General features: G+C 60.7%; 49 protein-coding genes (1 of these 49 only partly in view). 24 read left to right on the forward strand and 25 right to left on the reverse strand.

Translation table 11 applies throughout. From position 1 onward, the window contains the following. Positions 1-558: 558 nt before the first annotated feature. The 5 genes from AC2CGW_RS21985 to AC2CGW_RS22005 all read right to left on the reverse strand — a co-directional run bounded on the left by AC2CGW_RS21985 (position 559) and on the right by AC2CGW_RS22005 (position 6,825). Positions 559-1,113, reverse strand: a complete 555-nt coding sequence (locus tag AC2CGW_RS21985; protein ID WP_288377776.1) for a hypothetical protein — start codon at positions 1,111-1,113, stop codon at positions 559-561. A gap of 244 nt (positions 1,114-1,357) precedes the next feature. Further along, entirely contained in the window at positions 1,358-3,301 is a 1,944-nt protein-coding gene (locus AC2CGW_RS21990) for a TniQ family protein (RefSeq protein ID WP_060489919.1), read from the reverse strand. Next, on the reverse strand, positions 3,301-4,242 hold the full coding sequence (locus tag AC2CGW_RS21995) for a TniB family NTP-binding protein (protein WP_004576814.1): 942 nt from the start codon (positions 4,240-4,242) through the stop codon (positions 3,301-3,303). The genes AC2CGW_RS21990 and AC2CGW_RS21995 overlap by 1 nt, the downstream gene beginning before the upstream one ends. Continuing rightward, on the reverse strand, positions 4,239-6,170 hold the full coding sequence (locus AC2CGW_RS22000; protein ID WP_484574598.1) for a DDE-type integrase/transposase/recombinase: 1,932 nt from the start codon (positions 6,168-6,170) through the stop codon (positions 4,239-4,241). Before AC2CGW_RS22000 ends, AC2CGW_RS21995 begins: the two co-directional genes overlap by 4 nt. A gap of 4 nt (positions 6,171-6,174) precedes the next feature. Further along, entirely contained in the window at positions 6,175-6,825 is a 651-nt protein-coding gene (locus AC2CGW_RS22005) for a TnsA endonuclease N-terminal domain-containing protein (RefSeq protein WP_484574599.1), read from the reverse strand. Positions 6,826-7,570: 745 nt separating this feature from the next. On the opposite strand from AC2CGW_RS22005, the gene AC2CGW_RS22010 reads away from it, so the two are divergent. From AC2CGW_RS22010 to AC2CGW_RS22020, 3 genes are all read left to right on the forward strand, one after another. After that, on the forward strand, positions 7,571-7,897 hold the full coding sequence (locus AC2CGW_RS22010; protein ID WP_021783293.1) for a hypothetical protein: 327 nt from the start codon (positions 7,571-7,573) through the stop codon (positions 7,895-7,897). Positions 7,898-7,982: 85 nt separating this feature from the next. Beyond that, positions 7,983-8,318, forward strand: coding sequence for a hypothetical protein (locus AC2CGW_RS22015; RefSeq protein ID WP_021783294.1), 336 nt, complete (start codon positions 7,983-7,985; stop codon positions 8,316-8,318). A 229-nt stretch (positions 8,319-8,547) separates the two neighbouring features. Next, positions 8,548-8,709 (forward strand): antitoxin Xre/MbcA/ParS toxin-binding domain-containing protein, encoded by a 162-nt coding sequence (locus AC2CGW_RS22020; protein ID WP_353511561.1) that lies wholly within the window; start codon positions 8,548-8,550, stop codon positions 8,707-8,709. Between the two features lie 118 nt (positions 8,710-8,827). Here AC2CGW_RS22020 and AC2CGW_RS22025 read toward each other — a convergent pair whose 3' ends face one another. Next, on the reverse strand, positions 8,828-9,181 hold the full coding sequence (locus AC2CGW_RS22025) for a hypothetical protein (RefSeq protein ID WP_021783295.1): 354 nt from the start codon (positions 9,179-9,181) through the stop codon (positions 8,828-8,830). Between the two features lie 122 nt (positions 9,182-9,303). On the opposite strand from AC2CGW_RS22025, the gene AC2CGW_RS22030 reads away from it, so the two are divergent. Genes AC2CGW_RS22030 through AC2CGW_RS22040 form a run of 3 tightly spaced genes read left to right on the forward strand, consistent with a single transcriptional unit; the run spans position 9,304 to position 12,652 of the window. After that, entirely contained in the window at positions 9,304-10,857 is a 1,554-nt protein-coding gene (locus AC2CGW_RS22030) for a recombinase family protein (RefSeq protein WP_484574600.1), read from the forward strand. Beyond that, positions 10,857-11,750: a ParB/RepB/Spo0J family partition protein gene (locus AC2CGW_RS22035; RefSeq protein WP_031322333.1), complete on the forward strand. Its 894-nt coding sequence runs from the start codon at positions 10,857-10,859 to the stop codon at positions 11,748-11,750. The genes AC2CGW_RS22030 and AC2CGW_RS22035 overlap by 1 nt, the downstream gene beginning before the upstream one ends. Then, entirely contained in the window at positions 11,747-12,652 is a 906-nt protein-coding gene (locus tag AC2CGW_RS22040) for a plasmid partitioning protein RepB C-terminal domain-containing protein (RefSeq protein ID WP_340332895.1), read from the forward strand. The genes AC2CGW_RS22035 and AC2CGW_RS22040 overlap by 4 nt, the downstream gene beginning before the upstream one ends. A 210-nt stretch (positions 12,653-12,862) precedes the next feature. Here AC2CGW_RS22040 and AC2CGW_RS22045 read toward each other — a convergent pair whose 3' ends face one another. The 4 genes from AC2CGW_RS22045 to AC2CGW_RS22060 form a co-directional block, all read right to left on the reverse strand. Next, a complete protein-coding gene (locus tag AC2CGW_RS22045; protein ID WP_340332894.1) occupies positions 12,863-14,749 on the reverse strand; it encodes a DUF262 domain-containing protein in 1,887 nt (628 codons plus the stop codon). Positions 14,750-15,458: 709 nt separating this feature from the next. Next, positions 15,459-20,336, reverse strand: coding sequence for a DEAD/DEAH box helicase (locus tag AC2CGW_RS22050; RefSeq protein WP_340332893.1), 4,878 nt, complete (start codon positions 20,334-20,336; stop codon positions 15,459-15,461). 217 nt (positions 20,337-20,553) lie between these two features. Next, complete coding sequence (locus tag AC2CGW_RS22055; RefSeq protein WP_186666978.1) at positions 20,554-21,804, reverse strand: ribonucleotide-diphosphate reductase subunit beta; 1,251 nt, start codon at positions 21,802-21,804, stop codon at positions 20,554-20,556. A 236-nt stretch (positions 21,805-22,040) separates the two neighbouring features. After that, the gene (locus AC2CGW_RS22060) at positions 22,041-24,920 is read right to left on the reverse strand and encodes a ribonucleoside-diphosphate reductase subunit alpha (protein WP_484574601.1); all 2,880 of its coding nucleotides are present in this window, start codon (positions 24,918-24,920) and stop codon (positions 22,041-22,043) included. Positions 24,921-25,623: 703 nt separating this feature from the next. Here AC2CGW_RS22060 and AC2CGW_RS22065 point away from each other — a divergent pair. Then, on the forward strand, positions 25,624-26,325 hold the full coding sequence (locus tag AC2CGW_RS22065) for a response regulator (RefSeq protein ID WP_186666977.1): 702 nt from the start codon (positions 25,624-25,626) through the stop codon (positions 26,323-26,325). After that, positions 26,322-27,926, forward strand: coding sequence for an ATP-binding protein (locus AC2CGW_RS22070; RefSeq protein ID WP_186708472.1), 1,605 nt, complete (start codon positions 26,322-26,324; stop codon positions 27,924-27,926). The genes AC2CGW_RS22065 and AC2CGW_RS22070 overlap by 4 nt, the downstream gene beginning before the upstream one ends. Before the next feature lie 3 nt (positions 27,927-27,929). On the opposite strand, the gene AC2CGW_RS22075 is transcribed toward AC2CGW_RS22070, so the two are convergent. Together AC2CGW_RS22075 and AC2CGW_RS22080 are read right to left on the reverse strand one after the other, a co-directional pair. Beyond that, positions 27,930-28,631 (reverse strand): 4'-phosphopantetheinyl transferase family protein, encoded by a 702-nt coding sequence (locus AC2CGW_RS22075; RefSeq protein WP_484574602.1) that lies wholly within the window; start codon positions 28,629-28,631, stop codon positions 27,930-27,932. Positions 28,632-28,866: 235 nt separating this feature from the next. Beyond that, positions 28,867-29,658, reverse strand: a complete 792-nt coding sequence (locus AC2CGW_RS22080) for a dienelactone hydrolase family protein (protein WP_484574603.1) — start codon at positions 29,656-29,658, stop codon at positions 28,867-28,869. A 137-nt stretch (positions 29,659-29,795) separates the two neighbouring features. Here AC2CGW_RS22080 and AC2CGW_RS22085 point away from each other — a divergent pair, with 137 nt between their 5' ends. The 4 genes from AC2CGW_RS22085 to AC2CGW_RS22100 all read left to right on the forward strand — a co-directional run bounded on the left by AC2CGW_RS22085 (position 29,796) and on the right by AC2CGW_RS22100 (position 34,192). Next, entirely contained in the window at positions 29,796-30,401 is a 606-nt protein-coding gene (locus AC2CGW_RS22085; protein WP_186666973.1) for an outer membrane protein, read from the forward strand. Between the two features lie 108 nt (positions 30,402-30,509). Further along, a complete protein-coding gene (locus AC2CGW_RS22090) occupies positions 30,510-31,187 on the forward strand; it encodes a response regulator (protein WP_054892914.1) in 678 nt (225 codons plus the stop codon). Further along, a complete protein-coding gene (locus AC2CGW_RS22095) occupies positions 31,184-32,530 on the forward strand; it encodes an ATP-binding protein (protein ID WP_484574604.1) in 1,347 nt (448 codons plus the stop codon). The genes AC2CGW_RS22090 and AC2CGW_RS22095 overlap by 4 nt, the downstream gene beginning before the upstream one ends. A 336-nt stretch (positions 32,531-32,866) precedes the next feature. Then, entirely contained in the window at positions 32,867-34,192 is a 1,326-nt protein-coding gene (locus tag AC2CGW_RS22100) for a dicarboxylate/amino acid:cation symporter (protein ID WP_186666971.1), read from the forward strand. A gap of 95 nt (positions 34,193-34,287) precedes the next feature. Here the strand turns inward: AC2CGW_RS22100 and AC2CGW_RS22105 are convergent, their stop codons facing one another. Together AC2CGW_RS22105 and AC2CGW_RS22110 are read right to left on the reverse strand one after the other, a co-directional pair. Then, positions 34,288-34,809: a SprT family zinc-dependent metalloprotease gene (locus AC2CGW_RS22105; RefSeq protein ID WP_272979761.1), complete on the reverse strand. Its 522-nt coding sequence runs from the start codon at positions 34,807-34,809 to the stop codon at positions 34,288-34,290. Positions 34,810-34,909: 100 nt separating this feature from the next. Beyond that, positions 34,910-35,509, reverse strand: coding sequence for a Yip1 family protein (locus AC2CGW_RS22110; RefSeq protein ID WP_054892910.1), 600 nt, complete (start codon positions 35,507-35,509; stop codon positions 34,910-34,912). A gap of 252 nt (positions 35,510-35,761) precedes the next feature. Between AC2CGW_RS22110 and ttcA the strand changes: the two genes are divergently transcribed. Next, positions 35,762-36,586, forward strand: a complete 825-nt coding sequence (ttcA, locus tag AC2CGW_RS22115; protein ID WP_186666969.1) for a tRNA 2-thiocytidine(32) synthetase TtcA — start codon at positions 35,762-35,764, stop codon at positions 36,584-36,586. A gap of 4 nt (positions 36,587-36,590) precedes the next feature. Further along, the gene (locus AC2CGW_RS22120; RefSeq protein ID WP_186666968.1) at positions 36,591-37,262 is read left to right on the forward strand and encodes a DNA-3-methyladenine glycosylase I; all 672 of its coding nucleotides are present in this window, start codon (positions 36,591-36,593) and stop codon (positions 37,260-37,262) included. 75 nt (positions 37,263-37,337) lie between these two features. Here AC2CGW_RS22120 and AC2CGW_RS22125 read toward each other — a convergent pair whose 3' ends face one another. Genes AC2CGW_RS22125 through arsC form a run of 3 tightly spaced genes read right to left on the reverse strand, consistent with a single transcriptional unit; the run spans position 37,338 to position 38,693 of the window. Further along, positions 37,338-37,745 (reverse strand): DUF2069 domain-containing protein, encoded by a 408-nt coding sequence (locus AC2CGW_RS22125; protein ID WP_411383975.1) that lies wholly within the window; start codon positions 37,743-37,745, stop codon positions 37,338-37,340. Further along, positions 37,738-38,343 (reverse strand): NAD(P)H:quinone oxidoreductase, encoded by a 606-nt coding sequence (gene wrbA / locus AC2CGW_RS22130; protein ID WP_186666966.1) that lies wholly within the window; start codon positions 38,341-38,343, stop codon positions 37,738-37,740. Before wrbA ends, AC2CGW_RS22125 begins: the two co-directional genes overlap by 8 nt. Continuing rightward, the gene (gene arsC / locus AC2CGW_RS22135) at positions 38,340-38,693 is read right to left on the reverse strand and encodes an arsenate reductase (glutaredoxin) (RefSeq protein ID WP_186666965.1); all 354 of its coding nucleotides are present in this window, start codon (positions 38,691-38,693) and stop codon (positions 38,340-38,342) included. The genes wrbA and arsC overlap by 4 nt, the downstream gene beginning before the upstream one ends. Before the next feature lie 87 nt (positions 38,694-38,780). Between arsC and AC2CGW_RS22140 the strand changes: the two genes are divergently transcribed. Next, positions 38,781-39,248, forward strand: a complete 468-nt coding sequence (locus tag AC2CGW_RS22140) for a TlpA disulfide reductase family protein (protein ID WP_186666964.1) — start codon at positions 38,781-38,783, stop codon at positions 39,246-39,248. A 140-nt stretch (positions 39,249-39,388) separates the two neighbouring features. Here the strand turns inward: AC2CGW_RS22140 and AC2CGW_RS22145 are convergent, their stop codons facing one another. The 4 genes from AC2CGW_RS22145 to AC2CGW_RS22160 are packed head-to-tail and all read right to left on the reverse strand — an operon-like array spanning position 39,389 to position 44,030. Beyond that, complete coding sequence (locus AC2CGW_RS22145) at positions 39,389-39,793, reverse strand: META domain-containing protein (protein ID WP_186666963.1); 405 nt, start codon at positions 39,791-39,793, stop codon at positions 39,389-39,391. Beyond that, the gene (locus AC2CGW_RS22150; protein WP_063543577.1) at positions 39,790-40,227 is read right to left on the reverse strand and encodes a hypothetical protein; all 438 of its coding nucleotides are present in this window, start codon (positions 40,225-40,227) and stop codon (positions 39,790-39,792) included. The genes AC2CGW_RS22145 and AC2CGW_RS22150 overlap by 4 nt, the downstream gene beginning before the upstream one ends. A 25-nt stretch (positions 40,228-40,252) precedes the next feature. Continuing rightward, complete coding sequence (locus tag AC2CGW_RS22155; protein ID WP_484574605.1) at positions 40,253-41,242, reverse strand: 2-hydroxyacid dehydrogenase; 990 nt, start codon at positions 41,240-41,242, stop codon at positions 40,253-40,255. Between the two features lie 31 nt (positions 41,243-41,273). Then, positions 41,274-44,030 carry a response regulator gene (locus tag AC2CGW_RS22160; RefSeq protein WP_484574606.1) on the reverse strand — a complete coding sequence of 919 codons (2,757 nt, stop codon included), beginning with the start codon at positions 44,028-44,030 and terminating at the stop codon, positions 41,274-41,276. A 203-nt stretch (positions 44,031-44,233) separates the two neighbouring features. Here AC2CGW_RS22160 and AC2CGW_RS22165 point away from each other — a divergent pair, with 203 nt between their 5' ends. The 7 genes from AC2CGW_RS22165 to AC2CGW_RS22195 all read left to right on the forward strand — a co-directional run bounded on the left by AC2CGW_RS22165 (position 44,234) and on the right by AC2CGW_RS22195 (position 52,585). After that, entirely contained in the window at positions 44,234-44,950 is a 717-nt protein-coding gene (locus AC2CGW_RS22165) for a response regulator transcription factor (RefSeq protein WP_484574607.1), read from the forward strand. A 2-nt stretch (positions 44,951-44,952) separates the two neighbouring features. Beyond that, entirely contained in the window at positions 44,953-46,386 is a 1,434-nt protein-coding gene (locus AC2CGW_RS22170; RefSeq protein WP_186666959.1) for a sensor histidine kinase, read from the forward strand. Positions 46,387-46,481: 95 nt separating this feature from the next. Then, positions 46,482-47,381, forward strand: coding sequence for a cysteine synthase CysM (gene cysM / locus AC2CGW_RS22175; protein ID WP_484574608.1), 900 nt, complete (start codon positions 46,482-46,484; stop codon positions 47,379-47,381). After that, positions 47,381-48,745, forward strand: a complete 1,365-nt coding sequence (rlmD, locus tag AC2CGW_RS22180) for a 23S rRNA (uracil(1939)-C(5))-methyltransferase RlmD (RefSeq protein ID WP_186722347.1) — start codon at positions 47,381-47,383, stop codon at positions 48,743-48,745. The genes cysM and rlmD overlap by 1 nt, the downstream gene beginning before the upstream one ends. Positions 48,746-48,841: 96 nt before the next feature. Further along, positions 48,842-51,082 (forward strand): GTP diphosphokinase, encoded by a 2,241-nt coding sequence (gene relA / locus AC2CGW_RS22185; RefSeq protein WP_186708445.1) that lies wholly within the window; start codon positions 48,842-48,844, stop codon positions 51,080-51,082. Positions 51,083-51,185: 103 nt separating this feature from the next. Beyond that, positions 51,186-52,019 (forward strand): nucleoside triphosphate pyrophosphohydrolase, encoded by an 834-nt coding sequence (mazG, locus tag AC2CGW_RS22190; protein WP_186666955.1) that lies wholly within the window; start codon positions 51,186-51,188, stop codon positions 52,017-52,019. Positions 52,020-52,045: 26 nt separating this feature from the next. After that, entirely contained in the window at positions 52,046-52,585 is a 540-nt protein-coding gene (locus AC2CGW_RS22195) for a DUF2058 domain-containing protein (RefSeq protein ID WP_186666954.1), read from the forward strand. A gap of 44 nt (positions 52,586-52,629) precedes the next feature. Here the strand turns inward: AC2CGW_RS22195 and AC2CGW_RS22200 are convergent, their stop codons facing one another. The 4 genes from AC2CGW_RS22200 to purM form a co-directional block, all read right to left on the reverse strand. Then, positions 52,630-52,812 (reverse strand): hypothetical protein, encoded by a 183-nt coding sequence (locus AC2CGW_RS22200; RefSeq protein ID WP_054892894.1) that lies wholly within the window; start codon positions 52,810-52,812, stop codon positions 52,630-52,632. A gap of 194 nt (positions 52,813-53,006) precedes the next feature. After that, a complete protein-coding gene (locus tag AC2CGW_RS22205) occupies positions 53,007-53,717 on the reverse strand; it encodes a DUF3108 domain-containing protein (RefSeq protein WP_054892893.1) in 711 nt (236 codons plus the stop codon). 8 nt (positions 53,718-53,725) lie between these two features. Continuing rightward, a complete protein-coding gene (gene purN / locus AC2CGW_RS22210; protein WP_186666953.1) occupies positions 53,726-54,379 on the reverse strand; it encodes a phosphoribosylglycinamide formyltransferase in 654 nt (217 codons plus the stop codon). Then, positions 54,379-55,437: a phosphoribosylformylglycinamidine cyclo-ligase gene (gene purM, locus AC2CGW_RS22215; protein ID WP_484574609.1), complete on the reverse strand. Its 1,059-nt coding sequence runs from the start codon at positions 55,435-55,437 to the stop codon at positions 54,379-54,381. Before purM ends, purN begins: the two co-directional genes overlap by 1 nt. A gap of 271 nt (positions 55,438-55,708) precedes the next feature. On the opposite strand from purM, the gene AC2CGW_RS22220 reads away from it, so the two are divergent. Together AC2CGW_RS22220 and AC2CGW_RS22225 are read left to right on the forward strand one after the other, a co-directional pair. Continuing rightward, positions 55,709-56,773, forward strand: coding sequence for a DUF2066 domain-containing protein (locus tag AC2CGW_RS22220; RefSeq protein ID WP_186666952.1), 1,065 nt, complete (start codon positions 55,709-55,711; stop codon positions 56,771-56,773). 12 nt (positions 56,774-56,785) lie between these two features. Then, a protein-coding gene (locus AC2CGW_RS22225) for an AI-2E family transporter (protein ID WP_186722352.1) crosses the window boundary here: on the forward strand, positions 56,786-56,910 show its 5' end (the start). Its footprint extends 949 nt past the window's final position; 125 of the gene's 1,074 nt are visible here — the first part of the coding sequence; the start codon lies at positions 56,786-56,788; its stop codon lies beyond the right edge, outside the window.

Genomic DNA, 56,910 nt, shown 5'->3' on the forward strand with positions numbered 1-56,910 from the left:
ACTCCAGAAAGAAATCGGGAGCACAGCATCGGGGATCAGGTAAGCGCTTTGAATGTGGGGTTCATGGAGCGCTTACGGTCATCCGACCGAGTTCGTGGGCACAGAACCAGGCTTGGGATTCGAGCCAGAGGGTATGGAGGTGACGGTTGTGGCGGGTGAAGAGGGTGGGGGAGTGGAGGTCAGTCATGGCTGGCCTCCAGGATCCTGAGGGGGTGGAACAGGCTGGACGCATACGCGAAAGTCTTGCGAACGCTCGTCTTGATAGGCATTTCCTTTACCTCTACGTGATTTCAGCTTTCTTAGGGCTAGGTGTCGGGAGCTAAGAAATCCCACGTAGCGGACCGGACGTATTCCCCTTACGGGTCTTGTATTAGTCCGCTCCCGACATAACACGTATTTTCTGCGCGCAGGATTAAACCACAGGCAAAAAAATGCCGCATCTATCGGGAGCGGATCGACCGCTACGTGGAGCGTTTCTTAGGCGCCGCGAGATAAGTTAAACGCAGGGGTTGAAATGTTCAATTATTTTATATGTAGGAGGTTTCTGAAATTATTGATCTATAGTGGTCTTTCTGACGCGCGTCTAGATGCAATATCTAATAATAAGTATTTTGGCGCTACTGAGTAAAAGGTAAAGGCGGCTAGTAAAAAGTCTATTCTATTGCCATGCTTTCCAAATAATAATTTTTCGCCAGGGTTTTTAATGCTCAGCTCCAGGTAACGTTTTTCAACTGGAGTAAAGTCTGGTTCGATTTCTTTTAGTCGATTGACATTGCGAACTAGCTCGCCTAAGTCACCATCGTTAATAGATGATTGAGGTTCGTGCGCAAGCTTGTTTCTAATTATATTAATTTGGTGAGCAATGCGGGCTAGAGGTATTGGAAGTCCGAAAGCAGTGGCTAACCCGAGCTTTCCGCCAAAATTGTTTGGTTCCTTGGCGTATTTTGAAAGCTCTCCCTTGTTTCTTTCATTTATATAGAAGGATAAAAGGCTTTCGGTCACTAAATGAAAGCGGAGGACGCTTCCTAATTCGTCTTCGGTTTCAGCTGCGGCTATGAGTGCAGCTGAGCTTTCAAGCTTTGTCGTGTCGATGTCTAGCGTTATAGTGTTCATGTTAATGTCCATATCACATGTCGATAAAATAAAAAAGGCCGCCTCTCGGCAGCCTTCGCTCATTCTCATTGGACTGAGAAATGTCACTGAGGAAAATCAAGGGCTGGCGAGGAGTTTATCGCTTGGAGCGAAATTCAATTTCCACTATTGTGTGAAATTTAGCGATTTTTTATCACTTATTTGTGAAATGACTATTATCAAGGGAAAGTATGCCCCGGCATCGTCGGATGGCTCGGCGTCTGACCTACGATTTTAACCTATTTACTTCGTTGCGATGTAGTAGGCGGACAGTCGGGACATATCCTGGCTCCCCTGGCGATATTGGATTGATTTTTCCCATTCTCACAAGGTTGGTCGAATATCCGATGGGGCCGTCGAGCATCTCATCTGCCTCGCAGAGGCTAACGAACGATAGGCGGTGTTCTTTCAGTTGCGTTAGTCGGTTTTGGGGTATAAAGACCTTGGCACCCAAGCGCAGGTGCTCTACGAAACCGCTTTGGACAAAACGCCGAGAGAAGGTTTGCGGTGACATTGATAGTTCTCTTGCACAGCTTTTTAGCGTAAGCATTCTCTCCAGCAGGGCTTTGGTGTTGAGGACCGAACTCATCGTGAATCTCCGTTTTGCTCCCTGCACACGCGTGAGATGGCCGAGGTCGTGTAGGTGCTTAAGATCATGCAGGGACACTTGCAGCATACGCGCGGCGACAGCACTGACGCATGAATCGTCTGGCTCAGGGGCGCCGCAGCTAGCAGAGGCTCTTTTTCTGCCAGACTTCGATTTATAACGAACCAAGCCTTGGAGCGTTAGGAGTAGCTCCTGACCAAGATCCGTGCGCCGATAGATGGTTACTAGGCCACCGTCGATCAAAGGGCCTGATACTGGCTGCACTCCGAGGTGAAGCAGCTTGGCAGAGAGCGTGGTGCGAGGAAGTGCCAGCTCATCGGCAAGCTGACCGATGAATATGAAATCGGTCGAAAATTGAGCAACAGATGCCGCATTGATCAAAATTTTACCACGTGGACCTTTCTTTAGATGGGGCTGTATAAACCCATTGGAGAGCGCATTGCGTGCCGCCTCAGGATATACTCCGAGCCGGACTGCGGCCTCCTCAATAGTGATGAGGTCGTTGTGGTCGTCACTATGAAGAGCCTCTGGAACACTGAATACGGTATTTGGTGCGTGCTGCTGTGCTTCCAACAATTTGCACAGGTTGATCGCAGAATAGATCCAACGTACTCCTTGTTGCTTCTTTCGCTGAACCAGATTGCGTGACAGCAGTGACTTGAGATTTTTGGTAGATACATTCAAAGCCTTCAGCAGTTCATCTTGATAAAGCTGTAGCTCTGAACAACGGCATGAACCAATGTGCTCGTTCTTGGGGACTTCGGAAATTAGCAAGCGAGAGATTTGATTTCTGATCCATACGTCAGTAGCGGTCATCCAAGGCGCCATGAGTGCTCGAACCGGCAAACAGGGGTACTTTTTGCTTGCGAGAGCGAGCACCTCATTGAATGTTTGCTCATCGCAGTTGGCGACGCGTGCCGCCATTTCGAGAATCATCAAGCGCTGGGGGTGTGCTTCATAGCGAAGTGCCCGCAGTGCAAACATAAAACGGTCCAGTGCATCCTGGTCCCCTCTTCTGAAGAAGTCCAGAACCAGATGGGAGGCTTGAGACTGAGAGGCTGCGGTAGGACTAATGCAGAGATCGAAGCCGCAGCGGCAGTGGTTACCCACCAACTGGGTCCATTGAATCGGCTTCTGGCAGTTAGGGCAGGCGAACTCGTATCGACATTCATGGTAGGGGCAGGTATCCAGCCAGATGAGGTCTTGAATCGCGCGATGACCAACGTTCCGAAGGCATTCTGGGCAGAAACAGTAGGCTTCGGCACGGATCGATGCCGCTGGGACTAGCAGTCCCATCACTTCCACCGGACTTTCGCTTGTGGGGCCTCTCTGGGTATAAAAGCTTCGTCGGAATTGCCCCCCATTGAGAGCGGTGTTTTTGCTGAGTTCAGTGACTAGTTTCGAGTGTCGCATTTGCCATGCAAAGGGTTGTCGAGACTCCTTGGAGCCCATGGCTCTGGCCATTGCAGTGACTGAGCCGAACCCATTGGCCAGCGCGGTACGGATCAGGACATTGCGTGGACTTTCTTCGTCAGATCCATGAGCGAGGAAAAAAAGCTTCATTAACTCATCCTCCCGGCGATGATTCGGTCGAGCGACGCCGGGGGCAAACGGAAGGGATTATTGGGGCATTTGGCGGTTGGGATGAACGACAGGTCCACCGCTTTTGCGAGATCTTCATGGGTAAAGCATCCATCGTCCCGTAGGAGAGCGGCTTTAAGGGCATCGCTGAGCAGTTGCCTAATCCCATTCATGTTTCCGCCGCTGGCCAGGTACATTGCCTTTAGGTGTTGATCCGCGCAGATGTTCATACAGCTTGTGAACTCGCCAACCTCTTTCAGGGTGTTTCCCAGTGCACGGAGGGTTTTGCTGAATACCGATTTTGGATCTAGCGTCGAATAGGTAAATTCGGTCATTTGGTGACGATAAGGATAGCGTCGAGAAAGTTGCGGGTGGGCATTGATGATCTCCTCGCAACGTGGTATGCCAACAATAGCTATAGGGACGAGGGTTTCGTTCAAAAGAGTGCGAACCCAGTCGCAGACCTGCTCCCTTGATTTTTCAGCACCTTTTCTGAGCAGATTATCGAATTCGTCAAGGACTATCAGTTGTGTTTGGCAAGTTTCTAGCAAAACAACAAGACGGTTAAAAAGTGTCGAGTTATTACCTGAGGTATTGGTGGATCCCAGCTTTTCAAGCATGCTAACAGTCAGCGTTTTTATGGTTGCTCCAGCATTGAGCGAACAGTAGAATGCCGGCACAATCTCTCTGGTTCCATGCTCATCGGTAACGACGCTTCTTGCACCGAAACGGCTCATCGCAACCTTGCAAACAGTAGACTTCCCTGTACCAGGCTCTCCAACGATGAGCGCAGAGGCTGGCTCACCGCGCACCTGAGTGGTTTCTACGCTACGATAAATGCAATCAAGCGCTTGGGTGTACTCAGGGTGGCTGACAATGCACTCTGCGAACTGCGATAGTTTGTCGGTAATAGTTTTGGTCATGGTTTATTCCTGGGTAGTTGAATGGTTTGATAGTCGTCTTCCTCGGAGTCATCGACTTCGTTACCTCGGATGTCTTGTTTGATAAGGGCATTGTCAGTTTCCTGGGGCTCTAGCTCGTGATCATGGTCTGGAGGGAATTCGTGGGTAATATCAAGAGAGCGCTGTTGGATTAGCGCGTCTTGCAATTGCTGACGTTTGCGTCGTTCGCTCCGTGTTTTTCCGTTGCTGATTTCTGTGTGAATTCTGAGCAGGGCTTTTCTTGCGTCAGTTTCGTCATACGCTTTTTTCTCAGCCTTGAGTTTTTCTTGCACAAGTTCGTGCTCGTACATCGATAGGCCATATTGATAATCAGTGACTGCGTCAGCTGTGTAGAAAACGTGGCTTCCCGGTGCATGTACATAGGCAGTGCCGAGGTCAGAGCGGTCATACAAAACCTCTACAGATTGGCCCGCTCCAACCACCTCTGCGAGGTGTGAGAGGCCGGGTCCGGTCCAGGCCAAATTTTTATGTCTAACTCGTCCTTTGTTAATTGTGCAGCGGAAGCTTGCCATGCACAGAAAAGAAACGTTTTCCGGCGAGAAGACCTTTGGTGGGTTAATCGGATCGATGCTTTGCTTCCACATCTCTAGCGTTGGAAGGCTGCGCTGACCGTGTCTTCGCTTGTGATAATAATTGTGTACCCAATCTTCAAAAATATCCCGCAGTTTTGCCAACGTGAACGTTGCTTCGGTTGTGGAGTTGTAATCACCTTTTTCTGCTGGGTTTGATTTTGTTGTTCCCTCTAGGCAATGAATCAGCTGTTTGTTGAGCGTCTTGAAAAATGACTCAATAAACGGCTTTTGATCAGGTTGTCCTCGTGCGCAAAACCTTATTTGGAAGCCAAGTCGTTGGGCAGTTGCTAGAAGGGAGGCGTTGTAGAATTCGGAACCGTTGTCAACGACCAACTCCTCAGGTAGTCCGGCTGGAGAGCCATCCTCTCGTTCAGTCAGTGCATGGCGCAATGCGCTAGCGGTCTTCTCGTAGCAGGGCGGTGTCATCGACAACGACCAACCAATTAGTGCTCCCGAGTAGGTATCTATGAGCATAGTCAGATAGGGTCTACCAATATTCAGGCCAAAGTCGTCGACCAGCTCAACATCTAGTTCTTGCGTATCGGCCTCAACTCTTGCGAGTAGGCGGCGTGAACAGTGAATGCTAGTGCCAAACTTATGTTTATTGGCAGCTGCTTTTTTTCCCAGGCGTGCGCAATCGGCCACATATGTGGGAATAGCATTCACTGCGCGGTAAAACGTCGCTGTGGAAGGAATGTCTAGATCCGTCGTTCGGTCTTCATTCAAAACCTCGATATGGCCTCTCATGAGTTGGTAGACGCAGGAGGCTGGTAGCCGGGTTGGCGTCAAATAGTAATTTTTTATGTAGTCTTGCATAATGTCGAGGGCCTCTGGTTCGAGCCTCTTAGCGCGCTGGCATTTACTCTGCGGTGCCTTTAGTAGCGCAAAAATATTCTGACCGCTCTCTACGTAGCGTTTCATCAGATTGTATATTTTTGTGTATTTTGGCGGCTTTGGGTCGCCGCGTTCTGATGCTAGATTCTGCAACTCAGCGAGAGTGCTCTCACGTGGCAGTGAACCATGAAATTTTTCGTGTAGCTTGCGAATGTAGTAAGCGATATTGTCCAGTTTGAGTTGTTCAGAAGCATCGAGATGGATCATTCTTAGTGCTTCAGTTTCATTCAAAATGGCACTGCGAGCAGGGACCAGTTGTCCCTGTTGTAGGCGCTTATCAATTTCACTGTCAAGGAGGTTTATCACTCCCTTGTGGTTGACGCCTCGTAGCTGAAAGTAGCCATTGTAAAAGCTAACTACTTCCATCAGTTCACCATTGAACAGGTAGCGAGCGCCCAGGCGCACTTCATGACGCTTTTCCATGCCCTTATCTCCAGTCAACTCGGGTGTCTTGGGTGAGGGGCTTACTCCAGTCGAGATGCAGGTCCTGATTGAAAATCGCCGCAGCTATCGCGCCAGGGGAAGGTGGCGAAGGCAGGTCCAGTAGCTCGCGAATGCGCAACGGCGGAGTCAGGGCGCCAAGTCGGTCACGCAGGTAGTCGAGTTCCAGTGACGAAACGGCCCGTGACTGGTTATAGGCCTGGATCAGGTTGTTCAAGAGTGGCTGGCGGCGTATTTGTCGCTCTGTCAGCAGTTCGAAGTCAGCGCCTCGGGATTCGACGAGCTGCTTGGCTGCTTGGTAGAGGGCAAGGGACTTCGGTTTTTGAAAGACGTTGTCGGGTTTTACCTCAACAAATCGGATGGGCCTATCTGCGTACTGAACGACGAAATCTGGCACGTAGGTGTGAGCCTTGCCCTCTACCAGCACGTGCAGCCGCTCGGGTTGTTCTCGGTAGGCTATGACATTCCGATCCTGTTCCCAGTGAAAGCAGGCGTCTGCTTCCAGCCGTGTTTCACAGATAATCAGCGAGCCATTCTTTCGAGAGGGAAAGACCGTGGTTTGTTTCCCATATTTGCTGCGCCCAATCAATCTTTCGGGCGAGGGGAGGCCACCGCCAGAACTGCGGATTTTTTTCATGATGTATACCCTATTGGTAGCGTTACTTAGGCTGGTACTAAGGCATCAGCTTGTCAAACGGCTGTCAGATAGATGGTCATAACATCATGGTTCGGTCCTGGTCGGTTCGTTTGCTAGATTGACTGGTTGATGAGAAAATCGGATTAATCAAGGGGTTGAAAAGTTATATCTATATTTTCCTATTATTATTTTATAGAAATCACGGAGCATTGCCTGACGAGTGGCTAGGCGCCATGTCTAGTGGAACTCGGTAAGCTTACAGGTCAAGTAAGTTTTTCCTGCCGAAACGACAGGGGGTAGCAGAAAGCTGAAAGCTCGCTGATCAGCGATTGAGGAAGGGTAATAAGTATTGCAAGGGGAGGGAAAGTGCTTTCATTCTTGCTTCGCGCATCGATTAGATGCCGCCAGAGTATAACAAGGCTTGCCATGAAAGTCAATAGCTGGCTTCACGTTAGAGTAGATCGACTTTTCGCCAAGGAGGGGGCTAAGGATCGCCCCATGCGGCGTAGGGCGGCCTATTTAGACGGTGACGCTGGCTGTGTCGAGCGGCTCAAGCCAGTTCAAGACTGTTTCCGCCAAGGCTAACCATGCGGAGGTCGCCGGAGTGGTCGTGGACTTGGCTAATCGGTGAGTGGCCATTGAACTTGAACTAATAGTCCTATGGGCCTCAAAAGTTGACAAGGACTTTCGGTATACTAAATTTCCAGTGCTGACCAAGGGCAAATTCTTCCCAAGGTAAATCAATATGTTGATGCCGCGTCAAAATATTGTCCTCCTTTTGTTCTGCTCCGATATTCGTAAGCTGACGATTCGGGATCCTGAAATTTTGCTGGTTCAGCCCCATGATCTCCCCGATTTTCCAGAGCGCGGGGTGGAGCTGATTTCGTTCAGGTATAGACGTGAAGTGGTGCAACTGAGTTTGCAGTTGACGCTGTTGTTAGGGACCTGTGTGCGGATTTATCCCATTGGCGAATGCACCAAGGGTAAGCTGAAGAGAAAGTTATCCTCCGCCCAGGGATTATATCGGGTGCTGACATTGTGGCACCTGGATCAGAACTCTACTCGTCATTAATAGCTAGATCGTAAAGCTAGATTTTTCGTAAACCTACCAAGTTTACAAGAAGATCAGGTTTACGATCGGGAAACAGGTGAAGCAAATGCAGGGGAAGGATTGGACGCAGCAGATCAAGGCTCTGGACCTAGACCTCGGTCCCGATTTTGCTGGCTGGCAACGTTTCGCCAATGCTTTACAGCTTGCTGCACTTGATTACGACTTCAAGCTCACCCTTGTAAAGCCCATGGATGGTTACCTGAGGATTGAGGAACCATTCGCGCCACTGCACATACAGACCTTAGCCATGGCAGTGGAATACGTGACCGACGCGATCTGCCAACGCTGTGGGAAGCCTGGGCCGCAGCGTCTGGTAAGCGCGAGGCGCGTTTGGAAACTCTGTGCTCGCTGCCAGACAGCCTTGGCGGTGCGAAATGAGTAATCCAAGTCCATCTTGTGCCGGTTGTGGCTGTGTTCTCCTGACCGAAGACCTCAGCAGCACTTGGGCTATTGTTGCCCGCCCGGCGCAGGGGGAGGGGGTGTTAAAGCTTTGCCTGCGCTGCACTACTCGCGTCGCAATGGCCCTCTGGCCTCAGTTGGCTGCGCTGGTAATGCCTACGACCGAGTGCCCAGAAGACGTTCTGGCCATGGTAGGAGTCATTCATCAGGTTATGGCGTTCTTCAGTCACGATCCATCGTGCGCTTCGCGTTGGTTCTCATCGCCTGTCATCGGTCTTGCTGGGCAATGTCCCAAAGACCTTGTTCAAAGTGAAGCAGGCCGCGAAGAGATCTTGAGGCTGCTTGGGCAGTTGGCGCATGGTGTGCCGCCATGAGCCAACTTGAACCGTTGTCCTTTGGGGGGCGACAAGACGGCCTGCCAGCTAAGGGCCTCTCACCGTAATCCTATTGTGTCCCACTTGCGTGATCGGAGTGGGCCTCCGCAAAGGTCCGTCAGTGAGCGCTGCCTGGACCCAGGCAAGCCTCGATCATGTCCGCGACGTCAAGTAAGCGCTCGCGCAAAGCGGGAAGCCAGACGACTGCCACGGACGAGTTCCGCTGTGCCAATTCAAGCACTGCCTGAAGCGCATGGTCTGAATGCCGCATCAATTCAACCAAATGAAGGCCGCTGGGACCATGGCTGCCCGCCAGCCAGTGCTTAGCGGTACGCTCACTGGCATCGGTCCAATGGCGCAGCGTCTTGATTGCGCGATGTGACATGCCCAATTCGGTGCGTAAGGCTGCGGCTACGGCGCTGGCGTAGATTTCTGCGTTGATTGGAAATGGGTTGCCCGTTTTCGCGATCATTTTTCTGTGTCTCCTCTTTATATTCGTTTGTGGCGTATCTGACGAAGACCGGTAGGCGTGGTGAGGTCTACGGCTTGGCATGGGTGTAGACCACAAGCTGCTGAGGGGGCATCGATCAACAAATGAGACGAGCACAGCTATCCCTGGCAGAGGGCAGCAATAGAGCCGCTGCCTATGTCCGCATGTCGACGGAACACCAGCAGTACTCCACTGAGAACCAGCTGGATGCGATCCGCGTTTATGCCGCAGCGCATGAGCTGGAGATCGTCCGGGTGTACACCGATGCAGGGAAAAGTGGCTTGAGCCTGGATGGTCGGGAAGCTCTTCAGCAGCTACTTCGAGACGTTGACGCGGGTCAGTCCGAGTTCTCTGTGGTTCTGGTCTATGACGTAAGTCGCTGGGGGCGCTTTCAGGACCCTGATGTGAGCGCCAGCTACGAAGTTCGATGTCGGCAGGCGGGTGTCAGGGTCGAATACTGCGCCGAACAGTTCGTTAACGATGGCTCACCGGTCTCCAGCATCATCAAGAGTGTTAAGCGCATGATGGCCGGTGAGTACAGCCGTGAGCTGTCCGTCAAGGTATTTGCGGGGCAGTCGCGCCTGATCGAGTTGGGCTACCGACAAGGAGGCCCGGCTGGCTATGGATTGCGTCGTCAACTTATCGATCAGACTGGGCAGCCTAAAGCAATCTTGGGTCGGGGAGAGTACAAAAGCCTTCAGACGGATCGGGTGATCCTTACGCCAGGTCCGGAGTCCGAGCAACAGGTCGTTCAAGACATTTACCAGGCCTTTGTAAGGGAAGGTCGAACCGAAGCTGAAATTGCAACGCAACTGAATCGGCGTGGCCTGCTAACAGACTTCCAACGGCCGTGGACACGGGGTGTAGTGCATCAGGTCCTGATCAACGAAAAGTACATCGGTAACAACGTCTGGAATCGCACGTCTGGCAAGTTGAAACAGCCCCGTACACCTAATCCAGTTGATCAGTTGGTGCGGGCCGACGGTGCCTTCTCCTCAGTGGTCGACCACGCCTTGTTTCTCGCGGCGCAGGCCATCATCCGTGCGCGGTCACGGCACTGGACTGATGAGCAAATGCTGGCCACGCTAAAGCAACTATTTGCGGAGCGAGGTTGTCTGTCTGGTTTGATCATTGATGAGCAAGAGGATTGCCCCTCCAGCAGTTGTTATCGCCAACGCTTTGGTAGTTTGCTACGCAGCTACAGCCTGATTGGTTATTCACCCGCACGGGACTACAGCTTTCTGGAGGCCAATCGCCGGCTGCGAGAGCTGTATCCGCAGATCTTGGTCGACACGCAGGAGCGCATTCGTCTTGTCGGTGGACGCATCTCGGTCGACCCTCAGACCCAACTGGTTTGGGTTAATGATGAGTTCTCGATCTCGGTGGTGCTGTGCCGCTGTCAATGTCCAGAGTCAGTGCGCAGGCGTTGGCAGCTGCGCTTTGATTTCGGTTTGTTACCTGACCTTACTGTCGCGGTTCGCATGCTCCCCGGTGAGCAGGAGGTGCTTGATTACTACCTCTTTCCCATGATCGATTTGGCGGCCCCTCACCTGCGTCTGGGAGATACTAATCCGCGCGAATTGGAACTCTACCGGTTCGACAGCTTGGATATCCTGGCGGCCCTGAGTCGACGTATACCCCTGGGGAGCGCTGCGTAATGGCCACATCGGGAGAGCATCTTGCACTACATGTGGCGCAGGCGGCGCCTATTGCGCAGATCCCACTCGCGGATATTCGCGTGCTCAATCCGCGTAGTCGCAATCAACAAGTGTTTGCACGCTTGGTGGAAAACATTGCGAGCCTGGGGTTGAAACGACCGATCACGGTGACCCGCAACGGTTCGAGTTTCGACCTGATCTGTGGGCAGGGGCGCTTCGAAGCCTTCAAGGTCCTGGGGGAGTCGGCCATACCGGCGGTCGTGGTGACGGCGGCTGAGGCGGACCGCTATCTCATCAGCCTGGTAGAGAATCTGGCGCGACGCAAGCACTCGAACCGCGACTTGCTGATGGCGATTAACGTACTGCACGAGCGTGGTTACTCCATCAGGCAGATTGCCCAGAAAACCTGCTTGGACCGTGCCTATGTTGGCGGCATTCTGATCCTGTTGCGGCAAGGAGAGGAGCGCCTGATCGCTGCCGTCGAAAAGGGCTGGCTACCGATTAAAGTCGCGATCCATGTGGCACGGTCTGACGATGGCCAGGTCCAGGCCGCCATGGTCGAAGCCTATGAAAGTGGATTGTTGAAAGGAGATGAACTCATCAAGGTGCGCCGTCTGATCGACCGAAGACGCGTTCTTGGCAAGGGCTATGGTAGGCAGCATGGAGGCGAGCGCATGACCACTCCTCGCCAGCTGCTGACTGCCTATCAGAGTGAGGTGCGCCGTCAGCGCCTGATGGTGAAGAAGGCGGACATCGGTGAGCAACGATTGCTCTTCGTCGTGACCGCATTGCGTCGGTTGTTGGCCGATGAATTTTTCCGGTCAATGTTACGCAGTGAAGGTATTGATGATATGCCGCAGGTATTGGCCGAGCGTATTCAGGGGGACCCATGACTGTCGTCAAGCGTGCCTTTGAGCCCGATTTGATTACCGTCCGCTTACCTCTGATCTTGCCCTCTCGCCAAGTCACCCACGATATGCTGACGTCCGTCAAATATGCGGCGATTTTGGCCTCCATCCGGGAGTTGGGCGTGGTCGAGCCGCTCGCGGTGCATCCCGAGCCGGTTCACGGGACGGGAGGGGAGCCCCGTTATCTACTGTTGGATGGTCATTTGCGGCTAGCTGCGCTCGTACAGTTGGGGGCGGAAGACGCGTTGTGCCTGTTGGCGACAGATGACGAAGGTTTTACCTACAACCGGCAGGTCAACCGACTTACCCCGATTCAAGAGCACAAGATGATTCTGGAGGCGATTCGCAAAGGAACGACCGCCGAGCGGATTGCCGAAGTCTTGAGCGTCAACGTTGGACGCATCCGCGAGCGCCAGCATTTGCTGCGGGGGATTGCGCCGGAAGTCGCTGAGATGCTGAAAACGCGAATGGTCAGTCAGGCGGTCTTTCGCGTGCTGCGTAAGATGAAGCCGATGCGCCAGATCGAATTAGTCGAGATGATGATTTCGGCCAACTGCTTTACTGGTCGCTACGCCGAAATGGTATTGGCCGCAACGCGTCCTGAACAGCTGGTTGAGGCAAAGAAAGTCAGTGAGGGCGTGACTGCTGAAGATATTGCACGCATGGAGCGAGAAATGGAAAAGCTCTACCACGACTACCGGTTGGTTGAAGACACCCTTGGCGAAACCATGTTGGTACTCGTGGTTGCCAAAGGCTATGTGTCTCGCATGCTGCGCAATCAGACTATCGCCGCTTACTTGGAGCGTTTCGAGCCTGACCTGGTGCGGGAGCTGGCGGGGGTTGTGGAGGCGGTCACCGCCGATGCTCGTAGTCTGGAGCGTGAATAGACCTCTCCGCTGTGCTGAACGGCGGCGCGCGCCAGGCACTCACTGAGCGGCGCCAGCAAACGGCATCTCGGGTGAGGCTCCGGTTCGTCGCACGGTCGGCCTGTATCGCGGGGGCGATCCCCGGAGGGATCGCCTCGCGTAAGCAGAGCCGCTACTACCGGATCGGCATTCGGCAGCAAAGTAGTGTTGCTGCTTCTGAGTGGTAGGTGATCATTCGTATTTGGGCCAGATCGTCAGTGCTATGGTGGCGAGGGCATGGGCTCGGGCTGAAATCGCGGCTTCATCCCACGCAGAGGTAGCAATCAGTGGGACATTGAGACGCAGGCTGGTATTAGCAAGCAGCTTGTCGCGTTTCGCCGCGAAATCGCAGTGTTGCGCCGCTCTATTGACGCTGAGGTTCAGCAGCGTCAAGTTGCCTAGCGTTGGGATGCTCTCATGCCGCTCACGAATCAGGAGCTGCCAGGGCGTCAATGTGCCGCCAGAGCGCACAATCACTTCGATATCCGACTCGTCGCTGTCGGCTGCCACGCTGCCATCTTTCAGCGGCCAGTGGGCGTGCCAGCTGCGCGGCAAAATATGGTCGATATCAAGCGCTGATAGGTTTGGCAGTTCGGGCTCTTCGCTTTTAACGGATAGTCGTAAACCGCCCTCCAGCTCCGTTAGCAGCGAACGGGTTTTCGCGGTATCCAGCCGGCCTGGGTACAACGGTGCGCTGACGCAGGCGTTACGGAATTCGGCATCGTCGGGCCAACGGGAAGCATCTCCGTTGAGTGTACTCAGATAGTCGCCGAGGACCCCGCTGGAGATCCCTGATTTCGTCAGGTGACGTAGCGCACTGAGGAAGATGTTGTTGTAGTTTTTGGGCGTCAGTCCACAGACAGCGCGGCGTACCACGTAGGACACGAGGCAATTGAACATGCAGGCTTTGTCCGCCTCAGGCACTTGCGCAGTCGAAATCAGCAGGGCCAGCGGGTGGAGCGTCGTGACATCATACGCCGCAATACGACGCCCAAGACGAGCAATGAGGGAGGAGCCGGAGGTGCTGATCAGTTCGCGGTAATGTTCCGCGTATTGGGTCAGGGTCACCAACTGACGGTCTGCGGTGTTGGCTGGAGCCTCGGCTGCATAGCGCCGGTATTCGTTGTACAAGCGTGACAGATCAACCTCACTGCCCATCTCTGCTTGCAGGGTGGCGTGGATCAACCACTCCAGGCGGGGCTTGTTCAGGCGGCCACGACGCTGCTTGGTCGACCAGTAGTCTTCTTCGAACGGTAGCCACTGCTTGTCGTAAAGCGCTTGGGCATCGACTTTATCTTGGTCGGCACGCATGAAAATGTAGTTGCGGATCAAGTCCGTGGCATGCAGCTCTGCGCCCCGTCCATTGAGCGTTTCAAAAATCACCTGGGCATCATCCTCGGCTTCCAGCGAAATGCTGACCAGCTTGAGGTCTTGCAACACCGCCATGATGAGGCTTTCTGCATAGGCGGCGGCCAAGTCGTTTCCTGAGCGAATCCAGCGTATGAACTCATGGGTAAAGAACCAGATCGCGGCCAGTGCAGGTGGGTGATCATGATGCTTGCGCAGGCTGCCGTGCTGCGTGAAATGGGCCGGATATTCGCTCCGGAAATCGTCCAGACGCTGGATGCCGAGGCTTTTGATGAAATGAGGGCGGTCGCGGAAGGTCGGCCACAGCTTATAGCGCTCCATTTTGGGGTTGCGCATGGTTTCTTCGTTGTTGTTTTGCATGCAGCCGATCACGCTGGGCTCAAAGGCCTGAATGCCGGTGGCACGTAACGCGAGCAAGAGCGAGGCCAGCACGTACTGAAGCGTGGTCAACCGTTGCTGGCCATCAATGATGTGCAGGGTGTCGACGCCCATCAGCCCGTCTTTGGCTTGGGGTTCGAGGACCACCGCCCCCAGGAAGTGCGGTGTGATGCTCAGGCCGGATACCCGTGCCTGGGCTTTTTCCTGGATGTCCTGCCACAAGGCATTCCATTGATTGCGCAGCGTCCACACATAGGCGCGCTGGTAGAACGGTACACAGTACTGGCGGCGGTCTTGGAAAAGCTGGCGCACGGTGAGCGTTTCGGATTTCATGGCGTCCCCTTGATGGTCTGCGCATTCTGGCCTGTGCGGACCATGGCGTCACTAGGGCGGGGCGACTGTCGCGTGCTGCGTGTAATTTGACGTTATGGTCAATTGCCTCTCTCTTCACCGGGGCGCTGGCGTCAGTCCCACTCGGGACTGGCAACCACGCCCCCGGTCGCTGGTCGACCGGAAGCTATGAAGCAGGTTGAGGCACGTGTCGACCACTAGCCTGAGTGCTCAGGGCATGGACGGTTGGGGCCAGAAAAAATGAAAAGGCTGTTGAGCGACACCTTGGTGGCGCTGATCGAGAGTGGGGCTGCGCGGGAGTTTCGGGCGACGCGTGGGCCGGATGGCAAGGGCTGGCGGTACTGTCTCGTTACATCGACGCACATTCGCACTCCGAAGATTTTTACGATGTGCCGCTCACCCTCGAAGTGGTGACTAACGAGCTAGCCCTGTTTGATAGCATCAAGGAGGACTAAAGTAAGGCTCGAAAGGAGTGGGAGAAGGCTAAGCCCAAGGCCTCAGCCGTATTCAGTTAAGTTTGCCGACCGAGCACTGATGAGATGCAGTGCTCTATCTAATAGACCAAGGCGCGGTTGTTCATGTCGCACCACGCCGGACCGCTTGTATCATTCGCCATTGCAAACATACAGCGGTCGTTTGGTTATCAGCGGAATTCGCGTTGGCGAGAATGCTTGCTCCTGTTTCTACTCGGTTAGATATCCAGAAGTGGCAGGCCGTTGACGATCTTCTGTGTTTCGAGGCTCACGGTGACCACGCGCTGAAAAAGCTCCAGCGGGTACTTGGGGTTGCCCATGGTTTCGATTGCCCAGTCGTTGGCGTCGTTGACAATGCCGCTGGCTTTGTCGGTACGAACGGCTTGACGTTCCATCACCCAGTCCAGCGCGGCCTTGCCGTTGACCACGTAATCCCAGGCCGCTTCAGGGATACCTTTCAGGGTGATGCGGTGGTTGTAGATGACGGTGGTCTTGTCACCCTTCTTGGCGAGCTTCATCTTCTCCACGCGATAGTCAGCATTGGTGAGCGTGCCCTTGGAATCGATGGTCAGTGGGTAGGGTGCGATGGTTTCGTAGTTCAGGTGGAGATCAGCCAGGGCACGGCCAGCTTTGCTGAAAGCCCAGAAGTCGGCGGCTTTCTTCACTGCTGGAATGCGCGGCAGTTCCTTGCTCAGGTTGTCGGCAAAGCGCTCACGGTAATCCGGAGAATGGAGGATGCCGTAGACGTAGTAGAAAAGGTCTTCCTTGCTGATCGAATCTCCGGGGTAGGCTGACTGGAAGTGGGTCAGGCCAGCGTGGGTAATGGCATCGCGACGGCGCAATCCACCTTCAACCGGCTCTGCAAAGAGGTCATCGTCTGAGGTCTGGGCGGCTTCGTCGTATAGATAAAGAGGAAAGCATTGTTCTCCCCCATCAGGCGTAAAGGCTGGTGGTTTATCTGTAATCAATGCGATCTGCCCGTTTGACCAACGAGCCTTCACCAAAATAACTAGATTTTGGCACCCTGCTGTGGGGAATAGCCGTGGTATCTGATAGACCATTTCGTTAAAGCGGCGATCGAAGTACAGCCACTGTTTGGTAAATGGGCGATAAAGACTTGGCATCAGGCAGCTGGCCTTGAAGGCATAGCTGCGGTTTTTGCCAAGATCCTGCTTCAGGGCTCGCGTCCAACTGATACGGGTCGGGTCGGTATCAACAAAACCGTCCACCTTTGCCTGCCGAGCTTTGCTATCCAGCGCCGGATGAGCCGCATTGAAGCGTGTCACCTCGGTGTTGTAGAAACCGATCATTCCGGTCATGTTGGTGGTCAGTTTTATTTGGCTCGCGTTGTAAGCCCAAGCATCTCGCGCGGTAAGTACGCCTTGCGAGAAATTATCGAACAACTTGAGCGCATCGCCCTTCTTGTCGCCCAATACGATGAACTGGTTGAAGCTGTCGTCGCGCTGTCGGAGCCAGTCGCCATGCTCATCCGGGGTGATCTGCTGCCACTGCTCGATGCCGGCAATACTGCTAAAACTCGCAATCTTCTCCAGCTTTTCCTCACGGCTGAGATAGTCCCCAATGTCATGGAAGTGTATTTGGCCGTGAGCCTGTGCGTCGGGGTTCTTGACCAACAGAGAAATGGCGATGGGGGCGCGGCTGCCGCTACCAAAAATCTTGCCGCCTTCTTTGCGTGAGGTTTCACCAATGGTGCGCTGGTTGCCGCGCAGATGGAGCACATACAGGCTGGAAAACTCATCGGCCAAGCACTTGCGCAGGCCGTCTGCGGTGTTGGCCTCCAGAAAACCTGCGTTTGTGACAAAGCCGATGATGCCGGCGTTGCCAATACGGTCGCTGGCCCAGCGGATGGCGCGGATATAGCTGTCGTACAGTCCCTTAGCTAGGGTGGCGCTGGAGCGCGCCGCATAGGTTGAGCGGATGCGGCCGTCGAGTGTTGGATACTCAACGTTATCGTTGTTGTCGTTCTCGCTTTTCTGGCCAACCGAATAAGGGGGGTTTCCCACAATGACCCGAATATCCAGCGCCTTCTGCCGCTTGCGCCGCGCACTGTTGTCTTCCAACAGGGCATCCACCAGATCGTCTTTCTCGTACATCTGGAATGTATCGGTCAAGCAGATCCCTTCAAATGGGGTGTACTCGTCAATCACTTCGCCGTGATAGGCCGCTTCAATATTGATGGCAGCAATGTAGTACGCCAGCAGCACCAACTCGTTGGCGTGGATCTCGTGCTTGTACTTGTGCGGCAGTTCTTCCGGCTTGACCAACCCGGATTGCAGTAGACGGGTGATAAAGGTGCCGGTGCCGGTAAACGGGTCGATGATGTGGACGCCCTTGCTGCCCAGGGTTTGGCCGAACTCCTGTTGCAGCAGGTGGTTGACGCTGTAGAGGATGAAGTCCACCACCTCGACTGGGGTATAGACGATACCCAGACGCTCGGTCATCTTGGGGAAGGCGTTGCGAAAAAATTTGTCGTACAGCTCAACTATGATCTTCTGCTTGCCCTGGGCATTATCAATGCCGGCTGCGCGTTGCCGCACGCTGGCGTAGAACTTCTCCAGGGTGTCCGCTTCCTTGGCCAGGTGGTGCTCGTGGAGCGCGTTCAGCACGCCTTGCATGGCCTTGGACATAGGGTTGTTGCTGGCAAAGCTGTACTCCTCGAAGAGCGCATCGAACACCGGCTTGGTTACCAGGTGTTGAGCAAGCATTTCGACGATCTCGCCATCGCTGATGCTGTCGTTGAGGTCGTCGCGCAGTTCGGCTGCGAAGGCATTAAAGGCGGCCTGTTCCTGTGTGTTGGCCGGATTTTCCAGAATGCCCTGGATGCGGTCGATGTGGGTGCGGGCGATCTTGGCAATGTCGTTAGCCCAGTCTTCCCAGTGGTGGCGGTTGCCACACTTATCGACGATTTTGGCGTAGATGGCCTTTTCGATTTCACCCACTTCGTAGGTCAGCTCGGCCTGCTGGGTCATCTGGCCTTCGGCATCGTATTTCTGGCGCTTCTCGCCAATGCCATACTGGCCTTTTCCAGCTTTGTCGTTACTGGTGCCGCTGCCTTTCTTGGCCTTTTTGTCGGCCTTGTCGGTAATGGCGATAACTTCCATCTTGCGCGGGTCTGAGCCGATCAGGTCGAGCTTGTTTACCATCGCGTCAAAGCTGTCGTCGTGCGAACGCAGCGCCTGAAGCACCTGCCAGACCACCTTGTAGGTCTGGTTGTCATTGAGGGCTTCGTGAGGCTCCATGCCCGCAGGGATGACCACTGGCAGCACCACATAGCCGCGCTTCTTGCCCGGTGCGTTGCGCATCACCCGGCCTACGGATTGCACCACGTCCACCTGGGAGTTGCGCGGGGTGAGGAAGAGCACGGCATCCAGCGCCGGCACATCCACACCTTCAGATAGGCAGCGTACATTGCTGAGAATACGGCAGGTGTTGGCCGGGGCCTCGTCTTTGAGCCAGTTGAGTTTGGCTTCCTTCTGGCTGGCATTCATGCCGCCATCGACGTGCTCGGCCTCGCAGATGATGCGCGAGTCCTGATCTATCTCTTCGGAGTCCTGGTAAGCCTCCACCACCGACTGGAACATGCTGGCGATGTTGATTGAGCTGACCTTGTGCTTGGTGCCCTTGTAGTTGGGTGAGATGACCTGGCAGAAGGCCACAGCACGCTTCATGGGTTCATCATCGCCAATGAGCTGCTCGTGTAGGCCTTGCTTGGCCAGCGCCTTCCAGCAGCCGACGATCTTGGCGGCGTCGTCAACCTTAAGCTGGTTGTCTTCGTCTTTGAGCAAGTCTTGGAGGCGGCGACTGATGGCGCTCTCTTCGACGGTGAGTACCAGCACCTTGTAGTCGGTCAGCAGGCCGCGCTGAACAGCCTCGGAGAAGTTGATGACGAACAGCTCTTTGCCGTACAGCGCCTCGTCATCCATTGAGCACAGGGTGACTTCTCCGGACTCGGCTTTGACCTTGGCGCTGTCGCCGTAAATGCGCGGCGTAGCGGTCATGTAAAGGCGCTTAGTGGCACGGATGTAGTCGGCGTCGTGAACGCGCACGAAGGTGCTTTCGTCATCATCTTCAAAGGTCGCGCCAGTAGTGCGGTGGGCTTCGTCGCAGATGATCAGGTCAAATGCTGCCAGGCCGTGCTCATGCTGAGCACGGCTGATCACGTCGATGGAGTGGTAGGTGGAGAACACCACGCTCATATGTTCGGCATCATGACGCTTGAGCATTTCCGCCGCGAGGCGATCTGCCTTGGTGGTGGCTGGGTAGCGGAGTTCGTGGGCGAAGACCTGCGGGGCATCCTCATCAGTCTTACGTTTCTTGCCTACATCGCTGTCGGAGCATACGGCGAAGCTGTGGAGCAGAGTTTCGCTTTCCTGTGTCCATTCGGTAAGAGTCTGCGACAGCAACGACAAACTGGGCACCAGGAACAACACACGCTTGCCCTTGCCGGCCTGCTGTTCGGCAATCTTCAAGCTGGTGAAGGTTTTGCCGGTACCGCAGGCCATGATCAGCTTGCCTCGCTCGGCATCTTTAAGACCGGCTGCTACGGCATTCAGTGCGGTTTGCTGATGATCACGCAGCTGCTTGCGCGCCTTGAGCGCAACCGCATGCTTGGGCTGGTATTTGGCCCAGTCGATCTGGCTGTCCTCTAGGGCTTGCAGGTCGATCTTGTTGATCGGAAGCTGCTGGCCTTGCAAGGCGTCCTCGGCGTGTTTGCTCCAGTTGTCGGTGGTAGCGACGATAATGCGGTGCGAGAACGGTGCTTTGCCGGAAGCGGTGAAGAAACTATCAATGTCCTTCTTCTGGACGCGGTAGTCCTCGGCATACAACTTGCACTGGATGGCGTGGTACTCGCCTGTCCCCTGGGTGCGCGCCACCAGGTCGATGCCGGTGTCGCGACCGTCCAGTCCCTGTTCTTTGGCCCAGTCGCCATATGTCCATACTTTATCGTAGAGGTCGCGATAGGTCGCTTCGTTGCGGAAATAGGCGAAGATCAGCTCTTCGAAGTAAGTACCTTTTTCGCGTTCGGTGACAGATGCAGATCGGTAGGTGTCGAGCAGGGATTGAAGGGCGGACATTGAAGAGGAATTCCTTTAAGGCACGACAGGTGCGTCATGGGCACCAAATTTCAGCAGTCTACCAATTGGAGAGAGTTGCTACAGCTTCTGAGGGGCTGGGGGCGCTCAATGATCTGTGGATGACAAAAAGGCTGCCCTTAGGCAGCCTTTTGGGTGAATCCATTTCACATTTAGTGAGAAGGTTTCACGATCTACTGATTTTGAGCGGCCTTTTCGTTTAGTCCCAGCTCAACGCACCACCAGTCTGATACTCAATCACTCGAGTCTCAAAGAAGTTCTTCTCCTTCTTCAAGTCCATGATCTCGCTCATCCAAGGGAACGGGTTGGTAGTCCCTGGGTACTCTTCCTTCAGACCAATCTGGGTCAGGCGACGGTTGGCGATGAACTTGAGGTAATCCTCCATCATCGCCGCGTTCATCCCCAGCACGCCGCGAGGCATGGTGTCGCGGGCGTATTCGATCTCCAGCTGGGTCCCTTGCAGGATCATCTGGGTCGCTTCTTCCTTCATCGCCGCATCCCACAGGTGCGGGTTCTCGATCTTGATCTGGTTGATCACGTCGATACCGAAGTTCAGGTGCATCGACTCGTCGCGCAGGATGTACTGGAACTGCTCGGCAACGCCGGTCATCTTGTTGCGGCGGCCCATCGACAGGATCTGGGTGAAGCCGCAGTAGAAGAAGATGCCTTCCAGTACGCAGTAGTAGGCGATCAGGTTGCGCAGCAGCTCTTTGTCGGTTTCGACGGTGCCGGTGTTGAACTCCGGATCCGAGATCGCGCGGGTGTACTTCAGGCCCCAGGCGGCTTTCTTCGCGACCGACGGGATCTCGTGGTACATGTTGAAGATCTCGCCTTCATCCATGCCCAGCGACTCGATGCAGTACTGGTAGGCGTGGGTGTGGATCGCCTCCTCGAAGGCCTGGCGCAGGATGTACTGGCGGCACTCGGGGTTGGTGATCAGGCGGTACACGGCCAGGGCCAGGTTGTTGGCAACCAGCGAGTCGGCGGTGGAGAAGAAGCCGAGGTTGCGCATCACGATGCGGCGCTCGTCTTCGGTCAGGCCGTCCATGCTCTTCCACAGGGCGATGTCGGCGGTCATGTTGACCTCTTGCGGCATCCAGTGGTTGGCGCAGCCGTCGAGGTACTTCTGCCAGGCCCAGTCGTACTTGAAAGGCACGAGCTGGTTGAGGTCGGCGCGGCAGTTGATCATGCGCTTCTCGTCGACCGCGACGCGGGCCGAGGAGCCTTCGAGTTCGGCCAGGCCTTCGGCGACGTCGAGGGCGTCCAGCGCGGCCTTGGCGCGCTTGACCGCGTCGGAGTCGTTGGCGGTGGCGGCGCGAGCTTCCAGGGCGGCGGCACCGCCGGCGCTGTCGAGCTTGTCGAGGGTCGCGGCGGCGTTGGCCTGCGCAGGGGTGTTGGTTTTGGCGGCGACTTCGCCGTCTTCCTTATCGAATTCGTCCCAGCTCAGCATGGTGAGGTTCTCCTGCTTGAGGGCCATCTATGGAGTATGGCCGGTGGATCTTGGTTGCGGTGCGGTGCACGCAAATCGGAAGCGCCCTTTGAGGGCTGGCCGCGGCACTGGGCGGCGGCTTTTTATGTCTGTCTGCGGGAGAGGTGGTGGCCTCTTCGCGGGCAAGCCCGCTCCTACAGGGTGCTGTGCTGTTGCACAGAAAATTGAGGCTTCCCGGGGGAAGCCTCAGCCAAGCCTTACTGGCAGGCTTCGCAATCCGGCTCGTCGATGGCGCAGGCCTTCGGTACCGGGGCTGGGCCCGCGGCCTGGACCGGGGCGCTGTCGCCGCCGCTGGAGACGGCGTTGAGCTTGCCGGTGTTGATGGTCGACTTCTCGGTGCTGGTCGCGGCCAGTGCACGGAGGTAGTAGGTGGTCTTCAGACCACGGTACCAGGCCATGCGGTAGGTCACGTCCAGCTTCTTGCCCGAAGCGCCGGCGATGTACAGGTTCAGCGACTGGGCCTGGTCGATCCACTTCTGGCGACGCGAGGCGGCATCGACGATCCACTTGGTGTCGACTTCGAACGCGGTGGCGTACAGGTCCTTCAGCTCTTGCGGGATACGCTCGATCTGCTGCACCGAACCGTCGTAGTACTTCAGGTCGTTGATCATGACCGAGTCCCACAGGCCGCGGGCCTTCAGGTCGCGGACCAGGTACGGGTTGATCACGGTGAACTCGCCCGACAGGTTCGATTTGACGTACAGGTTCTGGTACGTCGGCTCGATCGACTGCGACACGCCGGTGATGTTGGCGATGGTTGCGGTCGGCGCGATAGCCATGATGTTCGAGTTGCGGATGCCTTTCTGCACACGCTCGCGCACCGGAGCCCAGTCCAGCGACTCTTCCAGGTTGACGTCGATGTACTTGGCGCCACGGGCTTCGATCAGGATCTGTTGCGAATCCAGCGGCAGGATGCCCTTGGACCACAGCGAACCCTGGAAGGTCTCGTAGGAGCCGCGCTCATCGGCCAGGTCGCACGAGGCCTGGATGGCGTAGTAGCTGACCGCTTCCATCGACTTGTCGGCGAACTCGACGGCTGCGTCCGAGCCGTACGGGATGTGCTGCAGGTACAGCGCGTCCTGGAAGCCCATGATCCCCAGGCCGACCGGGCGGTGCTTGAAGTTCGAGTTCTGCGCCTGTGGCACCGAGTAGTAGTTGATGTCGATCACGTTGTCGAGCATGCGCACGGCGGTCTTGACGGTACGCGCCAGTTTCGCGGTGTCCAGCTTGCCATCGACGATGTGGTTCGGCAGGTTGATCGAACCCAGGTTGCACACGGCGATTTCGTCGGCGTTGGTGTTCAGGGTGATCTCGGTGCACAGGTTCGAGCTGTGCACCACGCCCACGTGCTGCTGCGGCGAACGCAGGTTGCACGGGTCCTTGAAGGTCAGCCATGGGTGGCCGGTCTCGAACAGCATCGACAGCATCTTGCGCCACAGGTCTTTGGCCTGGATGGTCTTGAATACCTTGATCTTGTTGTACTCGGTCAGGGCTTCGTAGTACTCGTAGCGCTCTTCGAAGGCCTTGCCGGTCAGGTCGTGCAGATCAGGCACTTCGCTTGGCGAGAACAGGGTCCACTTGCCGTCGTCGAAGACGCGCTTCATGAACAGGTCCGGGATCCAGTTGGCGGTGTTCATGTCGTGGGTACGGCGACGGTCGTCACCGGTGTTCTTGCGCAGCTCGAGGAATTCCTCGATGTCCAGGTGCCAGGTTTCCAGGTAGGCGCAGACCGCGCCCTTGCGCTTGCCGCCCTGGTTGACCGCAACGGCGGTGTCGTTGACCACTTTCAGGAACGGCACGACGCCTTGCGACTTGCCGTTGGTGCCCTTGATGTACGAGCCCAGGGCGCGTACCGGGGTCCAGTCGTTGCCCAGGCCGCCAGCGAACTTGGACAGCATGGCGTTGTCGTGGATGGCCTTGTAGATGCCCGACAGGTCGTCCGGAACGGTGGTCAGGTAGCAGCTGGACAGCTGCGGACGCAGGGTGCCGGCGTTGAACAGGGTCGGGGTCGAGGCCATGTAGTCGAACGACGACAACAGGTTGTAGAACTCGATCGCACGGGCTTCGCGGTCTTTCTCCTGCAGCGCCAGGCCCATGGCGACGCGCATGAAGAACACCTGCGGCAGTTCGAAGCGCACGCCATCCTTGTGGATGAAGTAACGGTCGTAGAGGGTCTGCAGGCCCAGGTAGGTGAACTGCTGGTCACGCTCGTGATTGATGGCCTTGCCCAGGCGCTCCAGGTCGTAGCCTTTCAGTGCAGGGTCGAGCAGCTCGAACTCGACGCCTTTCTCGACATAGGCCGGCAGGGCCTTGGCGTACAGCTCGGCCATTTCGTGGTGGGTGGCGCTGTCGGCCACGCCCAGGAAGCCCAGGCCTTCGGCACGCAGGGTGTCCATCAGCAGGCGGGCGGTGACGAACGAGTAGTTCGGCTCGCGCTCGACCAGGGTACGGGCGGTCATCACCAGGGCGGTGTTGACGTCCTTGATGGCCACGCCGTCGTAGAGGTTCTTCAGGGTGTCGCGCTGGATCAGGTCGCTATCGACTTCTGCCAGGCCTTCGCAGGCTTCGCTGATGATGGTGTTCAGGCGTGCCATGTCCAGCGGCGCCAGGCTGCCGTCGGCCAGGGTGATGCGAATGCTTGGGTGCGGCTCGACCACGGCGTCGGTGTGGGCGCGGGTGGCGCGCTCTTTAGCGCGCTGGTCGCGGTAGATCACGTAGTCGCGGGCGACTTTCTGCTCGCCGGCGCGCATCAGGGCCAGTTCGACCTGATCCTGGATCTCTTCGATGTGGATGGTGCCACCCGACGGCATGCGGCGCTTGAACGTGGCAGTGACCTGCTCGGTCAGGCGCGCGACGGTGTCGTGGATGCGCGACGAGGCGGCGGCGGTGCCACCTTCAACTGCAAGAAACGCCTTGGTGATGGCAACGGTGATCTTGTCGTCGGTGTAGGGGACGACAGTGCCGTTGCGCTTGATCACGCGCAGCTGGCCCGGAGCGGTCGCAGCCAGATCCTGGTTCGAATCGGCGGCCTGCGGCGCCTTGGCCTGCGGGTTCTCGCGAGTTGTGTCGGTTTGCATGGGTGTCTCCACAGTTTCTATATTGTTCGGGCGCCTTGTGGGCGCCCACCGTTCCATCCATCAGTTCGACCGGCCCGGGCGGGGGATGCCACGCGCACGTGCATCCGCCCGCTCGGGCTTACCGACTTCGGGACAGACTCAGGAATAAGGGGCAATCACTTGCCGCTCCCTGGCCGAAGTCAAAGATTCTGGGCCACGCCCAAAAACTGTTGCTGTCGGGTGTCAGGCGATGCCTGCAACACCCATACCCGAACAAGGCCCTGGAGGGCTTGCCTCGGTCGCGCCTCCGCAGGAGCGGTTTGGCTGCTGAAATCACTGTAAGTTCCGGCAGAAAAATCGCTTGAGTTTCTGCCTGGACTTGTGTTTGTGATTTGGGTCGAAGCCACAACATGTAGTGGTTCGCTGCAATGGGGATACAAGATAATGCGGTATTGGGGTCTTTGCAAGGCGAGCCGCTGTGGATAACTTGTGGGTACTTTGTGTGTGAAAGGTGGGTATTCGCTGTAGGCCTTGTCGCAAGAGGTTTTTGCCGGTTTCAGGCCTGTGACAGAATTTTTCGCGTGGTTGGCAGTGCCTGGGGCGGGACGTAGTATCCGAGGGATATGTTGCCCTTTGGTGAAGGGCGGCAGTTGCCCCGTCGCGGGGCAAGCCTGCCCCCACGATAGCGCACCGCCAACAAGATCATGAACAGAGGTGACCGGCGATGGACCAGCCCAACAACCGTATCCTGATCGTCGAGGACGACCAGCGCCTGGCCGATCTCACCGCCGAATACCTGCAGGCCAACGGCTTCGAGGTGGCGGTCGAGGGCGATGGCGGGCGGGCGGTGCGGCGCATCATCGACAGCCAGCCTGATCTGGTGATCCTCGACCTGATGCTCCCCGGCGAGGATGGCCTGAGCATCTGCCGGCGGGTGCGCGGGCAGTTCCCCAACCCCATTCTCATGCTCACCGCGCGCAGCGATGAACTCGACCAGATCCAGGGGCTGGACCTGGGTGCTGACGACTATATCTGCAAACCGGTGCGCCCACGCCTGTTGCTGGCGCGCATCAACGCCCTGCTGCGGCGCAGCGAGGCGCCGCAGGGCAAGGGCCATGACCTGAGCTTCGGCCCGCTGCGCATCGACAACCGCCTGCGCGAGGCCTGGCTGGGCGAGCAGCCGATCGACCTGACCGGCGCCGAGTTCGACCTGCTCTGGTTGCTGGCCAGCAACGCCGGGCGGGTGCTGTCGCGCGAGCAGATCTCCACCTCGTTGCGCGGGGTGGGTTACGACGGCCAGGATCGCTCCATCGATGTGCGCATCTCCAAGATTCGCCCCAAGATCGGTGACGACCCGATCCACCCGCGGCTGATCAAGACCCTGCGCAGCAAGGGCTACCTGTTCGTCGGCGATGCCAGCCCATGAATTCGATCTTCCTGCGCATCTATGGCGGCATGCTCGCGGTGCTGGTGCTGGTCGCCGTGCTCGGCGTGCTGAGCCTGCACCTGGTCAACGAGGTGCGCGCAGGCCAGCATCGTGAGGGCCTGGCGCAAGGCACCTTCAGCCTGATGGCGGACAACCTGGCGCTGCAGAACGAGGTCGAGCGCAAGCGGTCGCTGGTGATCTGGGAGCGCTTGCTCGGGGTGCCGCTGGACCTGGCGCCGCTGTCGATGCAGACCCTCGATGCCGGGCAGCGCAGCCGTCTGGCGCGTGGCCTGGTGGTGGTGGAGAAGACCGGTCCGCATGCGGCCAAGGTCTTGCGCCAGGTGGCGCACGAGGATGTGGTGCTGGTCGCGCAGGTCAAGCAGGTCAGCGAGCAGTTGGCCCGTGCCACCCTTTATCTGCTGGCCGACGAGCTGGTGCGCTACCCGGTGACCGAGCAGCAGCAGCGGTTGGCGCAGATCAGGCAGAGCAAGGGGTTCGGTTTCGACATCGCCCTGCAGCGGATCGAGCGGGTAGGGCTGGACGACGACCAGCGGCGCCGGGTCGAGGAAGGCGACACGGTGATGGCGCTGGGCCGCGATGGTGACTCGATCCGCGTGTTTGCCGGTTTGTCCGGCTCGCCGTGGGTGCTGGAAATCGGCCCGCTGTATCAGCTCAATCCTTATCCGCCGCAGCTGTTGATCCTGATCGCCTTTCTCGGCCTGTGCCTGATCGGGTTGGTGGTGTACCTGTTGGTGCGCCAGCTCGAGCGCCGTGTTTCGGGGTTGGAGATGGCGGCCTCGCGCATCGCCCAGGGCAGCCTGGAAACCCGCGTGCCGGCCGGTGATGCGGACTCGGTCGGGCGCCTGGCAGCGGCGTTCAATGGCATGGCCGAGCACTTGCAGCGCTCGCTGAGCATGCAGCGTGAGCTGGTGCGGGCGGTGTCCCACGAGTTGCGCACACCGGTGGCGCGCTTGCGCTTCGGCCTTGAGATGATCGAGAGCGCCAGCACCGAGCAGGCGCGGAGCAAGCACCTGGCGGGCATGGACAGCGATATCCAGGATCTGGACCGACTGGTCGACGAGATGCTGACCTACGCGCGGCTGGAGCAGGGCGCGCCGGCCCTGAAGTTCCAGCGCATCGAGCTGGACAGCCTGCTGGATCGGGTGATCGACGAACTGGCACCGCTGCGTGCGGATGTTCGGGTGACCCGCGGGACCTGCCAGCTGGGGGAAGACCATCAGGCCTGGGTCGAGGCCGAACCGCGCTACCTGCATCGGGCGTTGCAGAACCTGGTGAGCAATGCCATGCGCCATGCCGAGTCCGAGGTGCGCCTGAGCTTTCAGCTTGGCCAGCAACGTTGCCGCATCGAAGTGGAGGACGACGGCCCAGGGATTCCCGAAGGCGTTTGGGACCGCATCTTCACCCCCTTCACCCGCCTGGATGACAGCCGTACCCGTGCCTCGGGAGGGCATGGCCTGGGCCTGTCGATCGTGCGGCGGATCATCTACTGGCACGGTGGGCGGGCGCAGGTGGGGCGCAGCGAGGCGCTGGGTGGCGCCTGCTTCAGCCTGAACTGGCCACGACAGCAGGCGCCGGGGTGAGGCTCAGGCGCTGACCATGCTGAGCAGGTGGCCGTCCTGCAGGCAGAACTGGCCATCCAGTTCGCGGCCGTGGTGCCACTCGCTCGACAGCTCGGTGAGCAGGCGCAGGCGTGCGTGGCCTGTGGCGTCCCACTCCAGCACTTCGGCGTGTTCGAAATAGAAGCGCTTGAGGGTCAGGGGGTAGAGGGCCTTGAACAGGCTTTCCTTGAGCGAGAAGGTCAGGGTCACACCCAGGCCGATCATTGAGCGGTCCAGACGCTGCAGCTCGTCGGCGGTGAGGATCTCCCCCGCCAGGCGCTCGGCGCGTTCGTCGTCAAGCAGGCTCTCCTGGTCAAGGCCGATACCGTTGCAGGCACCTTCGTGGGCGACGACGGCAGCGGCCCAGCCCTGGCCATGGGTGATCGAACCTCGGATGCCGGCGGGCCAGACCGGTGAGCGGTCTTCGTGACTGCCCGGAACATAGTCGCGGCCGTCCAGGCGTTGCAGCGCCTCACGGGCACAGACTCGGCCGGCCAGGTACTCGGCCTGACGCTTGGCCACCGAGCGCTGCAGGCTGGGGCTCTGTGCGATGCCGGCGCGCTGGAAATCGTCGGCGGCCAGGCGCTTGGGATCGAAGGCGCAACTGACCAGCACCGCGCCGGGAAGGGGCTGGGGCAGGGGCCAGTGATGCTGGAGTGGGGTGCAGCAGGTGGGGAGTCTGTCCATGGGCGGTATTGTGCCAGTTCCGGCCGTTTCGCGGGCAAGGCCAATGCAAATCCGCAACTGACGCGATTCCTGTAGGAGCGGGCTTGTCCCGCGATCGGGCGCGCAGCGGCCGTGCAACCAAGCGACTGAAGTCTTCCTGAAAAACCTCTGTGTCAGTTTTACGGCCGCTGTGCGCCCGATCGCGGGACAAGCCCGCTCCTACAAGTACGCAGAGAATTCGCGGGGGCTTGGGCCCTTACTTGAACGCCTGCTTGAAGAACGCCTGCATGTCCTTCCAGGAGCTTTCATCTGCCGCCTTGTCATAGCCGATATCCGGCCCGCCATGCGCGCCATGGCTCAAGCGGTCCGCATCGGGGTTGGTAAAGCCATGCTTGGCCCCGGGAATGCCGACGAACTGCATGTCTGCTCCGGCATCCTTCATCTCCTTCTTGAAGGCCTCGACCTGTTCGGGCGTGACCATGCTGTCGGCCTCGCCATGTTCGACCAGGATCTTCGCCCTCACCACTCCGGGCTTGGCCGGGGTCTGGGTGACCAGCGCGCCATGGAAACTCACTACGCCATCGAGCTTCTCGCCCCGGCGTGCGGCGTCGAGTACCACCTTGCCACCGAAGCAGTAGCCGATGGCGCCCAACTGGTGCTTGTTGGTGTTGGGTTGCAGCTTGAGCAGCTCGAGCCCGGCGTCGAAGCGTTGCGCCGCTGCCGCTGGATCCTTCAGCGCGGCGGCCATGAATGCCTGGGCGTCCTGCGGGTGCTCGGTGTGCTTGCCGTCGCCATACATGTCGATGGCCAGTGCGTTGTAGCCCAGCGCCGCGAGGTCGCGGGCACGGCGCTTGGCGTAGTCGTTCAGCCCCCACCATTCATGCACCACGACGACACCGGGGCGCTTGCCCGCGATGGCGTCGTCATAGGCGTAGTAGCCGATCAGCGCAGTGCCTTCGGCGTCCTGGTAGCGGATCTCGCGGGTCTGTACCGCCGCCTGGGCGAAGGCGGCGCTGCACATCAGGGCCAGGGCAAGCAGTGAACGCATGAGGGGGTCTCCAGGAAAGATGCAGCCGTATCGGGTTCGTTCAGCCAAGGTTCAGCCGGGGTTCAGGAGCGGTTCAGGGCGCCCTGCTTACTCTAGTCCCCAGACCGAAACAGCGCACCTAACTGGAGTAACAAAGCATGAAAGCACTCAACACCCTGATGGTCGCCATGGCTGTTTGCGCCGCTGGCGTTGCCGCCACCGCCCAGGCCGACGATAACTTCGCCAGCCTGACCTACGGTCAGACCAGCGACAAAGTCCGCAAGTCCGGCCTGCTGCAACGCAACACCGATAACCTCAACGCCGACGGCATCATCGGCAAAGACAGCACCTGGGGCCTGCGTGTCGGCCAGATCAACGATCAAGGCCGCTACTACCTGACCTACGACAACGTTTCGGGTGATCACAGCGGCGTCAAGTTGCGCCAGGAAAACCTGCTCGGCAGCTACGATGTGTTCCTGCCGATCACCGACACCACCAAGCTCTTCGGCGGCGGCAGCCTGGGCATGACCAAGCTGACCCAGACTTCGTCTGGCTACAGCCGCGATACTGACTACGGCTACGCGGTCGGCCTGCAAGCCGGCGTGCTGCAGCAGGTCACCGACAACACCTCGGTGGAACTGGGCTACCGTTACCTGCGCAGCAATGCCGCCACCGAGCTGTCGCCGCACGGTGGTCCGAAGGACGGCACCCTGCGCCTGACCAGCAGCGCCCAGACCTACCTCGCCGCCAGCTACAAGTTCTAAGGCTGAGGCTCATCGAACCGGCAGGGGTTTCCCGTGCCGGTTCGCTGTTATGCTGTGCCGGCCCTGACCGCTCGGCGGTCCGGGAGATATAGACAAAGGAGATGCGGCATGAAATTGCTGGTGGTCGAGGACGAGGCGCTGCTGCGCCATCATCTGTATACACGTCTGGGCGAGACCGGGCATGTGGTGCAGGCGGTGGGCGATGCCGAAGAGGCGCTCTACCAGGCCGAGCAGTACAACCATGACCTCGCCGTGATCGACCTGGGCTTGCCGGGCATGAGCGGGCTGGACCTGATCCGCCAGTTGCGCAGCCAGGACAAGACGTTCCCCATTCTGATTCTCACCGCCCGCGGCAACTGGCAGGACAAGGTCGAAGGCCTGGCCGCCGGTGCCGACGACTATGTGGTCAAGCCTTTCCAGTTCGAAGAGCTGGAGGCGCGCCTGAACGCGTTGCTGCGTCGCTCCAGTGGCTTTACCCAGTCGACCATCGCTGCCGGCCCGCTGGTGCTGGACCTCAATCGCAAGCAGGCGACACTGGACGAGCAGCCCCTGGCGCTGACCGCCTATGAATACCGGATCCTCGAATACCTCATGCGCCATCACCAGCAGGTGGTGGCCAAGGACCGTCTGATGGAGCAGCTCTACCCGGACGACGAGGAGCGCGATCCCAACGTCATCGAGGTATTGGTCGGCCGTTTGCGCCGCAAGCTCGAGGGCGACAACGGCTTCAAACCCATCGACACCGTGCGCGGCCTGGGCTACCTGTTCACCGAGCGCTGCCGATGATCCGTTCGCTGCGCCTGCGCCTGATGCTGGCCGCAGCGCTGCTGGCCCTGCTGTTCATGCTGGCGCTGCTGCCGGCGCTGCAGAAGGCCTTCAGCCTGGCCCTGCAGGAGTCGATCGAGCAGCGCCTGGCCTCGGATGTCACCACCATGATCTCGGCGGCGCGCATCGAGCATGGGCATCTGCAGATGCCCGAGCTGCTGCCCGACGAGCGCTACAACCTGCCCAACATGGGCCTGCTTGGCTACATCTTTGACCGCGAGGGCCGGCTGGTCTGGCGTTCACGCGCCACCGCCGACAAGCACATCAACTATCAACCCCGCTATGACGGTCGCGGCAGCGAATTCGCGCGAATCCGCCAGGACGACGGTGACGAGTTCTTCGTCTATGACGTCGAGGTCAAGCTGCTCGGTGGCAAGAGCGCAGCCTTCAGCATCGTTGCCCTGCAGCCGGTGCGCGAGTACCAGCACACCCTCGACGGCCTGCGCGAGAAACTCTACCTGGGCTTTGGCGCGGCCCTGCTGGCATTGATGGTGCTGCTCTGGGCTGGTCTGACCTGGGGGCTGCGGTCGTTGCGCCGGTTGAGTCACGAACTGGATGAAGTGGAGAGCGGCGCCCGTGAGGGGCTGAGCCGTGAGCACCCGCGCGAACTGCTGCGCCTGACCGGCTCGCTGAACCGCCTGCTGCACAGCGAGCGCGAGCAACGTCAGCGTTATCGCGACTCGCTGGATGACCTGGCACACAGCCTCAAGACCCCGCTGGCGGTGCTGCAGGGGGTTGGCGAAAGCATGGGCCAGCGCAGCGGCGAACGCGAACAGGCGCGGGTGCTGCAAAGCCAGATCGAGCGCATGAGCCAGCAGATCGACTACCAGTTGCAACGCGCCAGCCTGCGCAAGAGCGGCCTGGTGCGGCACAAGGTACGCCTTGCGCCGGTGCTCCACAGCCTGTGCAACACGCTGGACAAGGTCTATCGCGACAAGCGTGTCACCGTCACCCTGAGTGTTCCCGCGCAAGCCTGGGTGCCGATCGAAGAGGGTGCCTTGCTCGAGCTGCTCGGCAACCTGCTGGAGAACGCCTATCGGCTGTGCCTGGGGCAGGTGCGGGTGAGCCTGGAGGCGCTGCCCGGGCAGCAGGTGTTGTGCGTGGAGGATGATGGTCCGGGTGTGCCCGCAGGCCAGCGCGAACGTATCCTGCAGCGCGGCGAGCGCCTGGACCGGCAGCATCCGGGGCAGGGGATCGGGCTTGCGGTGGTCAAGGACATCATCGACAGCTTCGATGCCCGGCTTACGCTGGATGATTCGCCCCTGGGCGGGGCGGCATTCAGGATCGTGTTCAGCCTGGAGTGAGCTTGCGGGCAGGCTAGCTCCCGCAGGTGAGGCTTTCCTGCATCATGCCCCGCATCGGGCGGATTCCCGCCATCGGCCTTGTACGAATTTCGCCACCGGGCGGAAATCCGCCAACCCACCCCTGTCGATTCGCCCTGTCCTTGGGCAGAAATTTCCCGAAAACACTGGTCTTGCACCCAATCCGGGCATTTTGGCATCACCCTTGCTAAAGATCTGGCAGAGGCCTGCTCAGGCAGCTCGAACACAACGACAAATCCCTCCAGGTGCAGGAGGGTTCGCGCTTTAGGTGCCTCGCCCTGGGAAGGGTGAAACGGCACACTTGAGGATCATTAAGCCATGACGAAACGTCAGCCGCTGTACAAGTCCCTGTATGTCCAGGTGATCGTTGCAATCACCATCGGTATTCTGCTCGGCCACTACTACCCCGAAACCGGTGTCGCCCTCAAACCCCTGGGTGACGGCTTCGTCAAACTGATCAAGATGGTCATCGCCCCGATCATCTTCTGCACCGTGGTCAGCGGCATCGCCGGCATGCAGAGCATGAAGTCGGTCGGCAAGACCGGCGGCTATGCGCTCCTGTACTTCGAGATCGTCTCCACCATCGCCCTGATCATCGGCCTGGTCGTCGTCAACGTGGTTCAGCCTGGCGCTGGCATGCACGTCGACGTCAGCACCCTGAACGCCAGCAGCGTCGCAGCCTACGCCGCCGCCGGTGCGCAGCAGACCACCGTTGGCTTCCTGCTCAACGTCATCCCTAACACCGTGGTCGGTGCCTTCGCCAACGGCGACATCCTCCAGGTGCTGATGTTCTCGGTGCTGTTCGGCTTCGCCCTGCATCGCCTGGGCAGCTACGGCAAGCCAGTGCTCGAGCTGATCGACCGCTTCGCCCATGTCATGTTCAACATCATCAACATGATCATGAAGCTGGCGCCGGTCGGTGCCTTCGGTGCCATGGCCTTCACCATCGGCCAGTACGGCGTGGGTTCGCTGGTGCAGCTGGGCTACCTGATGGCCTGCTTCTACATCACCTGCCTGGCGTTCATCCTGATCGTCCTCGGCGGTATCTGCCGCGCCCACGGTTTCAGCGTCCTCAAGCTGATCCGCTACATCCGTGAAGAACTGCTGATCGTACTGGGTACTTCCTCCTCGGAATCGGCCCTGCCACGCATGCTGACCAAGATGGAGCGCCTGGGCGCGAAGAAATCCGTGGTTGGCCTGGTGATCCCGACCGGCTACTCGTTCAACCTGGACGGCACCTCGATCTACCTGACCATGGCTGCGGTGTTCATCGCCCAGGCCACCGATACCCCCATGGACATCACTCACCAGATCACCCTGCTGCTGGTGCTGCTGGTCGCGTCCAAAGGTGCTGCTGGCGTTACCGGTTCGGGCTTCATCGTCCTGGCCGCCACCCTGTCCGCCGTTGGCCACCTGCCAGTTGCCGGCCTTGCGCTGATCCTGGGTATCGACCGCTTCATGTCCGAAGCCCGCGCCCTGACCAACCTGATCGGCAACGCCGTTGCCACCGTGGTCGTGGCCAAGTGGGTGAAGGAACTGGACACCGACAAGCTGCAATCGGAACTGGCTTCCGGCGGTGCACCGCTGGTTGAAACCCGTCCGACCGACGACCTGGGCGTTGCTGAAGGCCCGGCTACTCGCTGATAGCGGTTGTAGTGATGCGAAAGAGGCGACCTTCGGGTCGCCTTTTTTCATGCCCGGTTTTTGTGGTGATCAGACTGGCCCGCAAATGCGTTGGGTCATTCGACGCGTGTCTCGCCGCTGTACACGAGGATCTCCCGGCAGCGCCGGCACAGGTAGCGCCGGCCCTGGCGCACCAGCTTGTGTCGCTGTGCGCTGAAGGGGAAGTCGCTGTCCGGGCAGGGGCAGCGGTAGATGTAGCGGGTTGCCACACGGCGCTGCACCTCATAGTTGTGGCAGCGGTTGGGCGGCAGTTCGTACACCCCGCGCATGATCAGTTGCCACTCCTCGCCATGGGCCTGGATGCGGTCGCCGAACAGTTGGTGGGCGATCAGGTGGGCGACTTCATGGGCCACGGTCTGGCGCAGGAAATCATCCTGGTTCTCGCGGTACAGCTGCAGGTTGAAGCGCAGCAGGTTCTCGTGCAGATGGGCGACACCGGCCTTCTGGCCGCGCAGTTTGAAGCTGACTTCCGGGCGGGGGAAGGGGCGTTTGAAGAAGGTTTCGGCTTGCTGGTAACAGGTTTCGACGCGTTGCTTGAGTTGCTCGGGCATGGCGGGATGATTCTCCTGACGCGCCATTATGCCGCAAGCCCTGCACGCTTGCCGAGCCGCCGGTCAGCACGAAGCCAGAAGCCGCCAAAACGGCGGCCCCTGGCCCGACGCCCCAGTGTTTGTGTTTCTAATTGGTGTAGACCGGCCCCACGCCAAGCCCCCAGATGATCACGGTGGCGGCCATGATCGCCACCAGCACCACCAGGCCCACCGCCAGCACGGAGCTGGAGAACAGGAAGCCCTCGTCAGTGGGGATGTTCATGAAGGTCGGTAGCCCGACATACAGCAAGTAGACCGTGTAGCAGATGGCCGCTGTCCCCAGCAGCATGCCAAGCCACAGGTGGGGGTAGAGCGCCGCCAGGCCGCCGAGGAACAGTGGCGTGGCGGTGTAGGTGGCAAAGGCGATGCATTGCGCCATAGAGGGGTTGGCATCGTAGGTGCGCGCCATCCAGTGGATGAAGGCCCCCATCACCGCCACCCCGGCAAGCATTGCCAGGTAGGACATGACGCTCATCCATAGCGCGCTTTCCATGGTCAGCATCACCGGTGGTCGGTCACCGATCACCCAGCCGACCTGAGTGGTGCCGATAAAGGCGGACACCGCCGGAATCGCCGCCAGGATCAGGGTGTGGGTCAGGTACATATGGCTGATGCTTTCTTCTTCGCCACGAATCTCCCGCCATTCCTGGTCGGGATGGGTAAACAGTCCCAGAACGTGATGGATCATGCCGGTCACTCCTATCGTCGTTGCCAAACGCCCCCCAAGCGGAGCGCCTGTGGCTCGAGGCCAGGCAACCGATCAAGCGGTAATATGGCCTTATGTCGCAGTATAGGAAGCAGAACCCGGCATAAACGCGGCTTTTTAGAGCAAATCGCGCTGTCGGCGGCGCTGTTGATTCTTTATCGGAATGGCCTACGCCTGTGCTCGGTTTGTGCGTAAAATAGCCGGCTTTTGTCACACCTCGCGGATCCAAGCGCTATGGGCACCCTCTCGGTCAACCAGAACAAACTGCAAAAACGCCTGCGTCGTCTCGCCGGCGAAGCCATCACCGACTACAACATGATCGAGGATGGCGACAAGGTCATGGTCTGCCTGTCCGGCGGCAAGGACAGCTACACCATGCTCGATGTTCTGCTGCACCTGCAGAAGGTGGCGCCGATTTCGTTCCAGATCGTCGCGGTGAACATGGACCAGAAGCAGCCAGGCTTCCCCGAGCATGTGCTGCCTGCCTACCTGAAGACCCTCGGCGTCGAGTACCACATCGTCGAGAAGGACACCTACTCGGTGGTCAAGGAACTGATCCCCGAAGGCAAGACCACCTGTTCGCTGTGCTCGCGCCTGCGCCGTGGCACGCTGTACACCTTCGCCGACGAGATCGGTGCGACCAAGATGGCGCTCGGTCACCACCGCGACGACATCGTCGAGACCTTCTTCCTCAACATGTTCTTCAATGGCGCGCTCAAGGGCATGCCGCCCAAGCTGCGCGCCGACGACGGCCGCAACGTGGTGATCCGTCCGCTGGCCTACTGCAGCGAGAAGGATATCCAGGCTTATTCCGACATGAAGGAATTCCCGATCATCCCGTGCAACCTGTGCGGTTCGCAGGAGAACCTGCAGCGCCAGGTGGTCAAGGACATGCTGGTGGAGTGGGAGCGCAAGCATCCGGGCCGTACCGAGAGCATCTTCCGCGCCCTGCAGAACGTCGCGCCGTCGCAACTGGCCGACCGCAACCTGTTCGACTTCACCAGCCTGAAAATCGACGAGAGCGCCACTCCGCGCTTCCTCGACGTGCTGAACATCTGAACCCATGCGCGATTACCAGTGGCTGCACGAGTACTGCCTCAATCGCTTCGGCTCGTCCAAGGCGCTCGAAGCCTTCCTGCCGCAACCGCGCACGCCGGCGCAACTGCGCGACATCACTGACGACCGCTACCTGTCGACCCTGGCCCTGCGCGTGTTCCGCGCCGGGCTCAAGCACAGCCTGGTGGACGCCAAATGGCCAGCGTTCGAGCAGGTGTTCTTCGGTTTCGACCCCGAGAAAGTGGTGCTCATGGGCGCCGAGCACCTGGAGCGCCTGATGCAGGACGAGCGCATCATCCGCCACTTGGGCAAGCTCAAGAGCGTGCCGCGCAATGCGCAGATGATCCTCGATGTAGCGAAGGAGAAGGGTAGTTTCGGTGCCTTCATCGCCGACTGGCCCGAGACCGATATCGTCGGGCTGTGGAAGTACCTGGCCAAGCATGGCAACCAGCTGGGTGGGTTGTCGGCGCCGCGCTTCCTGCGCATGGTCGGCAAGGATACCTTCATCCCCACCGAGGACATGGCCGCGGCATTGATCGCGCAGAAGGTGATCGACAAGCCGCCCACCAGCCAGCGCGACCTGGCGCTGGTGCAGCAGGCGTTCAACCAGTGGCATGAAGAGAGTGGCCGGCCGCTGTGCCAGTTGTCGGTGATGCTGGCGCATACCGTCAATCATTGAGGTTTGCGGCGCCTGCTTCGCGGGCAAGCCCGCTCCTACAGAGCCGGCTTGCCCGCGAATGCCGCACCCGGTGTTCTATTCCCCCGCCAGCCGCCGCTCGTGCTGAAACTTCCAGCGCACGTACAGCAAACCGCTGACGAACAACCCCAGGCTCACCAGCACCTCGACCCAGCCAAACAGCGCCCGGGCCGGGTCGAACGCTGCCAGCACGCCCTTGATGAAATAGATGTTCACCACGAAGCAGGTCCAGGCATGCGCCCGGGCGCTGCCGCTGAGCATGCCTGGCAGCAGTAGCAGCAGAGGGATCAGCTCGATGGCCAGGATCACTTCGACCCGCGCCCCATGCAGGTCGGCGAACCACAGGTTGTTCACCACCAGCAAGGCGATCAGGCCGAAGAAGCAGGCCAGGCTCAGCGCCCGGGTCAGGCGCAGGCGTGGGGCCAGCCAGTCGAGTGCAGGCAGGGCCTTGGGCTTCCTAGCCACGCTCGCCACCCAGGGCCTTGGCAGTGTTGGCCAGGCGTTGGCCGAGCGCCCTGCACAGGGCGATCTCGTGTTGGTCCAGTTCGCGTTTGCCATCGGCACCAGCATGATGGCTGGCGCCGTAGGGCGTGCCGCCGCCACGGGTTTCGAGCAGGGCCGATTCGCTGTAGGGCAGGCCGGTGACCAGCATGCCGTGGTGCATCAGCGGCAGCAGCATCGACAACAGGGTGGTTTCCTGGCCGCCGTGCAGGCTGGCAGTGGAGGTGAATACCGCCGCTGGCTTGCCGACCAGTTCACCGCCCAGCCACAGGCTGCTGGTGCCGTCGAGGAAGTACTTGAGCGGCGCGGCCATGTTGCCGAAGCGCGTCGGGCTGCCCAGGGCCAGGCCCGCGCAGTGGCGCAGGTCGTCGAGGGTGGCATAGAGCGCGCCGCTGGCGGGGATGTCCGGGGCCACGGCTTCGCACTCGCTGGAAATCGCCGGCACGGTGCGCAGGCGCGCTTCCAGGCCCGCCATCTCGACACCGCGGGCGATGTGCCGGGCCATCTCGCTGGTGGAGCCGTGGCGGCTGTAGTACAGGACCAGGATGAAGGGATCGCTCACGGCAGGATCTCCAGGACTTTCTCGGGGGGCCGGCCGATCACGGCCTTGTCGCCGGCGACCAGGATCGGGCGTTCGATCAGTTTCGGATGCTGGACCATGGCGTCGATCAGTTGCGCGTCGGTGAGCGCTGGGTTGGCCAGGTCCAGGGCCTTGTATTCGTCTTCGCCGCTGCGCAACAACTGGCGTGGGCCGATGCCGAGCTTGCCGAGCAGCGCCTTGAGCGTGGCGGCGTCGGGCGGGGTTTCGAGGTAACGCACCACGGTCGGGGCCAGGCCGCGTTCTTCCAGCAGTTCAAGGGCGCCGCGGGATTTGGAGCAGCGCGGGTTATGATAGAGGGTCAGATCGGTCATGACGGGTCGCATCCAGCTGGGTTTGGCGGCTATTCTAACCGCAGCGACCGACATTTCATGCTTTAAAACTTCGAGAAGGATTGACCCATGGCAAGGCGTTTGGCAGCTGCACTGGCCATCACCGCGAGTCTTTTGCTCGGCGGCTGCGGTGCGGACTACGGCGTGGACCAGCACGGCAATACGGTGAAGGCCGAACAGATCGACGGTCACTGGCTGGTGCTCAATTACTGGGCCGAGTGGTGCGGACCGTGCCGCACCGAGATCCCTGAACTGAATACGGCGGCCAAGCAATGGGACGCCCAGGGCATCAAGGTGGTCGGGGTGAACTTCGACGGGCTGCAGGGCGATGACCTCAAGCAGGCCGCGCAGGCCCTGGGCATCGACTTCACCGTGCTGGCCCAGGACCCGGCCGAGCGCTACGAGCTGCCTCGCAGCGAAGCACTGCCGGTGACCTACATCATCGACGACAAGGGCAAGGTGCGTGAGCAGTTGCTCGGCGAGCAGACGCTCGAAGGGCTGCAGGCGAAGATCAAGGCGCTCAAGGGCGACGCCTGACCTGTTGTCGGGGCTGCTTCGCAGCCCATTCGCGGCACGAGGCCGCTCCTACAAGAGCTCCGCAATTTCTGAATACTGCGGTGTTACTTGTGGGAGCGGCCTCGTGCCGCGAATGGGCCGCGCAGCGGCCCCGATGCACTTCAGCCTTCCTCAGGCCAGAAGCGCAGCGGCTTGCCTTCGGCCGGCCAGAAACGGATCTGCTCGATCGCCGACACATCCCAGCGCTGCACCGTCTCCAGTGCCTGGAGGAAGCGTTTTTCCTGCTCCATCAATGCCGGTGCACACAGCTTGCGGGTCTTGCCGATCTTGCCGAAGCTCAATTGCTCGCCGTCCAGCGTATAGCTGGCGAACCAATGGTTGCAGCCGGCATTGCCGTAGGCGCGGCCATCATTGGCCAGGGTTAGCGTCAGGTGGCTGTAGTCGATCAGCGGGCGTTCGCCGATCCATTCCAGCACATAGCTGCGCTCCTGCTGCAGTTTGGATGGCTGCGCCGCGCAGCCGAACAGGCCGCCGAGCAGCGCGGCGCAGATCAACAGGTGTTTCACTGGGCGCTTCCCTGGCAGTTGCGGCACAGGTGACGCTCGCCCTGGCTGCTCCAGCCCAGTTCCGCGATGCGTGCATTGGCGGCGGGCTGGCGGGCCTTCTTGCCGAGCTTGGCATCGACGGCGAATTCGAAGTCGAGCACGGCCTCGCAACTGTCGCACTTGACCTGCCAGGTGAGGATTTCCAGTTCGTTGAACACCGGGCCGCTGGCCACGGCAACCCACTGGCCGCGAGGGTTGATCAGGTGACGGACGCTCTCGACGGTCAGGCGCATGGACAGGTCCTTGCTGCCTTTGAGCGTCACCAGCAGGACGTCGCCTTTATGCATCGATCCGCCGTTGCCGGTCACCTGGTAGCGACCTGGCACCAGTGCACGGCATTCGATCAGGGTGTGTTGCGGGTTGAAAAGGGTGTAGCGGAAATCGTGCTCGACCATGGGTCCTCCAGAAATGCCGCGTATCCTACCCTGTGACCGTGTTTTGCGCATCGCCTGCTGCCCAGCGGGCGATGTTGTCCAGGGTGGTCGCGGCGATCGCCTCCAGGGCTTCGCGGGTCAGAAACGCCTGGTGTGCGGTGACGATCACGTTGGGGAAGGTCAGCAGCCGCGCCAGCACGTCGTCCTGCAGTGGCAGGTCGGAGCGGTCCTCGAAAAACAGTTGCGCCTCTTCTTCATAGACATCCAGGCCCAGGTAGCCGAGCTGGCCAGACTTGAGCGCGTCGATCAGCGCCGGGGTATCGACCAGCGCACCGCGCCCGGTGTTGATCAGCATGGCACCGGGCTGCAGGCGCGCGAGGCTCTCGGCGTTGATCAGGTGACGGGTATGCTCGGTCAGTGGGCAGTGCAGGCTGATGATTCGCGCCTGGCCGAGCAGTTCGGGCAGTTCCAGGTAGCGGGCGCCGAGGGCCAGCAGCTCGGGATTGGGGTAGGGGTCGTAGGCCAGCAACTGGCAGCCGAAGCCGGCCATGATGCGGGCGAACGCAGCACCGATCTGCCCGGTGCCGACCACGCCGACAGTCTTGCCGTGCAGGTCGAAGCCGGTCAGGCCATGCAAGGTGAAGTCGCCTTCGCGGGTGCGGTTGTAGGCGCGGTGCAGGCGGCGGTTGAGGGCCAGGATCAGCGCCACCGCGTGTTCGGCCACGGCGTGCGGCGAATAGGCCGGGACGCGCACCACTGTCAGCCCCAGGTGTGCTGCGGCCGTCAGGTCAACATGGTTGTAGCCCGCCGAACGCAAGGCGATCAGCCGTGTACCGCCGTTGGCCAGGCGTTGCAGGACGTCGGCGCCCAGATCGTCGTTGATGAAGGCGCAGACCACCTCGAAACCCTGGGCCAGCGGTGCGGTGTCCGGGGTGAGGCGGGCGGCTTGGAAATGCAGCTCCAGCGCGCTGCTGGCAGCGGCCTGGGTGAAACTTTCCTGGTCGTAGTGCTGGCTGCTGAACAACAGGACGCGCATGGTGGGGATTCCTTCGGTGTGTCGTCGACGATCAGGCACTCAGGTGCGCCTGCTCCGCCAGCCGGTGGATGGCGCGCTCCAGGTCATCCAGCGCCTGCAATGCCTGCGGGCTGTCCTGCTTGAGCAGGGTCTCGCTGCGCTGACAGGCCGCCCGCAACTGTGGGACGCCGCAGTAGCGCGAAGCGCCGTTGAGGCGATGCACGCGCTCGATCATTGCCGAGCGATCACCTTGTTCGCGGGCGTTGCGGATGGCCTGGCGATCACCTTCCAGCGAGGCCAGCAGCATCGCCAGCATGTCGGCGGCCAGGTCCGCTTTACCGGCCGCCAGGCGCAAACCCTCTTCGTGGTCGAGCACCTTGAGCTCGTTGCCATCGGGGAAACGTTCAGTGGCGCGGTCAAGCGAGGGCGTGCCGAGGCTCAGGCCGGTCCACTTCATCACCACCTGGGCCAGTTGGCGCTCGCTGATCGGCTTGGTCAGATAATCATCCATGCCACTGTGCAGCAGGGCGCGCTTTTCGTTGGCCATGGCGTGGGCCGTCAGGGCGACGATGGGCAGAGGTGGGCTACTCTGGCTGGTTTCCCAGCGACGGATCTGCTCGGTGCAGGCGCAGCCGTCCATGCCGGGCATCTGCACATCCATCAGCACCAGGTCGAAGGGCTCATCCTGCACGGCCTGAACTGCCGAAAAGCCGCTGTCCACCGCCACCACTGCGGCGCCCATGCCTTCGAGCAGGGTCTGCACCAGCAGCAGGTTGGCCGGGTTGTCGTCGACGCAGAGAATCCTCGGCACCCGTGAGCCGGCCGTATACCGCGGTTCGCTGCTGGGGCGGGTCGGTTGCACCAGTTCCAGCAGCAAGCGGCGCAGCTTGCGGGTGCAGGTGGGCTTGGACAGCAGTTGGCCATGGGCATTGGGCAGGAATGGGTGATACAGCGCCTGCTCGGTGGTCGGGCACAGCACCACGCACTGGCAGCCCAGGCGTTCGAGTTGTTGGTGGTACTGGCCGAGCTGGTCGGGCGAGAGGTTGGCCAGGTTGGCGCCAAGCACGGCGAACTCGAAGGGTTGGCCGGCCTGGCTGGCGGCCTGCACCCCTTGCAGCAACTGCTCGAACGACGAGAACAGGCTGACGCTCAGGCCACAGTCTTCGAGCTGGTGCTCCAGGGCCTGACGGGCCAGTTCGTGGCCGTCGACGATCGCTGCGCGACGGCCCAGCAGCGCTTGCAGGGGCAGTTCCTCGGTGTCGTCATGGGCCTTGGGCAGGCTCAGGTTGATCCAGAACTGCGAGCCTTCGCCCGGCGTGCTGTCGACACCGATTTCGCCCCCCATCTGTTCGATCAGGCGCTTGGAAATCACCAGCCCAAGGCCGGTGCCGCCGGGTTGGCGCGACAGCGAGTTGTCGGCCTGGCTGAAGGCCTGGAACAGGGTGCGCACGTCCGCCGGTGACAGGCCGATGCCAGTGTCCTGCACGCTGATGCGCAGTTGCGCGGTGTCTTCGTGCTCGTCTTCGACCATGGCGCGCACGACGATCGTGCCTTCACGGGTGAACTTGATGGCGTTGCTCACCAGGTTGGTGAGGATCTGCTTGAGCCGCAGCGGATCGCCGACCAGCGACAAAGGCGTGTCGCGGTACACCAGGCTGACCAGCTCCAGCTGTTTGGCGTGGGCCGCTGGGGCGAGAATGGTCAGGGTGTCCTGGATCAGGTCGCGCAGGTTGAAGGGGATGCTGTCGAGCACCAGCTTGCCGGCTTCGATCTTGGAGAAGTCGAGAATCTCGTTGATGATCCCCAGCAGGTTGTCGGCGGATTTTTCGATGGTGCCCAGATAGTCGAGCTGTCGAGGCGTGAGCTCGCTTTTTTGCAACAGGTGGGTGAAACCGAGAATGCCATTGAGCGGGGTGCGAATCTCGTGGCTCATGTTGGCGAGGAATTCGGATTTGATCCGGCTGGCCTCCAGGGCCTCCTTGCGCGCCATGTCCAGCTCGATGTTCTGGATCTCGATGGTCTCCAGGTTCTGGCGCACGTCCTCGGTGGCCTGGTCGATGCTGTGCTGCAGCTCTTCGTGGGCGTTGTGCAGGGTTTCGGCCATGCGGTTGATGCCAGCCGCCAGCTCGTCCAGCTCGACACTGCCCATCGGCGGCAGACGTTCTTCGAGGTTGCCCTCCTTGAGCTGGGTGACCGCGTGCTTGATGCGCCCGATCGGGCCGTTGATCGCCCGGCTCATGCGCAGTGCCAGCAGCACCGTGAGGCTCAGGCAGGCGAAGATCAGCAGCAGGCTGGTGAACAGGTTGCGATAGCCGCGCAGGAGCGTGCCATCGTGGGACAGTTCGATTTCGACCCAGCCAAGCAAGCGCTCGGATTCGTTAGGCACGGCTTCGGTGGCCAGGTCACGGTGATGGCCGAAAACCGGCATCAGGTAGCGCGTGGCGTCGTTGCCGGTGCGTTGCAGCAGTTGCGTACCGGTGCCGCCGCTGGGCGGCTGGTTGAGCATGCTGGGGCCGGCATGGGCCAGGCGCGAACGGTCCGGGGCCAGGAAGGCCACGGCACGTACATCGGTCTGCTCCAAAGCCTCGGCGGCAATGCGCTCGAGCTGCGCTGGCGCTTCCTGAGCCAGGGCGGGGGCTGCGAGCGGTGCCAGTTGCTCGGCGATCATCTTGCCGCGTTGCAACAGCTGGGTGCGCAGTTCGTTCTGCTGCAACCAGGTGAAATAAATGCCCAGCACCAGCGCCATCAGCCCGGCGGGCAGTAGGGCCAGCAGCAGGACGCGGCTTCTGATTCCCATACGATCGAGCACACCTGTCTCCTGTCATGTGCGTGCGGGCCGTCGCGAGTGGACGGGATCCCGCAGAACGTTACTCCGCGCGCAGCGGTAATGCACTTTGTTTGTGCGGGTTTTTTATGCCGCACGGCGCTTGCCGGGGCATTGGTCGACACTCGGTTGCCAGAACGGCGTCCCTCGCCAATAATCGCGCAACTGAGAATTCATGGCAGATGCCAATGCATACCGTATCCATTCACGACTCAAGCATCCTCGCCATCGAGGACGATCCGGTGCTCGGCGCCTACCTGCACGAGGAGTTGCAGCGCGGCGGTTTCCGCGTGACCTGGTGCCGTAACGGCCTGGAAGGCTTGGAAACTGCTGGCCGCGAGGCCTTCGATGTGGTGTTGCTGGACATCCTGCTGCCCGGGCTCAACGGTCTGGACACCCTGGCGCAACTACGCCGGCGCAGTGCCACGCCAGTCATCCTGATGTCGGCGCTGGGGGCCGAGGCGGACCGTATCAGCGGTTTCCAGCGCGGTGCAGACGACTACCTGCCCAAGCCCTTCAGCATGGCCGAGCTGCGTGTGCGCATCGAGGCGATCCTGCGTCGGGTCGCCCTGGAGCGCCGTCATCAGGCGCCGCGTGACGTTCTGCCGGGGCAGCTGCATTTCGACGAACAGGCCTGCGACGTGACGCTCGACGGGCAGCCAGCAGGGCTCACGCCCAGCGAGTACCGCCTGCTCGACATCCTCAACCGCAGCCAGGAGGAGGTGCTGAGCAAGCCCTTCCTTTATCAGCAGGTCCTGCAGCGGGGCTATTCGCGCCATGATCGCAGCCTGGACATGCATGTCAGCCAGATCCGTCGCAAGCTAAAGGGCATCGGTTATCACGAGCGCCAGGTGCGCACGGTATGGGGCAAGGGCTACGTGTTCTGTGCGGGCGAGGCAGACTGAGGATGCTCGAGCGTCGATCGCTGTTCTGGAAGCTGGCGGTGCTGCTGGTGGGCTTCTGCCTGCTGATGATCGGCCTGAGCTACACCTGGGGCCGGCACATGGAAACCCAGAACGCCTTCCTGTCGGAGCCTGCCCGGCACCTGCTGCGCGGTTACGCCGCCGAGGCCGAGCAGGCCTGGAACCAGGGCGGTCGCGAAGGCCTCGACCGCTGGTTGCTGGACATGCGCCAGCGTGAGTCGGGCTGGATCGGGGTGCTCGATGGCAACTTGCGACCGCTCGCCGGCGCTCGCTTGTCCACTGAGGAAATCCAGCGCCTGACCCGTCTGCGCGGCGTCGACTGGCCGATGAGCAGGCGCAGCGTCGACCAGCCCTGGCTGCGCCTGCCGTTCCCCCATGCCCCTGAGCAAGGCATGCTGGTGATCGAGTTGCCCCAGCGCCTGACCCCCGGCCAGTATCGGCTGTTCTGGCGGATCATCACCAATGGCGTGATGCCGGGGCTGTTCACCCTGCTGTTGTGCGTAGGCCTCTACCGGATGCTGATCGTGCCGCTGAACCAGTTGCGCGAGCAGGCCAATGCCTGGCGTGCTGACCAACTGTCGGCGCGGCTCGATTCGCGCACCATCGGCCGTGACGACGAGCTGGGCGAACTGGCGCGTGCCTTCGACCAGATGGCCGAGCGCCTGCAGAGCACCGTGGCCCTGCAGCAGCAACTCTTGCGCGACTTGTCCCACGAGATGCGCACGCCCCTGAGCCGCCTGCGTGTGGCCTGCGAGGGCGAGACCGACGTCGCGCGCCTGCGCGAACGCCTCGGGCGGGAACTGGATTGCATGCAGCAACTGGTCGAGGACACCCTGCAACTGGCCTGGCAGGATGCCGAGCGTGCGCCGATGAACCTTGAGCCCATCCAGCTTCAGGCCCTGTGGGACCTGCTGGTGGAGAATGCCTGCTACGAAAGCGGCTGGGCGGCGCAGCGGTTGCAGTGCACGTTGCCGGCCAGTTGTTGGGTGGAGGGCAACCTCAACCATTTGGCCCAGGCGCTGGAGAACATGCTGCGCAATGCCATCCGCCACTCGCCGCACGACGGAGTGGTGCGCCTGAGTGGCCAGCGCGAGGGCAATCACTGGCAGTTGTTCCTGGAGGATGAGGGCGGCGGGGTGGACGAAGACGATCTGGAAAGGATCTTCGCGCCGTTCTCCCGTCTCGACGGCTCGCGCCCCGGGGATGGAGGCTTTGGGCTGGGGCTGAGCATCGCCCGCAGTGCGATCCAGCGTCAGGGCGGGAGGCTGTGGGCCGAGAACGGGCAGCGAGGGTTGCGACTGTGCATGCGCCTGCCGTGTATCGACAGTGGGTTTCTCGCGGATCAACCCGCTCCCCCGAAGGCGTTCGATGTTCTTGTGGGGGTAGGGTTGTCCGTGAAGAACGCACCGCCCATATAACGGTCTGCTATATGCCCCAGCAATTGCGTGATATGGCCACGCGTCCTTTGCCGGTATGATAGGCGCCCCTGCCGTCCTGATTGCGAAACACGCCCATGACCTTGCAGTACCCAACCATCGCCGATTGCGTCGGCAACACCCCTCTGGTTCGCCTGCAGCGTATCGCCGGACAGACCAGCAATACCCTCCTGCTCAAGCTCGAAGGCAACAACCCGGCCGGCTCGGTCAAGGACCGCCCGGCGTTGTCGATGATCACCCGCGCCGAACTGCGCAACCAGATCAAGCCTGGCGACACCCTGATCGAGGCGACTTCCGGCAACACCGGTATCGCCCTGGCCATGGCGGCGGCGATCAAGGGCTACAAGATGATCCTGATCATGCCCGACAACTCCACGGTCGAGCGCAAGGCGGCGATGACCGCCTATGGCGCCGAGCTGATCCTGGTGACCAAGGAAGAGGGCATGGAAGGGGCGCGCGATCTGGCCGAAAAGCTGCAGGCCGAAGGTCGCGGCCTGGTGCTTGACCAGTTCGCCAACGGCGACAACCCGATTGCCCACTACAACAGCACCGGCCCGGAGATCTGGCAGCAGACCCAGGGCAGCATCACCCACTTCGTCAGTTCCATGGGCACCACCGGCACCATCATGGGCTGCTCGCAGTACCTCAAGGAACAGAACCCGGCGGTGCAGATCGTCGGCCTGCAACCGATGGAAGGTTCGGCCATTCCGGGTATCCGCCGCTGGCCGGAGGAATACCTGCCGAAGATCTTCGACGCCACTCGTGTCGATCGGGTGATGGACATGTCCCAGCAGGAAGCCGAAGACACCACCCGTCGCCTTGCACGCGAAGAGGGCATTTTCTGCGGAGTGTCCTCCGGCGGTGCGGTCGCGGCGATGCTGCGCCTGTCCCGTGAAGTGGAAAACGCCGTGATGGTCGCGATCATCTGCGACCGCGGCGACCGTTATCTCTCCACCGGCCTGTTCGACGCAACCTGATGTCCAGAAAGAAAAGCAACAGTAGCGGCCTGCGCTTCCAGCCAGCCGGCGGCGATCGCACCCCACAGGTGCCGGTAGGCAAGAAGCAACGCCTGGACATCGAGCGCCTGGCCGGTGACGGACGCGGCATCGCCTTTGTCGAAGGGCGCACCTGGTTCGTCAGCGGCGCCCTGGCAGGTGAGGCGGTCGAGGCGCGGGTGCTCAATGCCCGCGGCAAGATCGTCGAAGCACGCCTTGAGCGCGTGCTGCAGGCCAGCCCCGAGCGGCGCGAGGCGCCGTGTCGGCATTACGCCCGCTGCGGCGGTTGCAACCTTCAGCACCTGCCCCACGAGGGCCAGCTGGCGCTCAAACAGCGCCTGCTTGCCGAGCAGTTGCAGCGTGTCGCCGGTGTGCAGCCTGAGGAGTGGGCCGCGCCGCTGGCGGGGCCGGAATTCGGCTACCGCCGCCGCGCGCGCATCGCCGTGCGTTGGGATGTGAAGGCGCGGGAGCTGCACGTCGGTTTTCGTGCCGAAGCCAGCCAGGACATCATCGCCATCGACGAATGCCCGGTGCTGGTACAACCCTTGCAAACCATCCTGCGTCACCTGCCGACCGTGCTGCGCAGCCTGAGCAGGCCTCAGGCACTGGGGCATGTGGAATTGTTCAGCGGCACGGCCGAGGCGGTGCTGGTACGCCATGTAGCGCCGCTGGCCGATGGCGACCTGGCGCGCCTGCAGGCGTTCTGCGAGCAGTCGGGTGCGCAACTGTGGCTGCAGGGCGAGGGTGAGCCGGCGCCACATGATGGCGCCGCGACACTTGGGTTTGACCTTGCCCCTTGGGGGCTGGAGCTGGCCTGGCGACCTGGCGACTTCGTGCAGGTCAATGCCCAGGTCAACACCCTGATGATCCAACAGGCGCTGGCGTGGCTTGCGCCGCAACCGGATGAACGGGTACTGGACTTGTTCTGTGGCCTGGGCAATTTTGCCCTGCCGCTGGCTCGCCAGGCCCGTGAAGTGGTGGCGGTGGAAGGTGTGCAGGCGATGGTCGATCGGGCCGCCGCCAACGCCGCGAGCAACAATGTGCATAACGCACGGTTTTTTCAGGCCGATTTATCGCAGTCTTTGGCAGGTGCCGAATGGGCCGCCGAGGGCTTTTCTGCGGTACTCTTGGACCCACCGCGCGACGGTGCCTACGAGGTGGTGCAAAGCATCGCTCGCCTCAAGGCCAAGCGGCTGGTCTATGTATCGTGCAACCCCGCCACGCTGGCGCGAGATGCGCAGGTGCTGGTCGGCCAGGGGTACCGGTTAAAAAGGGCCGGGATTCTCGACATGTTTCCTCAGACGGCGCATGTCGAGGCCATGGCGTTATTCGAAGTGGGCCAGTAACGGCTGGCCCCTTGGTGTGGCTTCCACGGATGGGAAGCGGCACGGTTGATTGTCAGTGCACCCGTGAGGTGCGCTGTATGGAAAGGTAAACGGAACATGGTACAGGTGAGAGTGCACCAGCCGGTCAACACCGACGGCAGTATCAATCTCGAAGCATGGCTGGATCATGTGGTGAGCGTCGACTCGGCGCTGGATCGCACGGCGCTCAAGGAGGCCTGCGATTTCGCCCAGGAAGTCGAGAAGAAGGGCAACCCGGCCAAGCATTCCTGGGCCGACGGGACGTCGAGCTTCCAGGCGGGGCTCGAGATCGCTGAAATTCTCGCTGACCTCAAGCTCGACCAGGACTCGCTGGTCGCCGCCGTGATCTATCGCTCGGTCCGCGAAGGCAAGGTCACCCTGGCCGAGGTCGGCCAGCGTTTCGGCCCGGTGGTCTCCAAGCTGATCGACGGCGTGCTGCGCATGGCGGCCATCAGTGCCAGCCTCAGCCCGCGCCAGTCGCTGGTGCTGGGCTCGCAGGCGCAGGTCGAGAACCTGCGCAAGATGCTCGTGGCCATGGTCGACGACGTGCGCGTCGCCCTGATCAAGCTGGCTGAGCGGACCTGCGCGATCCGCGCGGTGAAGGCCGCCGATGACGAAAAACGCCTGCGCGTGGCGCGCGAGGTGTTCGACATCTACGCACCGCTCGCTCATCGCCTGGGCATCGGCCATATCAAGTGGGAGCTGGAGGATCTGTCCTTCCGCTATCTGGAGCCCGACCAGTACAAGCAGATCGCCAAGCTTCTGCACGAGCGGCGGCTGGACCGCGAGCGCTTCATCAGCGATGTGATGAACCAGTTGCAGAACGAGCTGCTGGCCACCGGGGTCAAGGCCGACATCAGCGGCCGGGCGAAACACATCTATTCGATCTGGCGCAAGATGCAGCGCAAGGGCCTGGAGTTCAGCCAGATCTACGACGTGCGTGCGGTGCGCGTGCTGGTGCCGGAAATCCGCGACTGCTACACCGCGCTGGGTATCGTCCACACCTTGTGGCGCCACATTCCGAAGGAGTTCGACGACTACGTCGCCAACCCCAAGGAGAACGGCTACCGCTCGCTGCACACCGCGGTGATCGGCCCCGAGGGCAAGGTGCTGGAGGTGCAGATCCGCACCCATGGCATGCACGAAGAGGCCGAACTGGGCGTCTGTGCGCACTGGAAGTACAAGGGCACCGACGTCAAGTCCAGCTCCAACCACTACGAAGAGAAGATCTCCTGGTTGCGCCAGGTGCTGGAGTGGCACGAGGAACTGGGCGACATCGGCGGGCTGGCCGAACAGCTGCGGGTCGACATCGAGCCGGACCGGGTCTACGTGTTCACCCCTGACGGCCACGCCATCGACCTGCCCAAGGGCGCCACGCCGCTGGACTTTGCCTACCGGGTGCACACCGAGATCGGCCACAACTGCCGTGGCGCCAAGATCAACGGGCGCATCGTGCCGCTGAACTACAGCCTGCAGACCGGCGAGCAGGTGGAGATCATCACCAGCAAGCAGGGCAGCCCGAGCCGCGACTGGCTGAACTCCAACCTGGGCTACGTCACCACCTCGCGGGCGCGGGCCAAGATCGTCCACTGGTTCAAGTTGCAGGCGCGCGACCAGAACGTCGCTGCCGGCAAGACCCTCATCGAGCGCGAACTCAGCCGCCTGGGCCTGCCACAGGTGGATTTCGAGCGCCTGGCGGAAAAGGCCAACGTCAAGACCGCCGAGGACATGTTTGCCGCCCTGGGGGCTGGCGACCTGCGTCTGGCGCACATGGTCAACGCCGCCCAGCAACTGCTGGAGCCGGAGCGCATCGATCCGGTCGAGCTGGTGCCACGACCGGCGCGCGGAGCCCGATCGGGCAAGCGCAACGACATCCAGATCCAGGGCGTAGGCAACCTGCTCACGCAGATGGCCGGTTGCTGCCAGCCGCTGCCGGGCGATGCCATCGTCGGCTACATCACCCAGGGCCGCGGCGTGAGCATTCACCGCCAGGACTGCGCCTCGGTGCTGCAGTTGGCGGGCAAGGAGCCGGAGCGCATGATCCAGGTGAGCTGGGGGCCGATTCCGGTGCAGACCTACCCGGTCGACATCGTCATCCGCGCCTACGACCGCCCGGGCCTGCTGCGCGACGTTTCGCAGGTGCTGCTCAACGAGAAGATCAACGTGCTGGCGGTCAATACCCGCTCGAACAAGGAAGACAACACCGCGCTGATGTCGCTGACCATCGAGATTCCAGGCCTGGATGCGCTGGGGCGCTTGCTCGGACGGATCTCGCAGTTGCCGAACATCATCGAGACGCGGCGTAATCGTACGCCTTGAGACTGCGTCGCCTCCATCGCGGGCAAGCCCGCTCCTACGGGTGCAGCGTGATCCCTGTAGGAGCGGGCTTGCCCGCGATGAAGGCACCGCCGAAGGACCTGTAATGACCTACACTCTAGACGACCTGCTCCACCTCATGGCCCGCCTGCGCGATCCGCAGTACGGCTGCCCCTGGGACCTTGAGCAGGACTACACCAGCATCGTCAAGCACACCCTCGAGGAAGCCTACGAGGTGGCCGACGCCATCGAGCAGGGCGACTTCGCGCAGTTGCAGGGCGAGCTCGGCGACCTGCTGTTTCAGGTGGTCTACTACAGCCAGCTGGCGCGGGAGGAGGGGCGTTTCGAATTTGCCGGTGTGGTCGATTCGATCACCCGCAAGCTGATCCGCCGCCACCCGCATGTATTCCCCACCGGCGATCTCTACGCCGCACCCGACATCCCGCGCTTGAGCGAGGCGCAGGTCAAATCGCGCTGGGAGGAGATCAAGGCCGAAGAACGCGCCGAGAAGAGTACCCCCGAACAGCTCTCGCTGCTCGACGATGTACCCGGCGCCTTGCCGGCACTGTCGCGCGCGACCAAACTGCAGAAGCGCGCGGCCACCGTCGGCTTCGACTGGCCCGAGGCGTTACCGGTGCTGGACAAGGTGCGCGAGGAGCTCGACGAGGTGTTGCAGGCCATGGCCGATGGCGATGAGCAGGCACTGGAGGACGAAGTCGGCGACCTGCTGTTCGCCGCCGTGAACCTGGCCCGTCACCTCAAGCAGGATCCGGAAAACGCACTGCGCCGCGCCAACCGTAAATTCGAACGACGTTTCCGCTTCATCGAGCAGGCATTGCGCGACACTGGCCGACCGATCGAAGATTGTAACCTTGACGAGTTGGATGCCCTCTGGGGTGAAGCCAAGCGTCAGGAAAAGAACCTGCCCAGCTGCGGCTGAGCCGATGCATAAGTGAGTGAACACCGATGAGCCTTTCCCTTCGCGATCAATTGCTCAAGGCCGGTCTGGTCAACCAGAAGCAGGTCTCCCAGGCCAACAAGGCCGAAAAGAAACAGAAACGCCTGGAACACAAGGGCCAGGTCGAGGTGGATGACAGCCAGCAGCGCCTGGCCAAGGAAGCCATGGCCGACAAGGCCAAAAAGGACCAGGAACTGAACCGCCAGGTGCAGGAGAAGGCCGAGCAGAAGGCCCGTGCCGCGCAGGTCAAGCAATTGATCGAGGCGACCCGCCTGCCCAAGCTGACCACCGAGGACTACTACAACTTCGTCGACGACAAGAAGGTCAAGCGCATTGCCGTCAACGCGCTGATGCGCAGCAAGCTGAGCAACGGCTCGCTGGCGATCGTCGCCCATGGCGGCGGCTACGAAGTGATCCCACGCGAGGCGGCGGTGAAGATCCAGGAACGCGATCCCAAGCGCATCCTGCTGCTCAACACCCATGTCGAGGAGGCCGATGAGGACGATCCCTATGCGGCCTACAAGATCCCTGACGATCTGATGTGGTAAATGACGAAAACCCCGCTCAGGCGGGGTTTTTCGTGGGGGAGATCTTATTGTGTGCCGCGTTGGCTCTCGAGGGTCTCGAGTTCCTGGCGGTACTGGTGGGCTTCATGTTCGTTGTGGAACATGCCGACCAGTTGGCCCTGCTGGTGTACGTCCCAGATCCGCACGCCAGCGGCCAGGCCTTCGTGGGACATTCTCGATTCGTCGCGTTCGGTTACTTGGACAGTCATCGGTAAACTCCACTTCTGTTGGTCTGCGACACTGTGTCGCACACCTTCTTTATAGAGTTTGTTAGCAGGCTAAGTAAATAAAACGACGATGAAACTATGTTCATGAAACGCGCTGCGCTTGCTCCTGCAAGCCAAAACAAAGCCCCGCACTAGGCGGGGCTCGGGCTACAGCAGGTTACAGCGCAGGTAAGGGATCAGTTGCCTTTCACCGTCCTGCCATCGACCGTACCATCCTGCAGCACGATCACGTATTCCTTGCCATCGGTCTCGACCTGGCGCAGTTGCACCAGCAGGTAGTCCCAGTCCTTGGCGAACCACAGCTCGGTGATGCGCTTGCTCTGGCTTGGGTCGCGCACGCGCTCGACCTTCACCGCATCGACCTGGCCGGTCTTGGTGGCAACCTTCTCGGTGCCCAGCACGCGGAAGTCGTAGGTGTCGATCTCGTCACCGTCGACCACCTGGTACGTCATGCTCTTCTTGCCCGCCGCCACGTCATGTTGCAGGGCCAGTTGATAGGACGACTTGTCCAGCACCCCGCGGTTGAGCGGCAGGCTGATCGCATCGCCACGGTCGCTGCCGGTGACTTTCTTGCTGTTCCAGTCGAAGTCCAGGTCGACCTTCTTCGCCTTGCCTAGGCCACCGCGCTCGAAGTGGTACTTCTGCGGCAGCAGGGTGTCGTTGTCCATGCGCACCGTGCTCTGTTCGGTCAGGCTGGCGATCATCATGGAGGCTTTGAAGTTGAGGTCCCAGGTACCGTTGGCGTTCTTGACCAGGCTGCGTTCGGCGGTGCCGCTCATGGGCAGCTGTTTCCAGTCGGCGGTGTAGCTGGCCGAGAACGGCTTCAGATCAGCTGCCTGGAGGGGCAGGGCGAGCACGGCGAGAGCCAATAGCAGGGCGCGACGCATAAATTCTCCTAGGGTCGAATCAAGTGACCGCTGGCCGCCAGCGGCTGGCCATCCAGTAATGCACCTTGTTCGCCCAGGCGCAAGCGTCCTTCGGCGAACCAGCGCACCGCCAGCGGGTAGATCTGGTGTTCCTGTTGGTGGACCCGTTGTGCCAGGCTCTGCGCATCGTCGCCTGGCGCGACCGCTACCACAGCCTGTACGACCAAGGGCCCGCCGTCGAGTTCCTCGGTGACGAAATGAACACTGCAGCCGTGCTCGGCGTCACCGGCATCCAGGGCCCGCTGGTGAGTGTGCAGCCCTTTGTACTTGGGCAACAGCGAGGGGTGGATGTTGAGCAGGCGCCCCTGGTAGTGGCGCACGAAGTCGCCACTGAGGATGCGCATGAAGCCGGCCAGCACCACCAGGTCGGGGGCGAAGCCATCGATCAGTTGCACCAGCGCCGCGTCGAATGCTTCGCGCCCGTCGAAACCACCGTGCTCGAGCACGGCGGTGTCGATCCCGGCGGCTTTGGCCCGTTGCAGGCCAAAGGCGTCGGGGCGGTTGGATATCACCGCGCGGATCCGCGCCGGGCTATCGGTGGCGGCGGTGCTGTCGATCAGGGCTTGCAGGTTGCTGCCCGAGCCCGACAGCAGTACCACGACATTGCAGGTCTTGCTCGGCATCAGTGTGCCTTGAGGTTCTGCAGCTCGACCTGGGCAGCGCCTTCGGCGGCCACGTCGATGCGGCCGATCACCCAAGGCTGCTCGCCGGCCTGGCGCAGGACGTTCAGGGCGTTGTCGACCTGGTCCTGGGACACGCAGATGACCATGCCCACGCCGCAGTTCAGCACGCGGTGCATCTCGTGCTCGTCGACGTTGCCTTTTTGTTGCAGGAAGTCGAACACCGCCGGGCGCTGCCAGCTGGCCACGTCGACCACGGCCTGGGCGCCTTTTGGCAGGACGCGCGGGATGTTGTCCAGCAGGCCGCCACCGGTGATGTGGGCCATGGCCTTGACCGCGCCGGTCTTCTTGATCAGCTCCAGCAGCGGCTTGACGTAGATGCGGGTCGGCGCCATCAGCAGGTCGGTCAGCGGCTGGCCGTCGAGCTGGGTGTTCTCGATGTCGGTGCCGGACACTTCGAGGATCTTGCGGATCAGCGAGTAGCCGTTGGAGTGTGGGCCGGAGGAAGGCAGGGCGATCAGGGCGTCGCCGGTGACCACTTTCGAGCCGTCGATGATTTCCGACTTCTCCACCACGCCGACGCAGAAACCGGCCAGGTCGTAGTCTTCGCCTTCGTACATGCCAGGCATCTCGGCGGTTTCACCACCGACCAGCGAGCAACCGGCCAGTTCGCAACCGGCGCCGATGCCGGTGACCACGGTGGCGGCCACGTCGACATTCAGCTTGCCGGTGGCGTAGTAGTCGAGGAAGAACAGCGGCTCGGCGCCGCAGACCACCAGGTCGTTGACGCACATGGCGACCAGGTCCTGGCCGATGCTGTCGTGCTTGTTCAGGTTCAGCGCCAGGCGCAGCTTGGTGCCGACGCCATCGGTGCCGGAGACCAGCACCGGCTGCTTGTAGCCGGCCGGGATCTCGCAGAGGGCGCCGAAGCCGCCCAGGCCACCCATGACTTCAGGGCGCGCGGTGCGCTTGGCGACGCCCTTGATGCGTTCGACCAGTGCTTCGCCGGCGTCGATGTCTACACCGGCGTCTTTGTAGCTCAGGGAGGGTTGCTTGCTCATTGATCCAGGCCTTTAAGGGGGAGGGATTCAGGAAAACGACCAGCGCGGCCAAGGCCGGCTCGGGAGGCGGCGGCTGCCTGTACGTGACTGGTCTGCGAAGGCGCGCGATTTTATCAGGGTTGCCCGGCAGCGGCCATCCTCCATTGAGCGGCAAGTGGCGAGCGGTAAGCTATAAGAGAAGACAAGCTGCGGTGTCGCGCGCTTTTTCTTGCCGCTGACGGTGTGCAGCTTGTAGCTTCTGACCTGAAAGTCATCCGGACAGGAATCCTCCATGCGTTTTCTCAATTACCTGGCAGTGGTTTGCGTAGGGCTGATCGGTGCAACGGCACAGGCCGAGACCGTATCGGGCCTTTACCAGGTCCGCGAACCTGTCGATGGGCAGGGCAGCGAAGCGCGGACCCAGGCCACCGCCAAGGCACTCGACACCCTGGTGCTGCGTCTGACCGGCGATGCCAAGGCGACGCAGAACCCGGCGGTGGTCGCCCTGCGCAAGGATCCGCAACAGATCATCAACCAGGTGGGCAGCGACGCCGGCCCACCTGAGACGGTGGTGGTGGAGTTCGACCCCGGCAGCACCGAGCGCGCCCTGCGCCAGGGCGGCCTGGCCCTGTGGGGCAGCAACCGGCCATCGATTCTTGGCTGGTGGCTGTACGACAGTGTCGAGGGCAGCAGCCTGGTCGGCGATGGTCAGACCAGTGCCGAGCCGCTGCGTCGTGCCGCCCAGCACCGTGGTCTGCCGCTGCGCCTGCCGCTGGCCGACCTGCAGGAACAACTGGTGGCCAATGCCAAGCAGCTCGAAGGCAACGACCCGGCGCCGCTGCGTGAGGCGTCCGAGCGTTATGGCGCCGATGCCCTGCTGGCTGTGCACGCCCACGAGGCCGACGGCAAGTGGCAGGGCAAATGGCAACTGTGGCTGGGCGATCAGCGCGAGCAGGGCACGGCGCAGGGCGCCGACCAAGCTGCGCTGGCCGATGCGGTGATGCTGGCGATCAGCGCACGCCTGGCGCCCCGTTACGTCACCCGTCCGGGGGCGAGCAGCGACCTGCAGGTCCAGGTGCAGGGCATGAACCTGCAGCGCTACGCCGAACTGCTGCGCGTGCTTGAGCCCTATGGCCCGCGGCTGCAGTTGGCCGACGGCGACACGCTGACCTATACGGTCACCGGCAATCGCGAGCAACTGCGTGCGCAACTGGGGCTGGCGCATCTGCAGGAGGTGCCTGTCGAACAGGCGCCTGCCGCCGCTCCCGCTCCCGTAGCAGAGGCAGCGCCTGGCCAGGCGGTCGCCCCGCAGGCGGCTGCGCCCAAGCCATTCGATGGCCTGCGTTTTCGCTGGTAAGGAGCCGCGAACATGACTGATGTACGCCGTTGGGTGTGGCTGGGCGTCGCCTTGCTGATCGCCGTTCTGCTCTACCTGCTGCATAACATTCTCTCGCCGTTCCTGGTTGGCATCCTGCTGGCCTACCTGGCCGACCC

Source organism: Pseudomonas sp. SYWMCR5 (assembly GCF_057197165.1).

Excerpts from the sequence above, each read along its gene's own strand:
- AC2CGW_RS22085 (WP_186666973.1), top strand. The coding sequence starts at position 29,796 with ATGAAAGCACTCAACACCCTGATGGTCGCCATGGCTGTTTGCGCCGCT.
- AC2CGW_RS22165 (WP_484574607.1), top strand. The coding sequence starts at position 44,234 with ATGCATACCGTATCCATTCACGACTCAAGCATCCTCGCCATCGAGGAC.
- mazG (WP_186666955.1), top strand. The coding sequence starts at position 51,186 with ATGACCTACACTCTAGACGACCTGCTCCACCTCATGGCCCGCCTGCGC.
- AC2CGW_RS22040 (WP_340332895.1), top strand. The coding sequence starts at position 11,747 with ATGACTGTCGTCAAGCGTGCCTTTGAGCCCGATTTGATTACCGTCCGC.
- AC2CGW_RS22010 (WP_021783293.1), top strand. The coding sequence starts at position 7,571 with ATGTTGATGCCGCGTCAAAATATTGTCCTCCTTTTGTTCTGCTCCGAT.
- AC2CGW_RS22105 (WP_272979761.1), bottom strand. The coding sequence starts at position 34,809 with ATGGCGCGTCAGGAGAATCATCCCGCCATGCCCGAGCAACTCAAGCAA.
- AC2CGW_RS22150 (WP_063543577.1), bottom strand. The coding sequence starts at position 40,227 with ATGGTCGAGCACGATTTCCGCTACACCCTTTTCAACCCGCAACACACC.
- AC2CGW_RS22110 (WP_054892910.1), bottom strand. The coding sequence starts at position 35,509 with ATGATCCATCACGTTCTGGGACTGTTTACCCATCCCGACCAGGAATGG.
- AC2CGW_RS22050 (WP_340332893.1), bottom strand. The coding sequence starts at position 20,336 with ATGTCCGCCCTTCAATCCCTGCTCGACACCTACCGATCTGCATCTGTC.
- AC2CGW_RS22155 (WP_484574605.1), bottom strand. The coding sequence starts at position 41,242 with ATGCGCGTCCTGTTGTTCAGCAGCCAGCACTACGACCAGGAAAGTTTC.
- AC2CGW_RS22070 (WP_186708472.1), top strand. The coding sequence starts at position 26,322 with ATGAATTCGATCTTCCTGCGCATCTATGGCGGCATGCTCGCGGTGCTG.
- AC2CGW_RS21990 (WP_060489919.1), bottom strand. The coding sequence starts at position 3,301 with ATGAAGCTTTTTTTCCTCGCTCATGGATCTGACGAAGAAAGTCCACGC.
- arsC (WP_186666965.1), bottom strand. The coding sequence starts at position 38,693 with ATGACCGATCTGACCCTCTATCATAACCCGCGCTGCTCCAAATCCCGC.
- AC2CGW_RS22120 (WP_186666968.1), top strand. The coding sequence starts at position 36,591 with ATGCGCGATTACCAGTGGCTGCACGAGTACTGCCTCAATCGCTTCGGC.
- AC2CGW_RS22045 (WP_340332894.1), bottom strand. The coding sequence starts at position 14,749 with ATGAAATCCGAAACGCTCACCGTGCGCCAGCTTTTCCAAGACCGCCGC.
- AC2CGW_RS22065 (WP_186666977.1), top strand. The coding sequence starts at position 25,624 with ATGGACCAGCCCAACAACCGTATCCTGATCGTCGAGGACGACCAGCGC.
- AC2CGW_RS22035 (WP_031322333.1), top strand. The coding sequence starts at position 10,857 with ATGGCCACATCGGGAGAGCATCTTGCACTACATGTGGCGCAGGCGGCG.
- AC2CGW_RS22000 (WP_484574598.1), bottom strand. The coding sequence starts at position 6,170 with ATGGAAAAGCGTCATGAAGTGCGCCTGGGCGCTCGCTACCTGTTCAAT.
- AC2CGW_RS22055 (WP_186666978.1), bottom strand. The coding sequence starts at position 21,804 with ATGCTGAGCTGGGACGAATTCGATAAGGAAGACGGCGAAGTCGCCGCC.
- AC2CGW_RS22200 (WP_054892894.1), bottom strand. The coding sequence starts at position 52,812 with ATGACTGTCCAAGTAACCGAACGCGACGAATCGAGAATGTCCCACGAA.
- AC2CGW_RS22205 (WP_054892893.1), bottom strand. The coding sequence starts at position 53,717 with ATGCGTCGCGCCCTGCTATTGGCTCTCGCCGTGCTCGCCCTGCCCCTC.
- AC2CGW_RS22100 (WP_186666971.1), top strand. The coding sequence starts at position 32,867 with ATGACGAAACGTCAGCCGCTGTACAAGTCCCTGTATGTCCAGGTGATC.
- AC2CGW_RS22170 (WP_186666959.1), top strand. The coding sequence starts at position 44,953 with ATGCTCGAGCGTCGATCGCTGTTCTGGAAGCTGGCGGTGCTGCTGGTG.
- AC2CGW_RS22140 (WP_186666964.1), top strand. The coding sequence starts at position 38,781 with ATGGCAAGGCGTTTGGCAGCTGCACTGGCCATCACCGCGAGTCTTTTG.
- AC2CGW_RS21995 (WP_004576814.1), bottom strand. The coding sequence starts at position 4,242 with ATGACCAAAACTATTACCGACAAACTATCGCAGTTCGCAGAGTGCATT.
- AC2CGW_RS22005 (WP_484574599.1), bottom strand. The coding sequence starts at position 6,825 with ATGAAAAAAATCCGCAGTTCTGGCGGTGGCCTCCCCTCGCCCGAAAGA.
- rlmD (WP_186722347.1), top strand. The coding sequence starts at position 47,381 with ATGTCCAGAAAGAAAAGCAACAGTAGCGGCCTGCGCTTCCAGCCAGCC.
- purM (WP_484574609.1), bottom strand. The coding sequence starts at position 55,437 with ATGAGCAAGCAACCCTCCCTGAGCTACAAAGACGCCGGTGTAGACATC.
- purN (WP_186666953.1), bottom strand. The coding sequence starts at position 54,379 with ATGCCGAGCAAGACCTGCAATGTCGTGGTACTGCTGTCGGGCTCGGGC.
- AC2CGW_RS22080 (WP_484574603.1), bottom strand. The coding sequence starts at position 29,658 with ATGCGTTCACTGCTTGCCCTGGCCCTGATGTGCAGCGCCGCCTTCGCC.
- AC2CGW_RS22060 (WP_484574601.1), bottom strand. The coding sequence starts at position 24,920 with ATGCAAACCGACACAACTCGCGAGAACCCGCAGGCCAAGGCGCCGCAG.
- AC2CGW_RS21985 (WP_288377776.1), bottom strand. The coding sequence starts at position 1,113 with ATGAACACTATAACGCTAGACATCGACACGACAAAGCTTGAAAGCTCA.
- AC2CGW_RS22075 (WP_484574602.1), bottom strand. The coding sequence starts at position 28,631 with ATGGACAGACTCCCCACCTGCTGCACCCCACTCCAGCATCACTGGCCC.
- AC2CGW_RS22020 (WP_353511561.1), top strand. The coding sequence starts at position 8,548 with ATGGCGTTCTTCAGTCACGATCCATCGTGCGCTTCGCGTTGGTTCTCA.
- cysM (WP_484574608.1), top strand. The coding sequence starts at position 46,482 with ATGACCTTGCAGTACCCAACCATCGCCGATTGCGTCGGCAACACCCCT.
- ttcA (WP_186666969.1), top strand. The coding sequence starts at position 35,762 with ATGGGCACCCTCTCGGTCAACCAGAACAAACTGCAAAAACGCCTGCGT.
- AC2CGW_RS22220 (WP_186666952.1), top strand. The coding sequence starts at position 55,709 with ATGCGTTTTCTCAATTACCTGGCAGTGGTTTGCGTAGGGCTGATCGGT.
- relA (WP_186708445.1), top strand. The coding sequence starts at position 48,842 with ATGGTACAGGTGAGAGTGCACCAGCCGGTCAACACCGACGGCAGTATC.
- AC2CGW_RS22015 (WP_021783294.1), top strand. The coding sequence starts at position 7,983 with ATGCAGGGGAAGGATTGGACGCAGCAGATCAAGGCTCTGGACCTAGAC.
- AC2CGW_RS22090 (WP_054892914.1), top strand. The coding sequence starts at position 30,510 with ATGAAATTGCTGGTGGTCGAGGACGAGGCGCTGCTGCGCCATCATCTG.
- AC2CGW_RS22195 (WP_186666954.1), top strand. The coding sequence starts at position 52,046 with ATGAGCCTTTCCCTTCGCGATCAATTGCTCAAGGCCGGTCTGGTCAAC.
- AC2CGW_RS22030 (WP_484574600.1), top strand. The coding sequence starts at position 9,304 with ATGAGACGAGCACAGCTATCCCTGGCAGAGGGCAGCAATAGAGCCGCT.
- AC2CGW_RS22025 (WP_021783295.1), bottom strand. The coding sequence starts at position 9,181 with ATGATCGCGAAAACGGGCAACCCATTTCCAATCAACGCAGAAATCTAC.
- AC2CGW_RS22095 (WP_484574604.1), top strand. The coding sequence starts at position 31,184 with ATGATCCGTTCGCTGCGCCTGCGCCTGATGCTGGCCGCAGCGCTGCTG.